Raw genomic sequence first — 54,493 nt, 5'->3', positions numbered from 1 at the left:
CTGGCCTCGGCGGGGCCGCGCCACACCGAGGCCAGCGACAGCAGCAGCGCGAACAGCGCCACCAGCAGCGTCATCATGTCGATATAGCTGAGCATCCAGCCCGCCTGCCCCTCCTCGGGCTCGAGCTCCTCGAAGAGGGCGTCGTGACGATGGCGGTCCCTAGCCGGCATGGGAAGCCTCGCGCTCGTCGCCGGTCGCGGCGGCCGCCCGCCGGCGCAGCCGCCAGCGGGACGCCGGGGCATCGCCCTCCTGCCCCCGGCCATCGCGCAGTTCGTCGTGGTGGTGGGCGATAAAGGAGTTGAGGCTCTCCTCGATCACCGAGGGCAGGCGGCGCCGCGACATCAACGAGATCCCCTCGAGGATCATGTTCATGGCGATCAGGCGCTGCTCGGTACGCCGCTCCAGCTTGACGGCGATGGGCTTCAATACCAGGTTGGCCAGCACGATGCCGTAGAAGGTGGTCAGCAGGGCCACCGCCATGCGCTCGCCGATCACCGTCAGCTCGCCGGCCTCGATCACCCCCAGCATGTTCACCAGTCCCACCAGGGTACCGATCATGCCGAAGGCCGGGGCATAGAGGGCCATGGTGCGGAAGATCTGTGCCTCGGCCCGCTCCCGGGCCTTGAGCCGGGCGATGCGCCAGCGCAGCAGATCATGGATCTCCTCGTCGGCGGTGTGGTCGATCACCAGTTGCACCCCGGTGCGCAGGAAGGGATTGGGGCAGGTCTCCAGGCGCCGCTCCACCGCCCGCACGTCGCCCTTGAACCACAGCCGCGCCAGGGCCACCAGCTCGTCGATGTCTTCGCGCTCGTGGCGATTCTCGCGATGAAACACCAGGCCGACCAGGCGCACCACCCGCACCACTTCACGCAGCGGATAGCTGATAAAGGTGGCCGCCAGGGTGCCGATGACCACGATGGCCAGGCCCGGTAGATTGAGGAAGGCGGTGGCGCTGTCGGCGCTCCACAGCACCACGCTGGCCAGCATCAGGACGCTGGCGACGATTCCGATCAGGGTGGAGGGATTCATGATTCAGGCTCTCGCTTGGCTGCCATCAGCCAGGGCTAAAGTTCCCCCGACGCCGGCCGATAGATTCGAAAAGAAAAACAAGACGTCAACCACCACTGTGAGGGATTTCACCATGAGTCACCCGATAGCGGATGTCAGTGCCCATGCCCCCGGCTCGCCGCTCAACGAGCTGAGCCCGCGCCAGCGGGTCGAGACCCTGCTGGCCCACCTGCCCACCGCCGGCGGCCAGCTCGCCGAGGCCGAGCCGCCCGCCGAGGGCGACCTGGTGGAGCCCTTGCAGCGCGTCAACGAGGTGATGCGTCAGCATGGTATCGAGTTCGAGCTCGCCGACACCGGTAACCGCACCATCACGCGCATCGTCGACCGCGACAGCGGCGAGCTGATCCGCCAGATCCCCGCCGAGGAGGTCCTGGCCATCGCCGAGCGCCTCGACGAGATGCGCGGCCGACTGATCTCCCTCGAGGCCTGAGCCTCCTAGCAGACCATCGGCCGCGGGCGACTCAGACCTGCATATTCATCACGTCGCGGTAGGCGCTGACCAGGCGGTTGCGCACCTGCAGGCCCATCTGGAAGGCCACGCTGGCCTTCTGCATATCGACCATGACGTCGTTGAGCGCCACGTCCGGGTCGCCGGACTGGAAGGCGGTGACCTGGGCATTGGCGGTCTGCTGCAGGCGATTGATACGCTGGATGGAGTGGGCCAGCTCGGCGGCGAAGCCCCCCTGGGCGGCGGCGTTGGCGTTCGGCGCGGCATTCGCGGCCTGGCTGGCCAGGCCCTGCATCTGTTGCAGGGCGGCATTGATCGCGGGTGTGGACATGGGCAAATCGGCTCCTGTGACACGCTGAGAGGAGGCTAGCAGCCCCGCCCCTCGGACCAAGCCGGCAAATGCGCCTGAAAAACCCGACTATTCCCACCTTTGGGCTGGTGAGGCACGCCGATAATGGCGGTCATCACAGTTCCGCCCGGTCACCCGGGGCGGCAAACCGCGATGAATGGATATCACCATGCCCCATGCCCCTCTGCTACTCACCATGGCCCTGACTGCCTGGTCGCCGTGCCCCCACGCTGACGCCGGGAGGCACGCATGAGCGAAGGGACCGCCGCCCGCGGCGATGCGCCCCAGGAGTCACTGCAACAGCGCCTGCTACGCCAGCTGCGCGGCAATCCCCTGCTGCCGCTGCTGTTGGCCGGCGCCGCCGTGGTGGCCATCGTCGTGGCCCTGATGCTATGGGCCCGCAGCCCCGACTATCGCGTCCTCTACAGCAACCTCAACGAGGCCGACGGCGGACGCATCATCAGCGAGCTGGATAGCCGCGGCGTGCCCTACCAGTTGAGCCAGGGCGGCCAGGCCCTGCTGGTGCCCGGCGACCAGGTCCACACCCTGCGCCTGCAGCTGGCCGAACAGGGCCTGCCCCAGGGCGGCAACGTCGGCTTCGAGCTGATGGATAGCCAGGCCTTCGGCATCAGCCAGTTCGCCGAGCAGATCAACTTCCAGCGCAGCCTGGAGGGCGAGCTGTCCCGCTCCATCGAATCCCTGGGCCCGGTCTCCCGGGCCCGGGTGCATCTGGCCCTGGCCAAGGAGTCGGTGTTCGTCCGCGAGCGCGAGCCCGCCACCGCCTCGGTGATCCTGACCCTGCACGGCGGGCGCACCCTCGGCGAAGGGCAGGTGATGGCCATCGCCCATATGGTCTCCAGCAGCGTGCCGGAGCTGGCCACCGAAGACGTCACCGTGGTGGACCATAACGGCCGCCTGCTCTCCCAGCCCGGCGGGCCGGGCCGCGACCTCGACGGCACCCAGCTCGACTATGTGCAGGAGGTGGAGCGTTCCTACCAGCGGCGTATCGAGAACATCCTGATCCCGGTGCTGGGGCGAGCCAATGTGCGTGCCCAGGTCACCGCCGAGGTGGATTTCACCCGCCGCGAGGAGACCGCCGAGCGCTACGGTCCCAACCAGGACCCGGAGCGGGCCGCCGTGCGCAGCCTGCAGCACAGCGCCGACTACCAGGGCAGCGACGACCTGGCCCGGGGCATTCCCGGCGCCCTGACCAACACCCCGCCGGGGGTGGCCCCCTCGCCGATCAATAACCCGCCCGAGGAAGGCGCGGATGAGGAGCAGGTCGACGAGGAGCAGGAACCCCAGGGCGAGGCCGCCAACGCCCGCCTGAGCCAGGACCGGGTGATCAACTACGAAGTGGATCGCAACGTCGCCCATATCCAGCACGAACGCGGCCGGGTGGAGCGCCTCTCGGTGGCGGTGGTGGTCAACTATCGCGACGGCCTCGACGAGGCGGGTGAACCGACGGCCCAGCCCCTCAGCGACGAGGAGCTCGACCAGATCCAGCGCCTGACCCGCCAGGCCATGGGCTTCTCCCCCGCCCGCGGCGATGCCCTGGAGGTGGTCAACAGCCCCTTCACCCTGGCCGAGGATTCCGCCGCGGAGCTCGCCTGGTGGCAGGACCCGGAGCTCCAGGGGCTGATCTTCGGCATCGCCCGCTATGTGCTGGTGCTGCTGGCCGCCCTGCTGCTCTACTGGCTGGTACTGCGCCCGCTGATCAAGCGCTATACCGAGGCCCCGGCGCCCATCGCCGTGCCCGCCGGCGCCTCCGGCAAGCTGCTCGCCAGCGTTGGCGACGAGGACGACGCCGGCGACGAGCCGGCCGAGGGCGAGGCCCGCGGCGAAGGCGACGAGGGTGGCCGCGAGGGACGCGAACAGAAGCGTCGCCGCAAGGCCGGCGCCTACGAGCAGAATCTCAACGATCTGCGTGAACTGGCACAGGAGGATCCGCGCCTGGTCGCCATGATCCTCAGCAGCTGGGTGAACGACGATGAGTAATGCCACGAGCACCGAGATGAGCGGCGTGCGCCGCAGCGCCATCCTGCTGCTGGCCCTGGACGAAGACAGCGCCGCCGAGGTACTGAAATATATGGGGCCCCAGGAGATCCAGGAGGTCAGCCAGGAGATGGCGCGCCTCAACCAGGTCTCGCATAACGACATGCGCCGGGTGCTGGAGCACTTCTTCCGCGACAGCGAGGAGCTCTCCGCGCTGAACATCAACTCCAGCGACTATATTCGCTCGGTGCTGACCAAGGCACTGGGCGGCGAGCGCGCCTCCAGCCTGATCGAGGATATCCTCGAGGCCCACAACACCAACTCCGGCATCGACTCCCTCAACCTGATGGAGCCCTCGATGGTGGCCGAGCTGATCCGCGAGGAGCACCCGCAGATCATCGCCACCATCCTGGTCCACCTCGAGCGCCACCAGGCCGCCGACGTGCTGGAGCTGTTCGACGACAAGCTGCGCAACGACGTGGTGCTGCGGATCGCCACCTTCAGCGGCGTGCAGCCCGCGGCCCTGCAGGAACTCACCGAGGTGCTCGGCAGCATGCTCGACGGCCAGAACCTCAAGCGCAGCAAGATGGGCGGCGTGAAGACCGCCGCCGAGATCCTCAACCTGATGAACACCAGTCAGGAAGAGGTGGCGGTGGAGACCATCCGCGCCCACAGCGAGGACCTGGCCCAGAAGATCCTCGACGAGATGTTCGTCTTCGAGAACCTGCTCGACCTGGACGACCGCTCCATCCAGTTGCTGCTCAAGGAGATCGACACCAACGTCCTGGTGGTGGCCCTCAAGGGCTCCGCCGAGGAGCTGGTGGACAAGTTCACCCGCAACATGTCCCAGCGCGCCTCCCAGTTGCTGCGCGAGGACATGGAGGCCCGCGGCCCGATCCGCCTCTCCCAGGTGGAGGCCGAACAGAAGACGATCCTGCAGGTGGTGCGCCGCCTGGCCGACAGCGGCGAGATCGTGCTGAGCGGCGGAGACGATACCTATGTCTGAGTCCCGTCGCCTCGACGCCCAGGACGACAGCTGGCGCCGCTGGCAGATGGAGGAGCTGGGCAGCGATGCCGCCGGGCCCGGCCCGGCGGAGCGCGAACGGCGCCGCCGCGAGGCCCAGCGCCAGGCCAGCCGGCGCCGCGACGAGGAACTGGCCAGGCTGCGCGAGCAGGTGCGCCAGGCGGCCCGCGAGGAAGGCTACCGAGCGGGCCTGGCCAGCGGCCAGGAAGAGGGCCATGCCCAGGGACTCGCCGAGGGACGCGCCGCCGCCGAGGCGGAGCTGCAACGCCGCCTGGAGGAGGCCCTGACCCCGTTGCAGTCGCTGGCGGCGAGCTTTCGCGAGGCCCTGGACGGTCTCGACGACCAGGTGGCCGAGGAGCTGGTGGCCCTGGCCCTGGCCACCGGCCGTCAGTTGGCCGGGGAGGCCCTGGAGGCACGCCCCGAGCAGGTCGTCGCCCTGGTGCGCGAGCTGCTGCACGTGGAGCCGCCGCTGAACGGCGGCACCCGGCTATGGCTGCATCCCGACGACCTGGCCCTGGTGACGCCGGTGCTGGGCGAGGAGCTCACCGCCCTGGGCTGGAAGCTGCAACCCGACGACGCCCTCTCCCGGGGCGGCTGCCGGGTCACCAGCGCCAGCGGCGAACTGGATGCCACCTGGGAGCGGCGCTGGGAGGCGATCACCGAACGCCTGCGTCACCGCGCCGCCGCGCCCACCGGAGACTGACGTCATGGTCGAGGCCGTTACCAACCCCCATCGGCAGCATTGGTGCCAGGCCCTGGGGCGGGTCCGGCGCCGGGTCGAGGCGCTGCCCGCCTACCGGGTCAGCGGGCGCATCACCCGCGCCACCGGCATGGTGCTGGAGGCGGTGGGCCTCAAGGTGCCCCTGGGCAGCGCCTGCCGTATCGAGCTGGCCGAGGGCTTCGCCGAGGCGGAGGTGGTGGGCTTCTCCGGCGACCAGCTGTTCCTGATGCCGCTGGAGCCGATCAGCGGCCTGACCCCCGGCGCCCGGGTGCTGCCGCTGGGCGAGGGCGCCCACAGCGCGCGGCGCTTCCCCCTGGGCGAGTCGCTGCTGGGCCGGGTGGTGGACGGCAACGGCCGGCCCCTGGACGGTGGCGAACCGCTGGCCGAGGCGCCCCATGCGCCCCTGGCCACGCCGCCCCTCAACCCGCTGTCCCGGGCGCCCATCGAGGAGCAGATCGACGTCGGCATCCGCGCCATCAACGCCCTGCTCAGCGTCGGCCGCGGCCAGCGCATGGGCCTGTTCGCCGGCTCCGGCGTCGGCAAGTCGGTGCTGCTGGGGATGATGGCCCGCTTCACCCGCGCCGATGTCATCGTGGTGGGACTGATCGGCGAGCGGGGCCGCGAGGTACAGGACTTCATCGACAATATCCTCGGCGAGGAGGGACGCCGCCGCGCTGTGGTGGTGGCGGCGCCCGCCGACACCTCGCCCCTGCAACGCCTGCAGGGGGCCGCCTACGCCACCCGCCTGGCGGAGGGCTTCCGCGATCAGGGCCGCGATGTGCTGCTGATCATGGACTCCCTGACCCGCTACGCCATGGCCCAGCGCGAGATCGCCCTGGCCATCGGCGAGCCCCCGGCCACCAAGGGCTATCCGCCCTCGGTGTTCGCCAAGCTCCCCAGCCTGGTGGAGCGGGCCGGCAATGCCGCCCGCGGCGGCGGCTCCATCACCGCCTTCTATACGGTGCTCACCGAGGGCGACGACCAGCAGGACCCCATCGCCGACTCGGCACGGGCCATCCTCGACGGCCATATCGTGCTCTCGCGCACCCTGGCGGAGGCCGGCCACTATCCGGCCATCGATATCGAGGCCTCGATCAGCCGCGCCATGACCGCCATCGTCGATCGCGATCAGCAGGCCCGGGCACAGCACTTCAAGCAGCTCTTCTCCCGTTACCGGCGCAACCAGGACCTGATCAGCGTGGGTGCCTATACTCCCGGTCACGACCCCCAACTGGATCAGGCCGTACAGCTCTACCCGCACCTGGAGCACTTCCTCCAGCAGCGCCTCGACGAGAGCGCCGCCATCGCGCCCACCCAAGAGGCCCTGACCCAGCTAATCGGAGGTACGTCATGAGTCAGCGTGGTCCCCTCGATACCCTGATCGAACTCGCCCAGGAGGGTCGCGACAGGGCCGCCCTGGGACTGGCCCAGGCGCGCCAGGGCGAGCAACAGGGCGTCGCCCAGGTGGAGACCCTGAAGCGCTACCGTCAGGAGTATGCCGAGCGCCTGCAGCGGGCCATGCAAGAGGGGATCGATCCCGCCTCCATGCACAACTACCAGCATTTCCTGCGCTCCCTGGATGATGCCATGGGTCGCGCCCAGCAGGCCCTGGAACAGCAGCGCCGCCAGGTGACGCGCAGCCAGCAGCAGTGGCAGGGCGAGCAGCGCAAGCTCTCCTCCTACGACACCCTGGCCAGCCGCCGCGCCGACCAGGCCGAGCGGGTCCGCCAGCGCCAGGAGCTGCGCCTCAATGACGAACTCAGCCAGCTCGCCCTGCGGCGCGGCCGGACACCCCACTCTCTTCAGGGAGGTCACTGATGGACATCACCGCCCTGCTGGCCATGACGGCCGGCCGCCCCGGGGCCACGCCCCGCTCCGACGCCGGCGACCCAGCCGCGGCCGTGGATTTCGCCGCCCTGCTGACGCGGACCAGCGCCCCGACGTCGAACGGCGCGCCGGCGCCGCTGGCACAGCGACCCGCTAGCGGCGAGGCCGGCCCGGACCTGGCGGCCCTAGCCCGGGCGCTCGATCTCGAGCCGGAGGCCCTGGCCAAGCTGTTGGACGATGCCATCGCCGCCCTCTCGGCGGAAGGCGAAATCCCCGAGGCGCTGGCCGGTCTCGCCACTGATACGCACAACGGCGAACTCTCCGAGGCACTGGCCGGTCTCGCCACTGATACGCAAAACGGCGAGCTTCCCGAGGCACTGGCCACGGCACTCAATAATGGCCTCGCCAACTTCGCCGAAAGCGGCGAGCTCCCCGAGGCGCTGCGCCCCCTGGCGGATGGCCTGAGCAATGGCCAGGCCCCCGAGGCACTCGCCCCGCTGCTGGCGGCCCTGGCCGAGCGCCTGGGGGCTAGCGCGCCGGCGCAGGCCACCGCCGCGCAGCCCATCGCGTCGGCGCAGGCCATGCCTCAGGATCCACGACTGGCGGAGATCGCCGCTCGCCTGGCCCTGGTGGCCACGCCCGCGACCTCCCCCGATGCGACTCGTCGGGCCGATGGGGGCCTGAGCGGCGAATGGGCGAACCTGGCGGCACGTCGTGGCGAGGGCGCCACGCATGCCGCGGCCCCGGAACGGGCCGCTTCCCTGTCGGCCCTCCAGGCCGGCGGCGAGCGCCCCTCACCGCTCGCGCCTCCCCCGGTCGCCCAAGCCCCTCTGGCCAGCGGCGAGCCGGCCCTGGACCCCGGCCTAAGCCGCACGATCGGTATCGAGGCGGGGCTCCCGGGGGCGAGCCAGGGCGGTGCCGCGTCACCCCAGGCAGGGCTTTCACAAGGGCTGTCTCAAGGCCTCCCCCAAGGCTTGACCGCCCCCGCCACCGCCAGCCTGAGTGCCCCGGTGGCGACCCAGGCCTGGGAACAGCAGCTCGGCCAGCAGCTGGTCGGCCTGGCACAGCGTGGTGGCCAGGTGGAACTGCACCTGCACCCCGCCGAACTGGGGCCGCTATCGGTGAGCCTCAAGCTCGGCGACCAGGGTGCCCAGGCGCAGTTCCTCTCCGCCCATGCCCAGGTGCGTCAGGCGGTGGAACAAGCCCTGCCGCAGCTGCGCGAGGCCCTGGCCGAGCAGGGCATCCAGTTGGCCGACACCTCGGTGGGTGAGCAGCGCGGCAAACGTCACGACGGCTTCCTCGCCCAGGGCGAGTCCGGCGCACGGGGCGACGAGTTCCAGGGAGATGAGGCCTCGGTGCTGGCCGGCGACAGCGGTCGTCAGGCGGCGAGCCTGGCCGCCAGCCTGCGCGGCGGCGTCGATCTCTTCGCCTGAGGCAAGGGCGACAAACCCCGGAGATAGGGCGCTTCCCCCGCCCTGTTCGATTCATCGGGTCCGAGCCGGCTAGGGCATACTCGGGCCCATCTGTAGACAAGGAGTACCCATGGCGAACGCGACGGCAAAGGCCGGCGGCTCCCGCAAGACGGCCTGGCTGATTGCCCTACTGGTGATCCTGGTGGCGGCGGTGGCGGCGGTAAATGTCTATCTGCTGCTAGACCAGCGTGGCTCGGCCCAGGCCAGCGAGGCCGAGGCGGCCCCGGTGGAGGCCCCCAGCCCGATCTTCGTGCGGGTCGATCCCTTCACCGTCAACCTGCAGAGCGAGCAATATAGCGATCGCCTGCTCTATGTGGGCCTGACCCTCAAGGTGGGCGACGAGACGACCCAGCGAATCCTCGAGGAGCACCTGCCGCTGGTACGCAGCCGCCTGCTGCTGCTGTTCTCCGAGCAGTTCGATGAGGACCTGATCGCCCCCGGTGGTCGCCGGGCCCTGGCCGAGGAGGTGCTGCGCCTCTTCGATGAGCCCCTGACCCAGCCCCAGCCGGAACTGGCGGTGCAAGAGGTGCTCTTCACCGAGTTTATCGTGCAATAACCCACAGGCGCTTCCGCACCATGTCTCAAGACGATCTGCTCTCGCAGGAAGAAATCGATGCCCTACTCAAGGGCGTCAGTGGCGAGGAGGACGGCCCCGGGGAAAATAGCGGGGAGTCCTCGCGCATTCGCCCCTACGACCCGGCCACCCAGCATCGGGTGATTCGCGAGCGACTGCAGGCGCTGGATATCATCAACGAGCGCTTCGCTCGCCAGTTCCGCATGGGGCTGTTCAACCTGATGCGCCGCAGCGCCGATATTACCGTGGGAGCGGTGCGCTACCAGAGCTACAGCGATTTCTCGCGCAATGTACCGGTACCCACCAATATCAACCTGATCGGCATGAAGCCGCTACGCGGCTCGGCCCTAGTGGTCTTTCCTCCGACCCTGGTCTTCATGGTGGTCGACAACCTCTTCGGCGGTGACGGGCGTTTCGTCACCAAGTCCGAGGGGCGCGAGTTTACGCATACCGAACAGCGCATCATCCGACGCCTCCTCAACCTGGCCCTGGACAGCTACCAGGAGGCCTGGAAGTCGGTCTATCCCCTGGAGATCAGCTTCCTGCGCTCGGAGATGCAGGCCAAGTTCGCCAATATCACCAACTCGCCCAACGAGATCGTGGTCAACACCAACTTCCACCTGGAAGTGGGCAACCTGGCCAGCGATTTCCAGATCTGCATGCCCTTCTCGATGATCGAGCCGCTGCGGGACCTGCTGGCCAACCCCATGAGCGACTCCCAGGAGGGCGGCGACCACAAGCTGTGGACCCAGCGCATGGCCGGCGAGCTGCGTCAGTCCGAGGTGGAACTGGTAGCCGAGTTCACCACCCTCGCCTCGCAGATCGGCGAGGTGCTCTCCCTTCAGGAGGGGGATGTCCTGCCCCTGGAGCTCCCCAATACGGTCACCGCTCATGTGGATGGCGTGCCGGTAATGGAGTGCGACTACGGCAGCCAGAACGGCCAGCGCGCGCTGCGCGTGAAACGCATGATCGACCACCTCTCCCAGCACGTGCCCACCAAGACCGACTTCGTCAAGGGCGCCGTGTCGAAAGCCAAGGAAGCCAAGCATGACTGATCCCAACAAGCCCGACGATCAGAAACCCACCGAGGACGCCTGGGCCGACGCCATGGCCGAGCAGGAGGCCGCCGAGGGCAAGAGCCCCGCCGAGGAAGCCGATCCCTGGGCCGAGGCGATGGCCGAGCAGGAGGCCGCCGAGGGCAAGAGCGACACCGCCGAGGAGGCCGACCCCTGGGCCGATGCCCTGGCCGAACAGGGCGCCAGCGAGGATCAGGCGCCCCAGGCCCAGGCCGCCGGCGAGCAGGTCTTCCGCCCCCTCGGCGACAGTGGCCCCGCCGGTGCCCCGCGGGACCTCGAGATGATCATGGACATTCCGGTCAAGCTCACCGTGGAATTGGGCCGCACCCGAATCACCATCAAGCAGCTGCTGGAGCTGGCCCAGGGTTCGGTGATCGAACTGGATGGCCTGGCCGGCGAGCCCATGGATATCCTGATCAACGGCTACCTGATCGCCCAGGGCGAGGTGGTGGTGGTGGATGACAAGTACGGCATCCGCGTCACCGAGATCATCACCCCCTCCGAGCGCGTCCAGAAACTGAACCGATGAGTGACGCCAGCGATACCGCCCTCGCCGGGGGCGAGGCCCTGGTGGGCCTGGCCACCCTCGGCAAGACCGCCGCCGCCCTGGCCCTGGTGCTGGGGCTGATCTTTCTCTCCCGCTTCCTGTTGACCCGGCTGGGGCCGGGGCGTCGCGGCCAGGCACTCGACCTCCGGGTAGTGGCCAGCGCCCCCCTGGGCGGCAAGGAGCGAGTGGTGGTGGTCGAGGTGGATGACACCTGGCTGGTGCTGGGCGTGGGCGCCGCTGGCGTGACCCCGCTGCATCGCCTGCCGGCCCGGGAGGCCAGCGCCGATGAGGCCCTGGCCCGGGGCCTGGATGAGGCCGCCCGGAATAGCTTCGGCGAGCGCTTCGCCGCGGCCCTGAAGCACAACCTGGGTGGCCGGGGAGGACGTCATGGGGATCGCTAGGTCGCGCCTGGTACGCCTGTGGCCGTTGCTGGCCCTGCTGCTGGCCTGGCCCGGCCTGGGCCTGGCCCAGGAACTGCCCGGGATCACCAGCCGCCCCCTGGAGGATGGCGGTCAGCAGTGGTCGATGTCCCTGCAGACACTGCTGCTGCTCAGCAGCATGGCCTTCCTGCCGGCGCTGCTGCTGATGATGACCTGCTTCACCCGCATCATCATCGTGCTGAGCCTGCTGCGCATCGCCATGGGCACCCAGTCCACGCCCCCCAATCAGATCCTGCTGGGTCTGGCGCTGTTCCTGACCTTCTTCGTGATGTCGCCGGTGTTCGGCCAGGTCCATGAGCTGGCCTGGGCTCCGCTAAGCGCCGGCGAGATCAACTTCGATGCTTTCCTGGCCATCGCCGCCGAGCCCTTCCGGGAATTCATGCTCGGCCAGACCCGGGAGCCAGACCTGGCGATGTTCGCCGACCTGGCCGGCGCCGGCCCCTTCCAGGGGCCCGAGGACGTGCCCTTGCAGGTGCTGGTGCCCTCCTTCGTGACCAGCGAGCTGAAGACCGCCTTCCAGATCGGCTTCACCATCTTTATCCCCTTCCTGATCATCGACCTGGTGGTGGCCAGCGTGCTGATGTCGCTGGGCATGATGATGGTGCCGCCGGCGACCATCTCGCTGCCCTTCAAGCTGATGCTCTTCGTGCTGGTGGACGGCTGGCAGCTGATCATCGGCTCGCTGGCGGAGAGTTTCTATATCTAGGCCCTCGGGCAAGGAGCGACCCATGACCCCCGAAATGGTGATGAGCCTGGCCTACCAGGGCATGCAGGTGACCCTGTGGCTGGCGGGGCCCCTGCTGCTGACCGCGCTGAGCACTGGCCTGCTGGTCAGCCTCTTCCAGGCCGCCACCCAGATCAACGAGATGACCCTCTCCTTCATTCCCAAGATCCTCGGGGTCTTCGCCGTGCTGGTGATCTCCGGCCCCTGGCTGCTCAAGCGCATCACCGACTTCACCCGCGACCTCTTCGGCAATATCCCGACGATGATCTCCTGAGATGGTCGAGATCACCTTCGCCCAGCTACAGGCCTGGCTGGTCGCCTTCCTGTGGCCCTTGATGCGCATCAGCGGCTTTATGCTGGCCGCCCCCCTGTGGGGCCACTCCAGCGTCCCCAATCCGGTGAAGATCGCCTTCGCCGTGCTGGTCACGGTGGCCGCCGCCCCGCTGCTGCCGCCCCTGCCCCAGGTGCCGCTGATCTCCTGGGCGAGCCTGGGCATCGTGGTGGAGCAGCTGATCATCGGTATCGCCATCGGCCTGGTGATGCAGGTGACCCTGGCGGTGGTGCAGGCCACCGGCGAGTTTATCGGCCTCTCCATGGGCCTGGCCTTCGCCACCTTCTTCGACCCCTCCAGCGGCACCAATACCATGGTGCTCTCCCGGGTGCTCTACATGATCACCCTGCTGATGTTCCTGGCCTTCGACGGCCACCTGGTGGTGCTGGAGATCCTGGTGCGCAGCTTTAGCCTGCTGCCCATCGGCCTCCAGGGCCTCAACCCCGGGGCCTTCGAGATGCTGGCCCGCTATGGCGGTACCATCCTAATCTCGGGCATGCTGCTGGCCCTGCCGGTGATGGGCGCCCTGCTGGTGATCAGCCTGTCGCTGGGCATCCTCAACCGCTCGGCGCCCCAGCTCACCGTCTTCAATATCGGCTTCCCCACCTCGCTGACCGTAGGGCTCTTCCTGCTGATGATCCTGATGACCGACCTGGGACGTTTCCTGTCGCGACTCTTCGCCATGGGCATCGACTTTATCTATCGGCTACTCGAGGCCTTGGCGCCACTGGCCTGACGCCCCATCAAAAAAAGGGCCGCCCCGGAAGGGCGGCCCTTTCGCCTCGTTGGCCATGGCCTACAGCTGATCGAAGAGCGAGACGCCCTGAATATCGACGAAGGCCTTCTGGGCCGCCATCAGTCCCACCTGGCGCAGGCTATAGTCGGCGGCGGCCTCCACGTAGTCGAGGTCGACCAGATCGGAGAGGGTCTGCTCGTAATTGATCATGCGGTTGCCGGCCACGCTATCCACCACGTCCAGCTCGTTGAGCCGCGCCCCCACCGAGGCCCGCACGGTGAGGATATTGTCCTGGGCGTTGTCCAGCTCACGCAGGCCGGTATTCAGAGTATTGCGCCTCGCCGCCTTCTCGGCGGGGGTGTTGGCGGGCTCCTCCAGCACGGCGATGGCGTTCTCCAGGGTGCGGAACAGGTCCGGCTCCATCTCGGTGGCGCGGCCCAGGGTCAGCTCGTCGCCGGCGACGGGCGTGCCCTCGAGATCCACCGCCATCCCGGCGACTTCGAGACGCATGCCTTCGCTATAAGCCCCCGTCTGCACGCTGGCGCCTCCGGCATCGAAGATCTCGTAGTCGAAGCCGCCGGCACCATCGTCGCTAAAGACGATGCGGTGCTGCTGACCATAGGCGGGGTCAGAGAGGTCCGTGGTCAGGGGCGAGTCGTAGGTGACATTGCCGGCGTTGCCGCCGTCCGCCTTGGCCAGCAGGCCAGCGCTGGCATGCACGCTCTGGAAAATATCGGCGCCGGTATCGGTGACCGGCATCTTGCGCGCGGCATCGATCTGCTGCTCGCGATTGCGACTGTCGCCCTCGTACTGCACGGCGCCGCCGGCGTCCTTGGCGAAGGGCGGCGCGTCGTCCCGATAGCCGCCGAACAAATAACGACCATTGCCATCGGTGCTGTTGGCCTGGCCCAGCAGGGACTCGTAGAGGCCCTTGAGTTCGCTGGCCACGGAGTTGCGATCCACGTCGCTCAGCACATCGCTGGAGGCCTGCAGCAGCAGGGTCTTGGCGCGGGTAATGCCATCACTGGCGCTGTTGAGCACGCTCTCGCTCTGGGCCAGGGCATTACGGGCGCTGACCCGAGCATCCATGTACTGCTGGGTCACCGCCTTGGCCTGATCGACCCCCACGGCGCGGGACGCCGCCTGGGGGTCGTCGGAGGGCTTGCTGACCCGCTTGCCGCTGGCGATCTGCTGGCCGATCTCCAGGAAGGCGCCCTGCTGGCGGTTGAGGCTGTTGACGTTCTGCTGGAACAGGGTCTGGGTACTGATACGCATGAAAATTCCTCGCCGCCTTAGCTACGCAGGTTGAGCAGGGTATCGATGATGGTGGTGCCGGTCTCGATCACCTTGGCGTTGGCCATGTAGTACTGCTGATAACGCATCAGGTTAGCGGCCTCCTCGTCGAGGTTGACCCCGGACTCGGACTGCTGCACCGCGCTGAGCTGATCGGTCAGCCCCTGCTGGGCCTCGGCATTGACCTTGACGATATTGGTGCGGTTGCCCACGTCGCTGACCAGGGCGCCATAAGCCTGGCTAAAGGTCGCGCCGCCGCCCACCAGCTGCTTGTCCTGCAGCCCCTGCATCGCCAGGGCATTGCGGTTGTCGCCGCTGAGATCCTCTTCCCCGGCGGCGATCTTGGAGGTATCGCCGATCAGGTTGTCCATGCCCCCGGCGGCGCCCTTGAGGGGCTGTACATTGAAGCGGTCGCCGGCGGCGGGGGGACCGTTCTGAATGGTGATCTCCAGGCCGCCGAAGGAGAGCACGCCAGCGGTCAGGTCGACGTCGGCGGGATCCAGGGTGGCCCCGGTGTCCTGGCGCGTCACCACATAGTCACTGCCGTCATAGACCACGTCATAGCCGGTCGCGGCCAGGTTGGTCAGGTCGCCGGGGCCACCCACCGGATCGTTGTAGGTACCGAAGGCCACGTCCAGCGATGCGGTACCGCCATTGTTCTCATGGCTAAAGGCCTGGGGCTGGCCGAGGCCGAACATATCGCCACCGGCATCGCCGTTGAGGTCGATGCCCTGGCGGTGCTGGACGTTGAAGGCCTCGCCCAGGGAGACGGCCATCTGACCGAGCTGATTCTGCACCCGGTCCAGGCTCTCGGAGCGGAAGGTCATGATGCCGCCCAGGGTACCGCCCTGGATGACGTCTTCCTCGAGCTTGGTCAGGTTACCCGCCGGATCGCGATAGCCGATGATGGTGCGCTCGGGGTCGCTGGCGTCATTGACCGCCTCCAGTTTGAAAGCCTGGGTCCCCGCCACCAGCGGCTGGCCATTGGGCAGGCTGACGTTATAGCTCTTGCCGTCCTGGATATTAAGGCGCAGGTCGAGGCGCTCGCTCATCTCGTGGACCAGGTGGTCGCGCTGGTTGAGCAGGCTATTGGGCGCCTCGCCGCTACGCGCCCGAGCCAAGGCGATCTCGCGGTTGAGGTAGGCGAGCTCCTCGGTGGCGTTGTTGATCTGGGCGATCTCGTCACGGATCAGGCCATTGACGCCGTCCTGCATGTCCGCCAGGTAGTCGTCGAAGGAGCGGAACTGGGCGCTCAGGGTATTGGCACTGCCGATCACCCCCTGACGGGCCGCCGGGTCGGAGGGGGCCCCGGCCAGATCCTCCAGCGACGAGAAGAAGTCCTGCATCAGTGGCGCCAGGCCGGCGTCGCGATCGGCCAGCAGGCTATCGATCTGGCTGATCTGTCCCTGGTAGGTATTGAGCGCAGAGGACTTGCTGGTGGCGGCATTGAGCTGCCCCGCCACGTACTGGTTGAACTGACGCTGGATATCCTGCACCTGGACGCCGCCGCTGCCGCCGCGCCCCTCGCTGAGGATGGTCAGCTCCCGATTGTAGCCCGGGGTGTAGACATTGGTGATGTTGTTGCCGGTGGTGGCGAGGGCGTTCTGGGCGGCATTGAGGCCGCTGACGCCGATGGAGAACAGGCTCATCCTTCGCTTCCCTTGAAGATGTTGATGTCGTTATCGGCGGCGATCGCCAGAACTTTAGGACCGGCCTGGCGAGGACCGGCCTGGCGAGGACCGGCCTGGCTTAGCGGCTGGCCAGCCGCGGTCCCTCGGGCAGCGGCCCCAGGCTGTCCATGATACTGATCAGCTTGTCGGCATATTGGGGGTCGGTGGCATAGCCGCCGGCCTGCAGGGCGTGGGCGGCCTGGCGGGCATTGCCCGCCGCCGTGACCCCTGCATAGCGGGGGTTGTCGCCGATCAACCGCGCATAGTCGGTAAAGGCCTCGGCGTAGGAGCCATAGACCCGGAAGCGGTCGCTGATGCGGGTGCGCTGCCCATCGATATACTCGTGGGTGACGATCTCGGTGGTCTCGCCCCGCCAGTGCCGGCCGGCCTTGATGCCGAAGAGGTTATGGCTCTCGCCGCCATCCCGGGTGGGAATGCCACGCCGTCCCCAGCCGGTCTCCAGCGCTGCCTGGGCCAGGATCAACTCGGCGGGCACCCCGCTGGCCTCGCTGGCACGCCGGGCCGGTTCGGCCAGGCGCTCGACGAAGGCCTGCACATGCTCGGCCCGCTCGCCACTAGCGGCCCGCTCGGCGGGTGCCTCCACCGGGGTCTCGCTGCGCAGCGGCTCATCGCCGCCCGCCGGGCGGGCCGCCAGGGCCTGCATAAAGTCGACGGGGGCCTGCTCCCCCATCGACGTCAGGGGCCGCGGCGTGCCCCGCGGAATGCCGGCGATCAGCTCGCTGGCCCGCTCGTTCGGCGCCACCGACCCCAGGTGCCCCTCCAACTGCCGCACCAGCTCCTCGGCCAGGCCCATGCCGCCGCCCCGGGCGCTCAGGTGCTGGGCGAGCTGCTGGTCATGCAGCTCGGTATAGAAGCGGGTCTGCTGACTGTTCATCAGGTCGCTTTCGGGGATGGCGGCGCGCATGCTCTTGAGCATGCGCTGCAGGAACAGCGCCTCGAACTGCTGGGCGGCTCCCTCGAGGCCGGCCCGCTCGTCCTGGCGGGCGGTGTGACGCAGGCGCTGGATGCCCTGCACATCCAGGGCGAACTGGCCGGAGAGGTCGTTGGCGCTCATCACAGGATCTCCAGTTCGGCGCGCAGGGAACCGGCGGCCTTCAGGGCCTCGAGGATCGACATCAGGTCCTGGGGCGTGGCACCCAGGGCGTTGAGGGCATTGACCACCTCGGTGAGGTCGGCGCCCTCCACCACCCGCAGGTAGGCGTCCTGTTCCTGCACGCGGATCTCGGTGTCCGGCACCACCACCGTGGTGCCCTCGCCGAAGGGCGCCGGCTGGCTGACCTGGAACTGGGTATCGATGGTGATGGAGAGGTTGCCATGGGCCACGGCGGCGCGGTGCAGGCGCACGGCGCCATTGAGCACCACCGAGCCGGTGCGCGAGTTGACCACCACCCGCGCCGGGGCCTCGGTGGGGATCACGTCCAGGCTCTCGACCCGGGCCATGAAGCCGACCCGGGCATTATCGTCGAGAGGACCATCCAGGGCGATCACCCGACCGTCCCGGGCCGAGGCCACCACCCGACCGAATTCGCGATTGATGGCCGAGACCACCCGCTGGGCGGTGCCGAAATCGGCTTCCTTGAGCTCCAGCTCCAGCAGGCCGCCGTTGGCGCCCAGGTTGAGGGGTACCTCGCGCTCCACCATGGCGCCACCGGCGATCCGCCCGCTGGCCTGATGATTGACCTGCACCGAGCTCCCCCCCGCCTCGGCACCGGCACCGCCCACCAGCAGATTGCCCTGGGCGATGGCGTAGGTATCGCCGTCGGCGCCCTTGAGGGGCGTCATCAGCAGGGTGCCGCCGCGCAGGCTGCGGGCGTTACCCACCGAGGAGACCACCACGTCGAGGCGCTGCCCGGGCCGCGAAAAGGGCGGCAGGTCGGCGGTGACCATCACCGCCGCCACGTTGCGCAGCTGCATATTGGTCCCCGCCGGCACGGTGACGCCGAGCTGGGAGAGCATATTGGTCAGGCTCTGACCGGTGAAGGGCGCCTGCATAGTCTGGTCGCCGGTACCGTCCAGGCCCACCACCAGGCCATAGCCCACCAGGACGTTGTCGCGCACCCCGGCGAAGTTGGCCAGCTCGCGGATGCGTTCGGCCTGGGCCGGTAGGGCCAGCAGCCACAACAGCCCCAGGATCAGCAGGCAGGTGGCGAGTCGCGATAGCGGTCGGGTCGGGGTCATCATAGGGGCGGCCCGTCAGAAGGGTGAAATATTCAGGAAGAAGCGCTGCAGCCAGCCCATGTGCTGGGCCTCGTTGATATAGCCGTCGCCCACGTACTCGATGCGGGCATCGGCCACCTGGGTGGAGGGCACGCTGTTCTGGGCGGTGATGGTGCGCGGGTTGACCACCCCGGAGAAGCGGATGAACTCGGTGCCCTGGTTGATGGCGATCTGCTTCTCGCCGCGCACCCGCAGGTTGCCGTTATTCATCACCTCCAGCACCGACACCGTGATGGTGCCGGTAAAGGAGTTGTTGGCCTGGGAGCCACCGCCGCCATCGAAGTCGCTGGCCCCGGAGAGGTCGAAGCCGTACTCGGCGAGGGTCTCCAGGGCATCGGGCAGGGTATCGAGCTCGAGACTCGCCGAGCCGTTGCGATCGGCATTGGTGCGCGCGTTCTTGCTGGCGCTGACCTCTTCGTCCAGCACGATGGTGAGGATATCTCCCACCATGCGCGGGCGACGATCCTCGAACAGCGGCTGGTAACCGCGGCGCTCCTGATAGATGGAGCCGTTGGCCACCGGCGCCGGGCGGTCGGGAATACTGATCTGCTCCTGCTCCCCCACCACCGAGGCATGGGGGATCTGCGCGCAGCCGGCCAGGGCCAGCAGCGTCAGGGCGAGCAGGACCGGGCCGAGGTGTCGCATCATGGCTCCCATGGCGTCAAGGATCCTTAGAGCTGGGCCAGGCGGGCCAGCATCTCGTCGCTGGTCTGCACCGCCTTGCTGTTGATCTCGTAGGCCCGCTGGGTCTGGATCATGCTGACCATCTCCTCCACCACGTTGACGTTGGAGGTCTCCACGTAGTTCTGCATCAGGGTGCCGGTGCCGTTCATGCCCGGCAGGTTCTCGTTGCGCGGGCCGGAGGCGGTGGTCTCCCGGTAGAGGTTGCCGCCGATGCTCTCCAGGCCGGTGGGATTGACGAAGGTGGAGAGGGAGATCTGCCCCACCTCCTGGTTCTGGGAATCGCCGGGCACCCGCACGCTGACGATGCCGTCCTCGCCGATGGAGATCGACAGGGCGTTCTGGGGAATGATGATCGCCGGCTCCAGGGGATAACCGTTGGCGGTGACCATCTGGCCGTTCTGATCGAGCTGGAAGCTGCCGTCCCGGGTATAGCCGGTGGTGCCGTCGGGCATCAGTACCTGGAAGAAGCCGTTACCCTCGATGGCCAGGTCCCGGGAGTTGCCGGTGGCCTCGAGCCCGCCCTGATTGTGCAGGCGCTCGGTGGCCACCGGGCGCACCCCGGTGCCCACCTGCATGCCGGAGGGCAGGCGGTTCTGGATGTCGTTGTTGGCGCCGGGCTGACGCAGGTTCTGATAGAGTAGGTCCTCGAATACCGCCCGGGAGCGCTTGAAGCCGTTGGTGCCGACGTTGGCCAGGTTGTTGGAGATCACGTCCATCTGGACCTGCTGCGACTCCAGGCCGGTCTTGGCGGTCCACAGTGAAGAAATCATCGTTGTGTCGTCCTTAGTATCCGGTTAGCCCTGCAGGGAGAGCAGGCTGTTAGCACGCTGGGCATTCTCGTCGGCGCTGGAGATCACCTTCATCTGCATCTCGTAGCGCCGCGCCACGTCGATCATCGAGACCATCGACTCGATGGCACTGACGTTGCTGCCCTCCAGGGTGCCGCTGGCCAGGCGCACGGCCTCGCCCTGGGGTAGCGCCCCAGCGGGGGCGCGAAAGAGGCCGTCGTCGCCGCGCACCAGGGCCGCCTCGCCGGGGTCGACCAGCTTGATGCGCCCCACGTCCACCAGGGCATCCGCCTGCTGGCCCTCGCCGATGGCGCTGACGGTGCCGTCGGCGCCCATCGAGAGCCGTGCGCCGAGCGGCACCACCATGGGGCCGTCGTCGCCGATCACCGGGTGGCCGGCGATGCGCAGCACGCCGTCGCCGTCGACCTGGATATCGCCGCGGCGGGTATAGGCCTCGGTGCCGTCCGGGGCCTGTACCGCCAGCCAACCGTCGCCCTCGATGGCCACGTCCAGGTCACGCCCGGTGGTGCTCATGGGCCCCGGCGAGAAGTCGGCCCCCGGGGTGGTGGCGGCCACCGACACCCGGGTCGGCAGCAGGCCATCGCCCTGCACCGGCACCGCGCGCATGGCGTGCAGCTGGGCACGGAAGCCGCTGGTGCCGGCATTGGCCAGGTTGTGGCTGACCACCGCCTGCTGATCCATGCTCTGCTTGGCGCCGCTCATGGCGGTATAGAGGATACGATCCATGGCTCAGGCTCCCATCAGCGCAGGTTGATGGCGGTCTGCAGGACCTCATCCTGGGTCTTGATGGTCTGGGAGTTGGCCTGGTAGGCGCGCTGGGTGACGATCATCTCCACCAGCTCCCGGGCCATGTCGACGTTGGAGGTCTCGATGGCCCCGGACTGGATGGCGCCCAGCACCCCACTGCCCGGCGTGCCGAGCAGCTCCTGGCCGGAGGCCTGGGTCGAGCTCCAGCCGTTATCGCCCTCGGGGCTCAGGCCCTCGGGGTTGCGGAAGTTGGCCAGCACGATCTGCCCGGCGGCCACCGACTGCTCGTTGGAGTAGTTGCGCATCACGGTGCCATCCTCCTGGATGGTGATGCCCACCAGGGTGCCGGAGGTATAACCGTCTTGATCGAGGTCATTCACCGTGGAGGTATTAGCGAACTGGGTGGAGCCGGTCTGATCGAAGGCGATATCCAGCTGAGCGAAGCCTTCCCCCGTGAGATCGAAACTCAGGGTCTCAGGGGTGTAGCCACTTAGCACGCCATTGGGATCGAAGGTCAGTCCGGTCAACGCCGCCGTTGGGGTGTATTCGGGCGCTCCGGCCGGTCCGCCGCTAAGGCGCGCATTGACTTCCCAGGTATTGGCCGCGGTCTTGGTATAGAACAGGGTCAGGTTGCGGGCATTGCCCTGGGAATCGAAGACGCTAGCCGACGTGGAGTAACTGTAGGTCGTAGAATCCGTGGCATCGAAGGGGACGGTGCCCCGATCGATGACCGCCTCACCGGAATCCAGATTGAGCTTGATATCCAGGTCCTCAGTGGCATTGGCCGGCATATCGTCGGAGGGCACGTTCAGGGCCACCGGCTCGCCCCCGGCGGCGACCGCCGAGAAGGGGTCGTTGGCGTCTTCCAGGCCATAGCCCATCAGCTTGGCGCCCTGGGCATTGATCAGGTCGCCGTCGGCATTCAGGGAGAGCTGGCCGTTGCGGGAGTAGAGCACTTCGCCACCGCCCTGCTGGAAGCGGTAGAAGCCCTGGCCGGCGATGGCCAGGTCCAGGTTGCGGTTGGTGCTCTCGATATTGCCATCCTTGAAGTTCTGCAGCACCGCGCTGACCCGGGTGCCCAGCCCCACGGAGCCGGCGTAGACGTCGGCGAACTGGGCGCCGGAGCTCTTGAAGCCCACGGTCTGGGAGTTGGCGATATTGTTGCCCACCACGTCCAGCTTGGCGGCGGCGGAGTTCAAACCACTCAATGCCTGGGAAAAGCCCATCTCAACTTCCTCTGCGTCGATGAATAATGCGGGTGTCGCGCCCTGGCCGGACGTCGTTATGCTGTTGTGGCGTTACAGGATCTGCTTGACGTCATCCAGGCCCACCTGGCCATAGACGCCGCCCAGGTCGAGTCGCACGCCGTTGTCGCTCGGCGTCACCCCGCCCACCACGGCGTAGTGCAGGGCGTCGACGCTCACGGGATCCTCACCCTGGGTGGCCTCGATACGCACCCGATAGGCGCCCGGTGCGGCGATCTCGCCGTCGCTGGTCTCTCCATCCCAACTGAAGGAGTGGACGCCGGCGTCCACCGCTCCCAGCTCGTAGCGGTTGATCACCTGGCCGCTGTCATTGACGATGGTCGCCGTGACATTATCCGCGGGAGCCGCCAGTTCCACGCCGAAGGGGGTGGTATGGGCATTGCCCTCGTCATCGGTCTGTAGCAGCACCCGATTCCCCGGCACCATGACCCCCTTGCCGATCAGGGCACTGGCCTGCAGCTGCTGCCCCGCGTCGATCTGGGAGGTGATGCCGTCGAGGGTCTCGTTGAGCTGCTCGATACCGCTGACGGTATTGATCTGCGCCAGCTGTGAGGTCATCTCCGCGTTCTCCATGGGATTGAGCGGATCCTGATTCTGCAGCTGGGTGATCAACAGCGTCATGAAACTCTCGCGGAGCTCCTGGGACTGGCGCGGCCCCAGGCCGGCGTTACCGCCACCATTGACGCTGTTGAGGACGTTATTGCCGATCGGCGAGGTCATGGCTTAGCCCTCGCCCAGGGTCAGGGTCTTGAGCATCAGCTGCTTGCTGGTGTTCATGACCTCGACATTGGCTTGGTAGGAGCGCGAGGCGGAGATCATATTGACCATCTCATGGGCCGGCTCGACGTTGGGCATGGTCACATAGCCCTGATCATCGGCCAGCGGATGCTCGGGGCGATACTCCATGCGCATGGGGCTGGGGTCCTCCACCACCTGGGTGACACGCACCCCGCCGACGCCGTGGCGGCCCTGGGCCTGGGTCTCGAACATCACCTGCTTGGCGCGATAGGCCTCGCCATCGGGCCCGGCGACGCTATCGGCGTTGGCCAGGTTGCTGGCGGTCACGTTCATGCGCTGGGCCTGGGCGCTCATCGCCGACCCGGAAATATCGAAGACGGAAAACATCGACATCTGGCTGCTCCTTTAGCCGAGGGACGATCACTCGGGCTGCATGGCGTTCTTGAGGCCCTGGATACGGCTGTTGATCATGGTCAGGGCGGCCTGATAACGCACCGCGTTATCGGCGAACTGGGTACGCTCGCGATCCATATCCACGGTGTTGCCGTCCAGGCTGGGCTGGTCCGGCACTCGGTAGAGCAGGTCATGGAAGCCGCCGCTGGCCATGCCCTGCCCCGGCAGGTGCCGCGCCGAGGTGGTGGCCAACTCGAGGCCGCCACCGCTGGCCCGCCCTTGGCTCATCACCCGGGAGAGTTCGCCGGCGAAGTCGATATCCCGCGCCTTGTAGTTGGGGGTATCGGCGTTGGCGATATTGCTGGCCAGCACCTCGTGGCGCTGACTGCGCAGGTTCAGGGCCTCCTGATGGAAGCGCAGCGACTCAGACAGCCGATCGATCATGGGCACGTCCCCGTAGCCGATAGAAAAAGACGAGGGTGAAGGATAGCCAGGCCGCTGTCAGGGCAAAGGGATAAACAGCCGCGGAATTCACGGTCAATTCATCTGCTATGGCCCCGCCAGGCGGCATAGAATCGTAGTCCTCACTTCTTCCTGGCGACGCCCTATGTCTCTGCTGCTACGCTTGCTGATCTTGCCCCTGGCGCTGCTCCTGGCCCTACCGGCGGCGGCCAAAGGCGACGATGCCCCCCTGTTCGAGGCGGTCCATGCCTTCCTGTATGAGCAGAGCCAGGCACTCGGCGACGAGGTGATGATCGAGGTACATCCGCCGGCGGGCCAGTTTCCCGCCTGCCAGGCGCCGGAGCCCTTCCTCCCCGGTCAGCGGGAGCTCGCCCCGGGGCGGGTCTCGGTGGGCGTGCGCTGCGGCGAGGAAGGCCGCCAGGTACGCTACCTGCAGGCCGAGCTCAGCGTCTTCGGCGAGTACCCGGTGGCGGCGCGGGACCTGGCCGCCGGCGAAACCCTTCAGCGCGACGACCTTCGCCTGGCGCGCGGCGACCTGGGGCGTCTGCCACGCCAGGCAGTGCGCGAGATCGAGGCGGCCCTGGGCCAGCAACTGACTCGCTCCCTGCGGGAAGGTAGCCACCTGCTGGAGGCGATGCTGCGCACCGAGCCCCTGGTGGAACGTCGCCAGCGGGTGGTGGTCGAGGCGCGGGGCCAGGGCTTTCGGGTCAGCCGCGAGGGCGAGGCCCTGGAAGCCGGGGGCCGCGGCGAGCGGGTGCGGGTGCGCCTGACCAACCGCGAGATCATCGAGGCCGAGGTGATCGGCGACGCCCGCCTGGCCGTTATCTTTTAGCGGCACCATCCCCGAGGCGGGAATTTTCTTGAGGGCGGGGTTAAAGTCAGCGGCGCGAGCGCCGATAATAGAAGCAGGCACCCCGGCGAGAGGCATTAGGCGTGAAAATCGACAACTCCCATCCCCCCCAGCGGCCCACTCAGCTGGAATCCCAGCGTCAGGAAAAGGCGGCCCCCAAGAGCGCGAGCGGCCAGCCCACGCCGGCGGCGGTGGCACACCTCAGCCAGCAGGCCCAGGACAGCCGTCAGGATATCGATAACGTGCGGGTCAACGAGATTCGCCAGGCGATCAGCGAGGGTCGCCTGGAGATTCGTGCCGAGCGCATCGCCGACGGCCTGATCGAGAGCCTCAAGGAGCTCTGATGGGCCTCGCCGCGCACCTCTCCCGCCAGCAACGGCACCTCGATGCCCTGCTCGACGCCCTGCGCCAGGAAACCGCCGCCCTCGCCCGGGCCCAGGTGGATGGCGACGAGCTGGCCGGCCTGGCCGAGACCAAGCAGCGCCTGTTCGGGGAACTCGACACCCTGGAGACGCAGCGCCGCCAGGCCCAGGCCAGGCTGGGCTACCCGGAGGGGCGCGAAGGCGCCCGCCAGGCCGCCCTCGATGCCGGCTGTCCGGACGCCTGGCAGGCGCTGATGGCCCTGGCCGAGCGGGTTCGCGAGCTCAATGCCACCAATGGCGAGCTGATTCTCGAGCGCATGCGCCAGAATCAGCAGATGCTCGACTTCCTGCGCGACGCCGCCGGCAAGCCTCTCTATGGCCCCGACGGCCAGGCCCGCAAGCGTGCCAGCCGGGTCAGCTCACAGGCCTAGTCCTCTACGCCGAATACGACGACGCCCGGGCCCCTGACTCGAGTCAGGGCCCGGGCGTCGTGTTTTTTCGGGTGACCTCAGGCCGCCTCGAGGGTGACCTCGTAGCCGGTAAACTTGCGCAGGTTGATCACCCCGCTGTCGAGGATCAGGTACTGCCCCTTGAGTCCCATCAGGGTCCCCTCCACCACCGGTCGCTTGTCGAAATTGTGGGAGACGATCTTGCGCGGGAATTCCAGCACCGGGTAATCGAGCGCGACCGGGGCGGCCTCGAGCACGCGGATCGCCTCATCACCGAAGCGCTCGCGCAGCGCCGCCAGGCCGCTATCCAGCCGCGCCAGCAGCCGATCCCGCTCGGCGACCAGGTCCAGGGGCTCGACCTCCCCCTTGAGCATGGCCCGCCAGTTGGTGCGATCGGCCACCTCCTCCTTGAACAGCATCTCCACGAAGCCGGACTGCTGGCGAGTCGCCACCTCGAGGATCGGCAAGGCCTGGATGGCGCCCTGGTCGAGCCAGCGGGTCGGCACCTGGGTACCCCGGGTAATGCCCACCTTGAGTCCAGAGGAGTTGGCCAGATAGACCACATGGGGCTGGAAGCAGTGACGCTCGGCCCAGGCCGGCTCGCGGCAGGTGCCGGCGAAGAAGTGGCAGGTCTCCGGCTTGATGATGCAGGTGTCGCACTGGGCGAGCTTCTTGAAGCAGGGATAGCAGTAGCCCTGGGCGAAGCTCTTCTTGGTGGCCCGACCACAGTGGGTGCAGGCGATGGCGCCGCTCCAAGTCAGCCGTACCGGCCGACCGAGGCAGGCATTGAGGTCGACTCGCTGGTCGCCGGCGCGAAACGCATAGTGGGCCGGCTCGCCCCCCGCCCCCGGCTCGATGGCCATCTTGCTCAGGCAGCCGCTGGCCAGCGTGGTCAGTTCACCCACTTGATCTCATCCTCGCCGTCCTGTTGGGAGGCGCAACCGGCGCGCTCCAGGTAACCGACCCGTGACGCTTCCGGCACCTCGTGCTCCACCTCGTACTTGAGCACCGCTTCCAGGCAGAGCTCCAGTTGCGCCTCGCTGAGGCGGCGCCCATCGGGCCACTTGCGCAGCTCCACCGCCTGCTTGAGGCTGGCATAGATCGCCGGTGTCATCTGGCGAATCATCTTTTCGAAGGTCATCTCGCTCATGGTCACTTCCTCAGGATTGGCGGGCCCGGGCCGAATCATACCAGCCCAGGATCAGGCCCACGACCAGGCCGCCGAGATGGGCCTCGTTGGCCACGTTGCCGAAACCCACCGCCGCGGCCATGTCGGTCATGGTGAAGACCATCCAGCCGAGCATAAAGACCACCAGCATCTGGGGCACGAAGAAGCCGCTGCCGGGGGCGCGCCGCGACATCAGCCACACATAGCCGAGCAGGGCGAAGTCGACCCCGGACATGCCGCCGAAGAGCACCGTGCCGGTGGCGTACTGGGCCAGGTTGCCGCCCACCCCGCTCAACAGCACGATCAGCAGCATGCGCCCCCGACCCCGCAACGCCTCGATCTGGCGGCCGAAGTACCAGAGCCAGAGCATATTGAAGATCAGGTGCATCCAGCCGAAGTGCAGCAGCGCCGGGGTAAACAGCCGCCAGGGCTGGCCGAGGAGGACATCGCTCATGTCGCCCACCACCAGGCTGCCCCGGGCCACCGCCAGGGGCACGATGGCAAGCCAGGCGATGACCAGATCGCCGAATAGCGCCATCAACCCGAAGACCGCCACACAGGCGGCCAGCAGGCTGGCGGTGACCGGTGCCAGGCGGAAAGGCATCGACCAGGCCGGGGCTTGGGTCGCGGCGCGCGGGGCACGTCCCTGGGGCATCAGCGGCTCGCCGCGCCGCCAGCGCTCGACGAGTTGCAGCAGCTGCTGATACTGGTCGGGATCGGCCAGCCACAGGGTGTAGCCCTCCTCGTCCTCGGTGAAGCGGTGGCCGATGCGGTGGGCCCAGAGGGCTTGACGCAGCGGGCGGGTATCCACATCGCGGGGCAGGGTCAACACCTTGTACATGGGGCATGCGGTCCTCGAAGGGTTCCCGGCTAGTTTACCATCGGCGTTGCCAGCGTCGGTAAGCAGGCCGCCGCGACCACCAGGCCATCCCGGCCGGCGTCTTCCTATGCTGGGGCCCGGGGCTACCCTGGGGGCAGGCACTACGCAAAGACGCTGTGAATCCGTCCATGGACGCTCGACTTTTTCGTCCCTGAAAAAGACGCTTTGCTCCGGCCTGCCCCCAGCGCCCCTAAGCAATTCAAACGGTGATGCCATAGCCGGGCCTAAGAAACTAATGGAGTAGCCTCGGCTGGAACCGGGATCAGCGGGCCGCCGCGGCCATTTTTGACAATCGCAAATTTGACAATCGCAAAAGAAAAAGTCCGGCGGAGGGGGCCGCCGGACAAGAGCAAGGGATCATTCAAGGGAACACCTATTGAGATGGCCGGATGGTGACTTGGTTCGGCGCCGTTCCCGGGAATTTTGTAATTCTTTGTATCAATCGCAATCGATCTCCCAGGGGCGCGGCCGGGCCTGCTCATCCCGGGGCACCTCCACCCAGACGAAGCGGTCGGCATTGAGGCGTGCCTCGCCGCTCCAGCGGTAGGCCACCAGGCGACCGAACTTGACCGCGCTGTAGTCGAGGCAGGCGATGTTCGGGACCGGCAGGGCCGGAATACCCTCGCACCAATAGTGACCGATAAACAGCGGCGGCTCCTCGGGCCCGTAATAGCTGAGGCTGGCCCGCTCGCTGTGATTCAGGGGCCGCCACTCCAGATCACCGGGCAGGTTGTCGGGCTGGAAGACCACGTCTCCGTAGGTGCGCGGGTGGCGGGCCCAGAAGTGGGTGCGGAAGCTCTGGCGGGTAAAGCCGTCCCCGGAGTGGATGCGCACGTTTTCCGGCAGGCGCAGGTGACTGCCTCGGGTCAGGCGATCGAGGATGCGAAAGGCCTCGCTGCCGGGGTGCACCGACTCGCGCAGGAAGGCATCGTCCATGCGCGCCTCGGGCAGCCGCGCCCGGAGCGCCGCCACCAGGGCATGATCCCAGCAGGCATGCACCACCCGCAGCCCCTCGAGCTCCAGCACCAGCGGGATCTGCATAAACCAGGCCAGGGTATCGTCCCACTCCGCCGGGTGATCGTGGTACTGCTCCAGGGTCTCCTTGATGATGCGGTTATGGCGGGGGCTATGAGGCCGCAGCCAGCCCTGCCCCTCGGCGCCGGGGTGGCAGTAGGCCAGAGCGTTGTATTCGTGATTGCCCATCACGATCAGCGCCTCGCCCTCCTCCACCATGCGACGGGCGATGCGCACCGCCAGGCGAATACGCGGTCCCCGATCGATCAGGTCACCCAGGAAGATCACCCTGCGCCGGGGATGACGGTAGACGCCGCCGCGCTGGTGGTAGCCCAGCTTCTCGAGCAGGGCCCCCAGGGTGGCGCCACAGCCGTGCACATCACCGATCAGGTCATAGCCTTCGACGCGATTCATGTCAGCTCCCCAGACGGCTGCCCCAGCCGAGCTTGCTGCGGCACACCTCGTAGAAATTATGGCCCGGCGGATGCACCAGCTTCAGCCGCTGGGGCTTGCGGCGCACGTAGAGGACGTCGTCGGGCTTTGAGACCACTCGAGTCTGGCCGTCGCAGCTGACATGGGGGTAGGCCTCGTTGGTTTCGCCGATATGAATGCGAATCTCCGAGGCGGCATCGATGACGATGGGGCGACTAGAGAGAGTGTGCGGGAACATCGGCACCAGGGTGATGGCGTCGATGCGCGGATGGACGATGGGCCCGCCCCCGGAGAGGGCATAGGCGGTAGAGCCGGTGGGGGTGGCGATGATCAGCCCATCGCTGCGCTGGCTGTAGACGAACTGGTCGTCGATAAACAGCTCGAACTCGATCATGCGCACCGCCTTGCCGGGATGCACCACCACGTCGTTGAGGGCATCGGCGCCACCCACCGGGGTGTCGTTGCGATAGACCTCGGCGTCGAGCAGGAAGCGCTCCTCGATCGCGTAGTCACCGCCCAGCACCTGGCCGACCTTCTCCTCCAGGTCGTCAGGGGAGATATCGGTGAGAAAGCCCAGGCGCCCGCGATTGACCCCCAGCACCGGCGTACCGCTGCGGCAGAAGGCGCGGGCCGCCCCGAGCAGGCTGCCGTCACCCCCCACCACGATCACCAGGTCGCAGATCTCGCCCAGCAGGCTGCGGCTGGCCTCCTGCTGGCCATGCTCGAGTAGCACGGTGGCGGTGCGATCCTCGAGGATCACATGGTAGCCGCCCTCATGGAGAAAGCGGATCAGGCGCTTGAGGGTCTCCACGACCTTGGCGCTGCCCAGGCGGCCGATCAGGCCGATGGTCTTGAAGGCTGTCATAGGCTCGGCGTCTCCCTTCGAGGCCGCTCATTATGCGGTCCCGACAGACCCCGAGCAAACTTGGCTTGGTGATTCAGGCCCGCACCACGAGGCTCCGGCGACGCACCCACCATTCGTTGACCAGCAAGGAGGCCACGATGATGGCGCCCCCCAGGGCCAGGCGCGACAGGTCCGCCTCGCGGTTCCAGATCAGCAGGTTGACCAGCAGTCCCGCCGGGACCAGGGCGTTGTTCATGATCGCCAGGGCGCCGGCATCCACCCGTGTCGCCCCCTGGTTCCACAGGAAGTAGCCGAGCCCCGAGGCCACCAGCCCCAGCCAGGCCAGCACGCCCCAGTGCAAGGGGGTGGTAGGCAGCCGCTCGACATTGCCGAACAGCAGGAAGGCGAGCACCACCAGCGCCAGGGCGCCCAGATAGAACCAGCCGAAGGCGCCATGCCGGGGCAGGTCCTCGGGCAGCCGCGGCGCCAGATGACGGTAGGCCACCTGGCCGAAGGCGAAGCACAGGTTGGCGCCCTGCACCACCAGGAACCCCAGCCAGAAGCCGCCGTCCACGCCGTCATAGCGGATCACCGCCGCCCCCAGGACGGCGATGGCCGCGGTGACCAGGTAGAATGGCGAGAAGCGCCGGGCCAGGGCATCGTCGAGCAGGGTCACGTAGAGCGGCGTGAAGATGGTGAAGAGCAGCACCTCCGGCACCGACAATAGCAGGAAGGACTGGTAGAAGAAGATATACATCAGCCCCAGCTGGATAGCACCGATCCCCATCAGCGCCAGCTTCTGACCTCCCGGCAACCGGCGCGGCCTCAGGAAAGGCAGGAACAGCAGGGTCGCCAGGACGATACGCACCAGCACCGCGAAGTAGCTGTCCACCTGACCGGACAGGTAGACGCCGATCAACGAAAAGGAGAAGGCCCAGAGGCCGGTGACTCCGATCAGATAGCCCATGGTAAACCCCTAAGGAAAACAAAGTTGACCGCGATTATACGCCTCACCGAGCGCCTGACCAGCATCCGCCGCCTCGCTTTCGTCTCACGCCCGGGTCCCGCGTCACGCAGCGGCTGGGCGGGCCACGCCAGGGGGGACGTACGCGTCGAGGCGAGCACAGAGGCACGAGGCAAGACGATCCGCTTCTTCGAGAGCGGCACCTTCCTGCTCGAGGGGCGGGCGACGCCGGTGCCCTTCAGTAACTGCTACCGCTGGGAGCTGGGCGAGGCGCGCATCGCCCTCTTCCATGAGCGCCGCGGCGCCGACCAGGCGGTATGGCTCTTCGACCTGGTGGCCGCAGACTCGGCGTCCCTGATCAGCGCCGAGGCACACCTGTGCGGCGAGGATCGCTACCGGGCCCGGCTGAACCTGGTGGACGAGGGCTTCGACCTGAGCTGGACCATTCAGGGCCCGCGCAAGGACGAGTCCCTGAGCTATCGCTACCGGCGCTGAATACAACGAGGCCCCGGGCATGCCCGGGGCCTCGTGGCGCAGGCAACCGAGGCTCAGTAGCGGCTGCCGGCGGCCATCCACTCCTCCATCATCTGATCATAGGGCATTGTCTGCCCAGGCGGCCGCTCGTCTTCCAGGCGCGGTTTGGGGGCGCCGGGCTCGTCGAGCCAGAACTCGGGGGCCCGCTCGTCGTTGAGCAGTGGCGCATAGGTCTCGAAGACGTTGGCCCGGGCCAGGCGTCCCATCAGGTTATCGAGGTCCGCGGCCAGGTTATCCAGGGCCTGCTGGGGGGTGACTTCGCCGCTGACCGCCGGGGCCAGGTTCTGCCACCACAGAGGCGCCATGCGCGGATAGTCGGGCACGTTGGTGCCGGTGGGGGTCCAGTTGGACTCGTTGGCGCTGCGATAGAACTCCACCAGGCCACCCAGGCGCGGCGCCATCTCGGTCAGGGTCTCGGAGAAGATATCGGAGCGGCGAATCGGCGTCAGACCATCGAGCAGCTTTTCCAGGGATACCGTCTTGGACACGGTGAACTGGGCGAAGAGCCAGGCGGCGGTGCGCCGATCCTCCGGGGTCGAGTCGAAGAAGGTCCAGGATCCCACGTCCTGGTACCCCACCTTCATGCCTTCTTCCCAGTAGGGCCCCACCGGTGACGGCGCCATGCGCCAGAGCGGATTGCCCTCGTCATCGGTCACCGGCAGGCTCGGGTCGGTCATGTCCGCGGTAAAGGCGGTGTACCAGAACATCTGCTGGGCGATGTTGCCCTGGGCCGGCACCGGCCCGGCCTCGCCGAAGGTCATGCCCTGGGCCTCGGGGGGCGCATAGTCGCGCAACCAGTCGACCATCTTGGTCACCGCGAAGACGGACGCCGGCGAGTTGGTGGCGCCACCACGGCTGACGCTGGCCCCGACCGGTCGACTCTGCTCATCGACACGGATGCCCCAGTCGTCCACCGGGTTGCCGAAGGGCACCCCGGGGCTGCCCATGCCCGCCATGGAGAGCCAGGAGTCATGGAAGCGCCAGCCCAGGGAGGGATCGCGCCGCCCATAGTCCATATGGCCATAGACCCGCACGCCATCGATCTCCTCCACGTGTTCAGAGAAGAACTCGGCGATATCCTCGTAGGCAGTCCAGTTGGTGGGCACGCCCAGTTCATAGCCGTAGCGCTCGCGGAACTGGGCCCGGAGGTCCTCGCGCTGGAACCAGTCGTAGCGGAACCAGTAGAGGTTGGCGAACTGCTGGGTCGGTAGCTGATAGAGACTGCCATCGGGGCCCGTGGTGTACTGGATGCCGATAAAGTCATCCAGGTCCAGGCTGGGCAGGGTGAAGTCGGCCCACTCGTTGGCCATGGCCTCGGAAAGGTTGATGGTGGTGCCATAGCGAATATGGGTACCGATGGCATCGGAGTCGTTCACGTAGGCATCGTAGATATTGCGCCCCGACTGCATCTGGGTCTGCATGTTATCCACCACATCGCCCTCGCCGATGATGTTGTGGGTCACCTCGATGCCGGTGATCTCGCTGAAGGCCTGGGCGAGGACATCCCGCTCGTAGGCGTGGGTCGTCAGCCCCTCCGCCACGGTATTGATGCTCATGCCGCGAAACGGCTCGGCGGCCCGGGCGAACCACTCCAGCTCGGCGATCTGCTGCTCGCGGGTCAGGGTGGAGTCCTGGAAGACCTCGTCCACCCAGCGCTCGATCACCGCGCGGCGCTGTTCATCGATGGCGTGCGCCCCGCCCGAGGCGATCAGCAGCCCAGAGGCGACGATCGCCAGGCCCAATCTCTTGTTCTTCATATCGACCTCATTTCGCTTAAGGAAACCATCCTGGTTGGGGGGTAGCGGCGTCCCTGCCGCGGGCATTACTGCGCTTACGTACTGCTCTTCTCCTCGACTAGCCCCAGCGCATCAGGATCAGCAGCCAGACCACGGAGACGGCCAGGGCGAGCCAGATGCTCAGGGAGGTGAAACCGATCACCGCCAGATGGATATAGGCGGCGGACAGCAGGCCAATGAAGAGGCGGTCGCCGCGGGTGGTGACAATGGGCAGGAAGCCCTTGCGCTCCACCGAGGGCGAGATCACTTCCCAGGCCGTCATGCCGGCCAGCATGGCGGCGATGGTGGAAAAGAACACCGCCGTGGGTAGGGTCCAGACCATCCAGGACATGACATGACTCCTCAGGTACGGCCCAGGGCGAAGCCCTTGGCGATATGGTTGCGCACGAAGTAGACCACCACGATGCCGGGGATGATGGTCAACACCCCGGCTGCGGCCAGGGTGCCCCAGTCGATGCCCGAGGCGGTGGAGGTGCGGGTCATGATGGAGGCGATCGGCTGGGCATTGGTGGCGGTCAGGGTCCGCGCCAGCAGCAGCTCCACCCAGGAGAACATGAACAGGAAGAACAGCGTGACGCCGATCCCCGAGCGAATCATCGGAACAAAGATCTTCACGAAGAAGGCGGGGAAGCTGTAGCCGTCGATGTAGGCAGTCTCGTCCACCTCCTTGGGCACGCTGCTCATGAAGCCCTCGAGGATCCACACCGCCAGGGGGATATTGAACAGGCAGTGGGCCAGGGCCACGGCGACATGGGTATCGAAGAGCCCCACCGAATAGTAGAGCTGGAAATAGGGCAGCAGGAAGACCGCCGGCGGCGCCATCAGGTTGGTCAGCAACCAGAAGAAGAGGTGCTTGTCGCCGATGAAGCGATAGCGGCTGAAGGCATAGGCGGCGGGCAACGCCACCAGGATACTGATCAGCATGTTCATCAGCACATAGCCGATGGAATTCACGTAGCCCATGTACCAGGTGGGGTCGGTGAAGATATTGGCATAGTTCTCGAAGGTCAGCTCCTGCGGCCAGAACGACAGGGTGCCGAGAATCTCGGTATTGGTCTGGAACGACATGTTCAGCAGCCAATAGATCGGCAGCAGGATAAACAACAGATAGAGCCCCAGCAGCAGCCGGGAACGTCCCCTGGAGCCCCCCCGGGTGCGGCGTTCGACGCGGGTGGGTACCACCGCTTCGGCCGCCTCGGGATCGGTGCGACGCTCCGCCTGGCGGTCGGAGCTGGTCAGCGTATCGGTGCTCGAATTCATGGTGGCCCCCGGTCAGCTCTTGTCTTTTTGCAGGTTCATGATGGCGGTATAGAACACCCAGCAGACCAGCAGGATGATCAGGAAGTAGATCAGCGAGAAAGCGGCCGACGGCCCGACATCGAATTGGGCGATGGCCATGATCGCCAGGGACTGGCTGAGGAAGGTGGTGGAACTACCCGGCCCGCCGCCGGTCAGCACGAAGGGCTCGGCATAGATCATGAATGAGTGCATGAAACGCAGCAGCACGCCGATCACCAGCACATTGGTCAGCTTGGGCAACTGGATATAGCGAAACACCGCCCAGCGCGAGGCACGGTCGATACGCGCCGCCTGATAGTAGGCCTCGGGAATCGAGCGCAACCCGCTGTAGCAGAGCAGCGCGATCAGCGGCGTCCAGTGCCAGACATCCATCAGGATAATGGTGGCCCAGGCATCCAACGGATTGCGGGTGATGTTGTAGCCGTAGCCCAGTTCGCGCAGCCCCCAGCCCATCAGGCCGATATCGCCGCGGGTGAAGATCTGCCAGATGCTGCCCACCACGTTCCAGGGAATCAGCAGCGGCAGGGTCACCAGGATCAGTACCAGGGAGGCCCGCCAGCCCTGCTTGGGCATCAGCAGGGCGATACCGATGCCCAGGGGAATCTGGATCGCCAGGATGGTGAAGGAGAAGGCGAATTGCCGCAGCAGGGCGCCCTGCAGCGCCGGGTCATTGAGCATCGCCACGAACCACTCGGTCCCGGTAAAGAAACGGGTATTGGGATCGAAGACGTCCTGTACCGAGTAGTTGACCACGGTCATCAGGGGGATGATGGCGGAGAAGGCCACCAGCAGCAGCATGGGCAAGACCAGGAACCAAGCCTTGTTGCTCTGTACCTTGTTCATTGGGTCACCTCCACCCGGTATTCATCGATATAGAGATGCGTGGCTTCCGCCGGCAGTCGCACATGGGCCCGCGGGCCCTGCGGCGAGACACCCTCGTCGAGGCGTGCCTTGAAGGCGGCGCTGCCGATCCGAAAGGAGAGGATGGCGTAGGTTCCCAGGTCCTGAACGTCCTCCACCTCGACCGCCAGGGTCTCGTCGCCGGGAGCCTCACTCACCTCGATGAATTCGGGACGAATGCCCAGCTTGATATTGCTCGAACCACTGTGGCGCGCCGCCTCCAGCAGGGCCGGCGCCACCGGGATGGGCAGGGTCCCGAAGGCGAGCCCCTGGGGCGTCAACGTGACCTCCAGAAAGTTCATGCCGGGACTGCCGATGAAATAGCCTACGAAGGTATGCGCCGGGGTCTCGAAGAGCTCCCGGGGCGTGCCGAACTGCACCACCTGCCCCTCGTACATCACCGCGATCTTGTCGGCGAAGGTGGACGCCTCCAGCTGATCGTGGGTGACGTAGATCATGGTGATATTGAAGCGCTGATGGATCTCCTTGAGCTTGCGGCGCAGCTTCCACTTGAGCTGGGGATCGATCACCGTCAGTGGCTCGTCGAAGAGAATGGCGGAGACGTCATCGCGCACCAGTCCGCGCCCCATGGAGACCTTCTGCTTCTCGTCGGCGGTCAGGTTCTTGGCCTTGCGCGACAGCAGCGGGGTCAGGTCGAGGATATCGGCCACCTCCTCCACCTTGCCCTTGATCTGTGCCTCCGGCGTCTTGATATTGCGCAACGGGAAGGCCAGGTTGTCGAATACCGTCATGGTGTCGTAGATCACCGGAAACTGGAAAACCTGAGCGATATTGCGCTCCTCCGGGGGCAGCGCATTGACGATGCGATCATCGAAGATCACCTCGCCGTCCGACGGCTCCAGCAGGCCCGAGATGATATTGAGCAGGGTCGACTTGCCGCAGCCGGAGGGCCCTAGCAGGGCATAAGCGCCGCCCTGCTGCCATACATGGCTCATCTGGCGAATGGCGTAGTCCTTGGGCCCAGCGGGATCGGGACTGTAGGTATGGGCCAGGGCGTTGAGGGTAATCTGCGCCATCTCACTTTCCTCCCAGGTGCGACGGGATATGCACCACGGCGCCATCCCGGTCGAAGGCATAGACCCGGTGGGTCGGCAGGTAGACCTTGAGGGGCTGATCGACCCGGAACTCGTGCACCCCTGCCAGGTGGAGGACCAGAGAGAAGAGCTCGTTGCCCACGTGCAGGAAGGTCTCGGAGCCGCTGATCTCGGCCAGCTCGACCCGCACCTCGAGCTCCAGGTCATCGTCGGCCTGGGGCGTCAGGCCGATATGCGAGGGTCGCACCCCGAAGTGGTACTGCCCGGGAGCGAGGGAGCCCAGGTCCTCGTTGAGGGGAAAATGCATGCTGCGGTCGAAGGTGACCTCGCGGCCGGAGACCAGCCCCGGCACCACATTGATGGGGGGCTCGGAGAACATCTCGGCAGTGAGCAGGTCCCGTGGCCGGTGGTAGACGTCCTCGGTGCGCCCATATTGCAGCAGGCGCCCCTCGTGGAGCACCGCCGTCTTGCCGCCCAAGGCCAGGGCCTCGTTGGGCTCGGTGGTGGCATAGACGGCGATGCAGTTGCGCGCCTTGAACAGCTCCCGCAGCTCCTGACGAAACTCCTCGCGAAGCTTGTAATCCAGGTTGACCAGGGGCTCGTCGAAGAGGATCAGATCCGCCTCCTTGACCAGGGCCCGCCCCATGGCAGTGCGCTGCTGCTGGCCCCCGGAGAGCTCCTGAGGGTAGCGGCTCAGCAGGTGGTCGATATGCAGCATTTCTGCCACCTCATGGACCCGGCGGGTGATCTCGGCCTTGGCCACCCGCGCCAGGCGCAGCGGCGAGGCAATATTGTCGAAGACCGTCAGGGTGGGGTAATTGATGAACTGCTGATAGACCATGGAGACGTTGCGCCGGCGTACCGATACGCCGGTGACGTCCTCGCCGTTCATCAGGATGCGTCCGCGGGTGGGGCGGTCGAGGCCGGCCATCAAGCGCATCAGGGTCGTCTTGCCGGCCAGGGTTCGTCCCAGCAGGACATTGAAGGAGCCAGGGGCCAGCTCCAGGTCAATGCCCTCGATATGGGCATTGCCATTGACCACATGGTCAATACTGTCGAGTTTCAGAGACATGATGTGCTCGCTCGAGAGTTGTTGTCGTTGTCGTCGATCTGCGTCGCGAAATCAGGGTCGGGTCGATGGTCTCTTCGGCGTGGTGGAGCCCGACCCCGACCAGGGCGGACTCGTGTCGGGCGAGGGAGTAACGCCTGCCTGCCCCCTCGGATCATACAAACGAAAAATAAATGTTCGTTTGCGACAATCAGGCTAGTCCAGTAGTGGATCAGCGGCAATAGAATGCGCGAATAAATACACTAGACCTTAGTCGAAGGAATCGATCGGCCACTATACGGCCATCTAGAATCGCCGGGATCAGCCGTCAATCAGCCAAATAAATCAAATAATTTCAATCAACTAAGTAATTGTCGCGCCGAAAAAGAGCCACGGAGGTGACCCTACGCACCGACAAGTGCCGCACCATGCCGAATGTTCGATTTCCAACACAAGATTTCGAATAGTATCGAGCAGGACGCTCGCCCTGGCACGACAAACTCCTTATCGACGGGGAAGAAGGGAAAAAAGCCCCGAACGCGTCGGGGCAAGGGTCTACGAGAGAGACTGTCGTGTCGCGACCACTCAGTCGGCGGCGGCCTCTTCGGCATCCTCGCGCGCCCAGTCCATGGTGCGCTTCACCGCCTTCTTCCAGCCGCGATACTTGCGATCGCGCAGCTCGGGGGCCATCTGCGGGGGGAAGCTATGATCCAGCCCCCCCTTGGCGGCCACTTCCTGCTGGGTCCAGACCCCCACGGCGATGCCCGCCAGGTAGGCGGCTCCCAGGGCGGTGGTCTCGGTGATGCGCGGGCGCTCCACGTCCACGCCCAGCATATCGGCCTGGAACTGCATCATGATGTTGTTGGCCACGGCGCCCCCGTCCACCCGCAGCGACTTGAGGGTGATCCCGGAATCGGCCTGCATGGCATCGATCACGTCCTTGGTCTGGTAGGCCAAGGCATCCAGGGTAGCGCGGGTAATATGCTCCTTGCGGGTACCCCGGGTCAGGCCGAACATGGCGCCCCGGGCGTACATGTCCCAGTAGGGGGCCCCCAGGCCGGCGAAGGCCGGCACCACATAGACGCCCCCGGCATCGTCCACCTTGCCGGCGTAGTACTCGGAGTCCTCGGCGGAGTCGATCAGCTTGAGCTCGTCGCGCAGCCACTGCACCGCGGCCCCGGCGATAAAGATCGACCCCTCCAGGGCGTACTCGACCCGGCCGCCGATGCCCCAGGCGATGGTGGTCAGCAGCCCGGACTTCGACGGCACCGGGGTCTCGCCGGTATTCATCAGCAGGAAGCAGCCGGTGCCATAGGTGTTCTTGACCATGCCCTGCTCGAAACAGGCCTGGCCGAACAGGGCCGCCTGCTGATCACCGGCGATACCGGCGATGGGAATCCGCGCACCGCCGAACATCTCGGCACCGGTGGTGCCATAGACCTCGCTGGAGGAGCGCACCTCGGGCAGCATGCTGGAGGGAATGCCCAGCACATCCAGCATGCGCCCATCCCATTCCAGCTCGCGGATGTTGTAGAGCAGGGTGCGCGAGGCATTGCTGACGTCGGTCACGTGGCGCTCGCCGCGGGTCAGGTTCCACACCAGCCAACTGTCCATGGTGCCGAACAGCAGGTCGCCCCGCTCCGCCCGCTCCCGGGCCCCCGCCACGTTGTCGAGGATCCAGCGCACCTTGGTGCCAGAGAAGTAGGCATCGACTACCAGGCCGGTGGTGTCGCGGATATAGGCCTCCAGTCCCTGGGCCTTGAGCTCGTCGCAGAATTCCGCGGTGCGGCGATCCTGCCAGACGATGGCGTTGTAGATCGGCCGGCCGGTGTGACGATCCCAGACCACGGTGGTCTCGCGCTGGTTGGTGATACCGATGGCGGCCACCTCGGAGGGCTTGATGCCGTTGGTCTCGAGCACCTCCCGGGCGACCCCCATCTGGCTGCCCCAGATCTCCATGGCGTCGTGCTCGACCCAACCCGGCGTGGGATAGTGCTGAGTGAACTCCTTCTGGGCGATGCCGACGATGCGGGCATCGCGGTCGAAGAGAATCGCGCGACAGCTGGTGGTGCCCTGATCGAAGGCGAGAATATAGGGTTTGTGCATGACGTTCAGACTCCTGACTCAAAGGTTGTTGTCATTGTGAGACATACGGGCGGGCCTGTCCGAGCGAGGCTCAGGCATCCGATACGGAAGTGCGCTTCAGGGCCCCCAGGACCCCGGTGGCCAGGCTGATGGCGACGATCCCCAGGGCCATTGCCACCGCCAGGCCGCTATGCTCGATAAACACGTGCCGATAGAACAGGGCACCGGCGATACCACCCAACAGCGGCCCCACCACGGGGACCCAGGCATATTTCCAGTGGCTGCCGCCCTTGCCGGCGATGGGTAACAGGCAATGGGCCAGGCGCGGTCCCAGGTCGCGGGCCGGATTGATGGCGTAGCCGGTGGTCCCGCCCAGGGAGAGACCGATGGCCACGATCAGCAGGCCGATGATCAGCGGATTGAGGCCCTCGCTGAAGGTATTGGCACCAATGGCCAGCACCCCCAGTACCAGCACGAAGCTGCCGATGATCTCGCTGATCAGGTTGGCCGGGGTATGAGCAATGGCCGGCGCGGTACAGAACACCGCCAGCTTGGCATCGGCATCCTCGGTGGCTTCCCAGTGGGGGAAGTAGTGCAGCCAGACCACCAGGGCGCCCACGAAGGCGCCAATCAGTTGGGCGATGACATAGAGGGGCACCAGGCGCCAGGGAAATTCACCGATGGCGGCCAGGCTGACGGTCACTACCGGGTTGATATGGGCCCCGCTGAACTGGCCTACCGTATAGATGGCCATGGCGACCCCTAGCCCCCAGCCGAAGGTAATCACGATCCAACCACTGGCCTCCGCCTTGGAGCCCTTGAGGACCACCCCGGCGACCACCCCGCCGCCGAAGATGATCAGGATCATCGTTCCGATTAGCTCACCCAGAAAGGGAGTCATCACGCTCTCCATTATCGTTTTGGTTGTTATGTCGTGCCGCGGCCGACCCACTTCTCCCCAGCCATCCCGGGGCGCCCAAGTGGAGAGAGGCACCTCAACAGAGGTCTATCAAGCATCGACAGCGAACTAAATCGAACATTATCTTGCCAATAATGTTTTTTTACGACCACAAATCTAGCCACCCAGGCGTCGGGACACAACAAAAACGCACCCTCAAGAGATACGACATTCGTCTAACCCGCCCGCCTGGCGATCTGCCCCTCGCTGACAGATCTTGAAATTTATCATTAAAAATCAAAGAAATAATCACAACCCCTTGCCCCTCTGCCCGCGACCGGCGCAGAAACGACCTTCGGCTAACGCTTGATGTTCGCCCCGCCTTCTTCTATTTTCGTTTTCAAACATCAACGCTTTTTGCGGATTCATAACGACAACGGAAGCACACCATGGCCTCGCAGACTCCCCTTCTCGATCTCTTCGTTATCGGTGGCGGCATCAACGGCACCGGCATCGCCAATGACGCCGCCGGTCGCGGCCTCCGGGTCGCCCTGTGCGAACAGCGTGACCTGGCCAGCGCCACCTCCTCGGCCAGCAGCAAACTGATTCACGGCGGCCTGCGTTATCTGGAGCATCGCGAGTTTCGCCTGGTACGCGAGGCCCTCAAGGAACGCGAAGTGCTGCTCAGGAAGGCGCCGCATATCATCTGGCCGCTGCGCTTCATCCTGCCCCATCGCCCTCATCTGCGTCCGGCCTGGATGATTCGCACCGGCCTCTTCCTCTACGACCACCTGGGCAAGCGCGACAGCCTGCCCGGTTCCCGACGCCTGAGCTTCACCGGCCAGGGCCCCCTCAAGCCCGAGATCACCCAGGGCTTCGAGTACTCCGACTGCTGGGTCGACGATGCCCGCCTGGTGGTCCTCAATGCCCTTCAGGCCAGGCAGCAAGGCGCGGAGATCCTGGTCGGTACTCGCTGCGTCGCGGCCCGCCAGGTGGATGGCATCTGGGAGATTGAGCTGGAAGAGGTCGACAGCGGGCGCCGTCAGATCCGTCGCGCCAGGGCGCTGGTCAATGCGGCGGGTCCCTGGGTGGAGGAATTCATTCGCGAAAGAACCCAGCGGCGCTCCCGCTACGGTATCCGCATGATCCAGGGCAGCCACCTGATCGTGCCGCGGATCCACGACGACGAGCGGGCCTATATCCTGCAGAACCAGGACGGCCGCATCGTCTTCGTCCTGCCCTATCAGCAGGACTTCAGCCTGATCGGCACCACCGACCGCCGCTACCGGGGCGATCCGGCCGAGGTGGCGATCAGCGACGAGGAGACCGGCTATATCCTCGCCGTGGTCAACGAGCACTTCCGTACTCAACTGAGCCGCGACGACGTGGTCTCCTCCTATTCGGGGGTACGCCCGCTGTGCGACGACGAGTCCACCGACCCTTCCGCCATGACCCGCGACTACACCCTCGACCTGAATCTCCAGGGGGCGCCCCTGCTGTCGGTGTTCGGCGGCAAGATCACCACCTACCGCAAGCTGGCCGAGAGCGCCCTGGCCCAACTGGCGCCCCACCTACCCGCGATGGGGCAGACTTGGACCGCCGAGGCCCCTCTGCCCGGCGGGGATATCGGTAGCCAGGCGGCCTTCGTGGCGCGCCTGCTGGCGGACTACCCCTTCCTGGGTGAGACCCGGGCGCGACGGTTCGCCGCCAGTTACGGCAGCCTGTGCCTGGAGTTCCTGCACGACTGCCAAGCCGAGAGCGACCTCGGCGAGGACTTCGGCGCGGGGCTTAGCCGCCGCGAGGTGGATTATCTGGTGGAGCGGGAATGGGCGCGCGGCGCCGACGACATCCTCTGGCGCCGTACCAAGCTGGGGCTGCGCCTGAGCGAGGCCGAGCGCCAGCGGCTGGAACGTTATCTGGCCGAGCGCCTGACCCCAGGCACCAGGCTCGGAGAAGCCGCCTCCTGACGGGGCCCGGCCCCGCCAATGGATGCCGCCGGAGACGCGACGCGGGGCAACCTACTTCTTGGGCCGCCGGGGCGCCATCCGCGGCGCCTCGGCATGGCCCTCGGCCTCGTAATGCAGGTGCGCCTCGGGGTCGATCTTCTGGCCGAGCCGCTTGGCCTCGCCGGCCAGCTCATCGTGATAACGCGCCCAATCCTCCCAGTCGTGGGGCGTTCCGGCCCGGGGCGGGCGTTGCCCCGACTGGCGAGCCCGGGACCAGGCCAGCTCCTCCAGGGTATTGGGTTTGTCCTCGTCCTTGCCGATCGCCACGCCCTTCCTGGCCAGGTATTCGCGTGCATCCATGGTGACTCGCCTCCCCCTTCTAATTGCTCATGACCATCGAAACGTTCAAACCAGTCAACTTTATCTAGCATCATGCGCCGCGGATACTGCCATGACTCAGCCATGGCACCCACGCCGAAGGCTCTCTAGATTGGAAGGGTCTCGCGCGATGAGGTTCCAGTGCCGTCCTCGCTCTCGGAAGAAGACACGCAGATGCAAGAACGCCGGGGCGACACCACCCTCCGGAACTACGCACCGCGCACCGTTAGCCATACTGTTTAGCGAGCCCAGATGGCCCACGCCGGCCTCGGCTATGCTGAACTCGAGCGACGCCGCGGCGACTGCCCGACCGTAGCCTCCATCGAGAGGCAGGAACGCCCCCGGCCATGGGAGCCAATCGCGGCCAGCTGCGGGACTATGCCGAGCACGGCTGCGCCCTCTTCCTCGTCGAGCGCTGTATGGAGTGCGCCCCGGAGACTGACCATTGGTATCGCTCGCTCAGGTCGGCCCGCGGTCGGGGCCGGCGCGATCGCAGCAAAGGAGACTCGCCATGCCCAACAAGGCGCCTACCACCGTTCGTGAGATCATGTCCCGCGACTGCTACCGGGTCCGCGGTAACGCCTCGGTGTCCAACCTTGTCGAGGGACTGGCACTCCACCGCCTGCCTGGGGCGCCGGTCGTCGACGACCGCGATCACCTGATTGGCTTCATTTCCGAACAGGACGTGCTGGGCAAGCTACTGGAGAGCACCTACCTCAATCATGAACCGCCCCTGGTCAAGGAACTGATGCGCCACGAGGTGCTCTCGGTGACGCCCAACAAGAGCATCACCGATCTGGCCCAGGAGATGCTGGGCACCAAGCCCAAGGTCTACCCGGTGGTGGAGCAGGAGCGCCTGGTGGGTATCGTCACCCGACGCGACGTGATTCACGCCATCCTGCGAATGCGCAAACGCTGAAGACTCCTCTCCCTGCCCTCTCCTCACCCCGGCTCCCGCCGGGGTGAGTGCATTTGTCGCCCAGCGGCCTGCGGACCAGCGCCGCTCGAGCAAAGAAAAGCCGCCCGGGCCAAGGCACGGGCGGCAAGCGGGATCGAAACGCAAGCCTCAATGGAAACTCAGTGCGACTGCCATCGACTGAATTCATTGTGCTCACCTGCAGTGTGACCACGGGGCGGCGAAAATTCTCCGCCCTCAGGGAAATTTTCTGTCCGGGCTTTCAACACTCGCCACGACGCTCCGGCAACCCCTTGTTCCACGGCGACTTTCACCGGGATATGACAGCCCCTGTCGGCAATGGCTGACATCGCGGCCCCTCTCGATCTGCCACCCTTGATGACAAGGGTACATGGAGTACCGCGTCTAGCAGGAGGCTCGTCATGTCAGCGATTCACGTCTATCGGAGCGATACTCACCACTGGGTCATCGACTGCGCCTGTGGCGCCCAGGAAACGGCACCCAGCCTGTCGCGCATCGGTGGCGACTTCAGCACCCGGCGCCTGCGCCTCGACACCTATGTGCAGTGCCGCTGCTGCGGTCGCGGCGTCCAGGTCAGCGTCGCCCGCCAGGGCCAGGTCAGCCTCTCCCAGCGCTTCCCCTTGCTCGGCCCCCAGGCGCACCGAGCCGCCCACCTGCCGGCCTGACGCGAGTTCCCGGCCAACGCCGCCGAAGGTGGCGGCGTTGGCGGTTCCGACCACCAGCGACTCGATAGATCAGCCACTTAGCAACAGAATCACGAGAAATGCCCATCGCCGCTTGCAAAGCCTAAGCATTTGGTTTTACTATCATTCCGCTTTGCGGGTGTAGCTCAATGGTAGAGCAGAAGCTTCCCAAGCTTAAGACGAGGGTTCGATTCCCTTCACCCGCTCCAACTCTCTCCTCGTGTCAATTTTTCTTGCCCGCTTCTTCCGGCCCCGCGCTCCCAGCGACACGAGTTCCTGGAGCGGCTTCATGGCCCTATTCCTGCTGATCTTTACCGTCTGCCTGCTGATCCTCGGTGGCATGGTGGCGATTCTCATGCTCTCCCGGACCCCGCGCTATCGCACCGAGGCCGAGGACCTGTTGGCGCTCTTCGATCGCGCTCTGGAGGGCACGGTGCAGGAGACCGAGTGGCAGACCGTCGTCAATTACCCGATCCGCCACGATGATATCCTCGAAGGCATTCGCCGCCGGGCCCAGCGCCTGATGGACGAGCATGGCCGCCCCTGGCAGGCGGCCCGGGGTGGCAAGCTGTTCAGCCAAGAGGGCTGTGACGAGCTGGCCGAGCTGCGCGACCAGTTGGCCCGCCACCGGGCACGGCGACGCTCCCACTAAGGTCCCGGTGGCAAGATCCCGGTAACGTCCCGAGCGCCCAAAGACTGTTACACTAGTCGCCTGCGCCGTTCGCCAAGGCTCGAGGTCGCACCATGCCCAGTGCCATTCGCTTGATTCCCCTCGACAACACCACCCGCCACCATGATCACGACTTCCATCAGATCGTGATCGGGCTGACCGGGCATGCGGAGTTCGAGATCGAAGGCCTGGGTGGTTCCATCGCGCCTCTCTCCGGCTGCATCGTTCCGGCGAGCCATGTGCACTACTACGAAGGCATCGGCGACAACCGCCAACTGATTCTCGACCTGCCCCGGAATGCCGCGCCCCTGACCGGCCACTACCATGAGCTGGCTCGACTCTTCGACGCCCCGCGCTTCTTCGCCCTGGACGAGCCTCTGCGCCGCTACCTGGCCTTCGTGACCCTGGAGCTGGAGCAGGCCCGGGCCCCGGTGCCACGGCTCCAGGACGACCTGCTCACCGCCACGCTATTGGGTTGTCTGCATGCCCGCCTGCTCCCCGAGGAGCGCCCCCAGCCCGGTCGCCCCCTGGACCTGGCCGCCCTGGAGCGCTTTATCGACCGCCACCTGGCCAGTCGCCTGACGGTGGCCGACCTGGCCCAAGAGGCCTGCCTGAGCGAGGCCCACTTCAGCGAGCGCTTCCGCCGCCAGACCGGCCTGACGCCCTACCAGTACCTGCTGCGCCGCCGCCTGGAGGCGGCGCATCGACTACTGACCTCGAGCCGTCTGCCACTCTCCGAGGTCGCCGCCCTGACCGGCTTCGCCAACCAGAGCGCCCTCTCCCACGCCTTCCGTCGCCGCTATGGCCACCCCCCGGGACAACTGCGCCGTACGGCGTCGCAACAACTCGTCAATACTCGACCAAAGTCGTAATTTTCGCCGCCATTAGCAACAGAGCCCGGCTTTTTGACAAATCCTGCCGAGAAATTGGCAAGACGCTCACGACTCTCCCACCCTACATTCAGGCTATCCAAAAAAGGCTTCCGGGAGAGTGACATGCTCACAGCCAAGACCCTGCTCGACGCATCCACCTGGCAACAGGACCTCGATACCCTCTTCCAGCGCATCAGCGATCACTACATCGTCGATGAGGACAGTTTCGTGGGCGAGCTGGTGACCTTCCTCTCCGCCGATGAGGCCGACTTCCAGCGCATCGCCGCCAAGACCGCCGAACTGGTGCGGGAAGTACGCGAGATGGATACCGCCGTGGACACCATCGACGAGCTGCTGCAGCAGTACAGCCTGGATACCCACGAGGGGCTGATGCTGATGTGCCTGGCCGAGGCCATGCTGCGCATCCCCGACAAGGAGACCGCCGACGCCCTGATCGAAGACAAGCTGGGTCCGGCGGACTGGCAGTCCTATGTGGGCCAGAGCGACTCCTGGCTGGTCAATGCCTCCACCTGGGGCCTGCTGATGACCGGCCGGGTCGTCACCATGGATAAGCCCAAGGACGGCAAGCCCAGCGGTTTCATCAACAAGCTGGTCAATCGCATGGGCGAGCCGGTGATCCGCCGCGCCATGCGCGAGGCGATGAAGGTGATGGGCAAGCAGTTCGTCCTCGGCCGCGATATCGACGAGGCACTGAAGCGCTCCAAGCCGCTGTTCGACAAAGGCTACACCTACTCCTACGACATGCTCGGCGAGGCCGCCCGCACCCGCCAGGATGCCAAGCGTTACTTCGACGACTATGCCCAAGCCATCGAGCGGGTGGGCAAGACCAGCAAGGCGCTGCCCGCCAAGACACCGGCCCCCTCGGTCTCCATCAAGCTCTCGGCGCTGCACCCGCGTTACGAATTCGGCCGCCGCGGCCAGGTCCTCGAGGAGCTGACCGCCACGGTCCGCGAGCTGGTCGCCCTGGCCCGGGCACGCGAGGTGGCGATTACCATCGATGCCGAGGAGGTGGATCGCCTGGAGCTGTCCCTCGAGGTGTTCCGCGCCATCTACGAGAGCGATGCCGCCAAGGGCTGGGGGCACTTCGGCCTGGTGGTCCAGGCCTACTCCAAACGCGCCCTGCCCACCCTGCAGTACCTGACCCGGCTGGCCGATCGACAGGGCGACGAGATTCCGGTGCGCCTGGTCAAGGGCGCCTACTGGGACAGCGAGATCAAGGAGTCCCAGCAGCTCGGCGTCGATGGCTACCCGGTCTTCACCCGCAAGGCCAGCACCGACGTGGCCTACCTGGTATGCGCCAACTACCTGCTGTCGGACAACACCCGCGGGCGCATCTTCCCGCAGTTCGCCACCCATAACGCCCATACCATCAGCGCCATCCTCGAACTGGCCAACGCCGCCGGGCGCCAGCTGGAGTTCCAGCGCCTGCACGGCATGGGCGAGGCCCTCTATGACGCCGCCCTGAGGCGCGCGCCCCAGGGCACCTACTGCCGCATCTATGCCCCGGTGGGCGCCCACAAGGACCTGCTCCCCTACCTGGTGCGCCGCCTGCTCGAGAACGGCGCCAACTCATCATTCGTGCATCAGCTGGTGGATCCCAAGGTGCCGGTGGAGTCGCTCTGCGTCCACCCGGTGGAGACCCTGAACCAGCACGAGCGCTACGCCAATCATCGCATCCCGTTGCCGCGGGATATCTATGGACCACAACGCAAGAACTCGCGGGGAGTGAACTTGAATATTCGCAGCCACTACCAGCCGCTCATGGACAAGATGGCGGGCTTCATGGACAAGGCCTATCGGGCCAAGCCGCTGCTGGCCGTGGCGGTGGCCGACGACGCCGCCCAGACCCATGAGGTGACCAGCCCCTACGACCGTAACCAGCGGGTCGGCAGCGTGCAATGGACCACCAAGGAGCAGGCCGCCCAGGCCGTGGATGCCGCCTGGGCCGCCTTCCCCCGCTGGGAGGCCACCCCGGTGGCCGAGCGCGCCGCCATCATTCGCCGCCTGGGCGACCTGATGGAGGAGCACATGGCGGAGCTGATGACGCTGTGCTCCCGGGAGGGGGGCAAGCTGCTCACCGACGGCGTCGACGAGATCAAGGAGGCGGTGGACTTCTGCCGCTACTACGCCATGCGTGCCGAGGAGCTGTTCGCCGCGCCCACGGCCCTGCCCGGGCCCACCGGCGAGTCCAACGAGCTGATGCTAGGTGGCAAGGGCGTCTTCGCCGCCATCAGCCCCTGGAACTTCCCGGTAGCGATCTTCTGCGGCCAGGTGGTGGCCGCCGCCGTGGCCGGCAACACCGTGCTGGCCAAGCCCGCCGAGCAGACCTCCATCGTCGCCCACCGGGTCATCGAGCTGCTGCATGAGGCCGGCATGCCCCGCGACGTGGTACAGCTCTTGCCCGGCGACGGCCCCACCGTGGGTAGCGTGCTCAGCGGTGACCCGCGCATCACCGGGGTGGTCTTCACCGGCGGCACCGACACCGCCCAGATCATCAACCGCTCCCTGGCGGCCCGGGAAGGCGCCCCGCTGCCGACCCTGGTCGCCGAGACCGGCGGCATGAACGCCATGATCGTCGACTCCACGGCGCTGCCCGAGCAGGTGGTGGCCGACGTCATTCAGTCCGCCTTCCAGAGCGCCGGCCAGCGCTGCTCGGCGCTGCGCGTGCTCTACCTCCAGGACGACGTGGCCGATCGGGTCATCGAGATCCTCGAAGGCGCCATGGCCGAGCTGCGCGTGGGCGATCCCCGCGACCTGGGCACCGACGTGGGCCCGGTGATCGACGAGGAGGCCCGTCGGGGACTGCTGGCGCATATCGACAGGCTCAAGGGCGAGGGCCGGCTGCTGGCCGAGACCCACCTCGATCCCGCCCACACCGCCCACGGCACCTTCGTGGCCCCGGCGGCCTTCCAGATCGACGGCATCGAGGCCCTGGAACGCGAGCAGTTCGGCCCTATCCTGCATATCGTGCGCTACCAGGCCAGCGAGCTGGACCGGGTGATCGAGTCGATCAATGGCCGCGGCTATGGGCTGACCTTCGGCGTGCATAGCCGTAACGAATCCTTTGCCGAGGCAATTGCGCAGAAAATCCGTGTAGGCAACGTCTATGTAAACCGTAATATCATCGGCGCCGTGGTCGGGGTTCAACCCTTCGGCGGCCAGGGACTCTCCGGCACCGGCCCCAAGGCCGGCGGCCCGCACTACCTGCTGCGCTTCGCCACCGAGAAGACGGTGACCATCAATACCGCCGCCCTCGGCGGCAATGCCTCCCTGCTGGCGCTGGGGGACGAGTGATCACGACCAACAATAACCCATAGAAGGATCTCGACATGGTTCAGAGCAATCTCACCATCGGCTTTACCTTCGCCGTCTACCTGCTGGCGATGCTGGGGATCGGCATCGTCGCCTACCGGCGTACCAGCAACCTCTCCGACTACATCCTCGGGGGCCGCTCCCTGGGCCCCTGGACCTCGGCGATCTCCGCCGGGGCCTCGGACATGTCGGGCTGGTTGCTACTGGGGCTGCCGGGGGCGGCCTATGTCAGCGGCATCTCGGCCAGCTGGATCGCCATCGGCCTGCTGATCGGCACCTGGCTCAACTGGCTGATCGTGGCCAAGCCGCTGCGCATCTACTCCTTCCGGGCCAGCGACTCCCTGACCCTGCCGGATTTCTTCGCCAACCGCTTCCGTGACAGGAGCCAGCTGCTGCGGGTGATCTCGGCGATCTTTATCCTGGTGTTCTTCCTCTTCTACACCAGCTCCGGCCTGGTGGCCGGCGGGCGCCTGTTCGAGACCGTGTTCGGCCTCGACTACCGCATCGCCGTCACCGTGGGCACCCTGACGATCATCGCCTACACCTTTATCGGCGGCTTCCTGGCGGTCTCCTGGACCGACCTGATCCAGGGCCTGATGATGGCGGCGGCGCTGGCCATCGTGCCGATCATCGCCTTCGCCGACCTGGGCGGCACCAGCGGCGCCGGCGCGGCCCTGGCCGAGCAGAGCGAGTACATGCTGGCCTGGTTCCGCGACGCCTCCACCGGTGAGACCCTGTCGGTGATCGGTATCGTCAGCTCGCTGGCCTGGGGCCTGGGCTACTTCGGCCAGCCGCATATCCTCGCGCGCTTCGCCGCTATCCGCAGCGAGGACGACATCCCCGCCGCTCGCACCATCGCCGTGAGCTGGACCGCGATCGCCCTGATCAGCTCCATGGCCGTGGGCCTGCTGGGGGTGGGCTTCGTCTCCCGGGAGCTGGGCGATGGCGAGACCGTCTTCATGGTCATGGTCAACCTGATCTTCCATCCGGTGATGGCCGGTATCCTGCTGGCGGCCATCCTGGCGGCGATCATGTCCACCGCCGACTCCCAGCTGCTGGTCTCCTCTTCGGCGCTGACCGATGACTTCTACAAGGCGCTGTTCCGCAAGGACGCCTCCCAGAGCGAGCTGGTCTGGGTGGGGCGCTTCGCCGTGGTCGCCATCGCCGTGCTCGCCTACCTGCTGGCCCTGAACCCCGACTCCACCGTCCTCGATCTGGTCGCTTACGCCTGGGCCGGCTTCGGCGCCGCCTTCGGCCCGGCCCTGATCATGTCGCTGTTCTGGCGGCGCATGAACCAGTGGGGCGCCCTGGCGGGTATCGTCGTCGGCGGCGTGACCGTGGTCCTCTGGGCCGAGCTCTCCGGTGGTATCTTCGATCTCTACGAGATCGTCCCGGGCGTCATCTTCGCCTATATCGCCATCGTGGTAGCGAGCCTGGCCACCGCCGAGCCCTCCAAGGAGATCACCGACGAGTTCGATGCCATCAAGCGGGGGTGATCCATCGACGCAACAGGCCGCCCTCGGGCGGCCTGTTGCCGTTGTAATCCCACCTTTCCCGGCCACAAAAACCTATACAAATACTGTTCGACGGCTAGCCTTTTGGCCAACCTACATTAGCCAATAACTGCGATATAGCCCGACAATCCGGCCAATCACGCCGATAGGCATTTTCTACGAGCGAAGAAAAACAGCGTTCTCTATACTAGTCTTGTAAAACCAACGATGAGCCCCTCATCGATATCGAAACGCCAAGACACCCGCCATTGGAGACTGCCATGACCCTGCTTCCCCGACTCGCCTCCTCGGCCCTGCTGGGCTCCAGCCTGCTGCTCGGTCAGGCGGCCCTGGCCTTCGAGGCCGGCGACTTCTACGTTCGCGGCGGCGTCGCCCAGAGCGAACCCCGATCCAATAACGGTGACGTGGCCGATCAGCGACTGGATATCGCCGATGAACGCGGTTTCACCTACGCCCTCGGCTACATGTTTTATGGCAACCTGGGCGTCGAGCTGAGCGGCAGCGAGAAGTTCGAACACGACCTGGCCCTGGGCGGGAGTGACATCGGTAGCATCGAGCGCATGCCGGTCAACCTGATGGTCAACTACTACCCCATGGGCAGCCTCGACTCCCGGGTCCAGCCCTACGTGGGGGCCGGCCTCAACTACACGCGCTTCTCCGGCGAGCCGGCAGGACTCGACGCCCGCCGCTCCTATGGTGCCGTGGGACAAGTGGGCATCGACCTAGCCATCACCGATAACCTGATGCTCAACGGCGCCGTCAATTACGCCGACGTGGATACCCGAATCAGCACCAGCGATGGCCAGAACCTGGGCGAAGCCAAGGTCGACCCGCTGACCATCGGCGGCGGCGTCACGTTGCGCTTCTGATCGATCCCCCCGTCGACCGACGACCCCCCTACCAACAACCTACGCCGCCGGATGCGGCGTAGGTTTTTTCTTACTCCCAGCATCGACTTCCTCGTCTCGAAGCGTCGGCGATCCCCCTTTACCCTTGGGACACCCCAATGCTCGAGGCCAGACTGGCCGACCTTCCAAGGAGGAACCCATGCGCAACGCCAAGTGGCTCGCCAGCGCGCTCACCGCCGCCACCCTGACCCTCGCCGCCCAGACCGCCCTCGCCTATGAGGCCGGCGACTTCTTCGTCCGCGGCGGTTTCGCCAAGACCGACTCCCACTCCGATATCGACCTGGTCGACCCGGGCAATTTCCGGACCGAGCTGGACATCCGTGATGGACGAGGCTTCACCTATGGCCTGGGCTACCTCTTCCACGACAAGTTCGGCGTCGAACTCGCCGGCAGCGAGCGCATCAAGCATGACGCCCATATCGGCGCCCCCGTGGATGTGGCGGGCAGCTTCCAGCGCCTGCCGGTCAACCTGATGGTCAACTACTACCCTCTGGGGGGCCTCGATTCCCGGGTCCAGCCCTATGTGGGGGCCGGGCTCAACTACACCAGCTTCTCCGGCGAGCCGGCCGGCGTCGACCTGGACGACTCCTATGGCGCCGTCGGCCAGATCGGCGTCGACCTGGCCATCACCGACAACCTGCTGCTCAATGGTTCGCTGAACTATGCCGACGTGGGGAGCGATGTTTCCTACCTGGGGGAGGAGCTGGGCGAAGCCAAGCTCGACCCGCTGACCATCGGCGGCGGGGTAACGCTGCGCTTCTAGGGCGGCGCGAGCCCCCCTCTGGCATTGACGCCGGCCCCGGGCCGGCGTCTTGGTTTATGCCGAATAACATCCTGCATTTTTTTGCTAGCAATTACCTATTGCGAGATAATATCGACCGCCAAGTCACCCGAACATCGAATGTTCCCCACGCAGTAGGTACCTCTCCCGTGAAAACACGCCTCACCGGCCTCGAGCTGCTGGCGCTAGGTTTTATGACCTTTGCGCTCTTCCTCGGGGCCGGCAATATCGTCTTTCCGCCTCAGGTAGGCGTCGGCGCCGGCGCCGCCTTCTGGCCCGCGGCCCTGGGCTTTCTGGCCACCGCCGTGGGCCTGCCGCTGCTCGGCATCCTCGCCGTGGCCAGGGTCGGCGGCGGCCTCGAGACCCTGACCGCCCCGCTCCCCCGCCTGGCCGCCCTCGCCTTCGGCCTGGGCATCTACCTGGCCATCGGCCCCCTCTTCGCCCTGCCGCGCACCGGCACCGTGGCCTTCGAGATGGGCATGCGCCCCTTCGTCTCGCTCTCTGATGGCACCGGCCTGGCCCTGCACTCGCTGCTGTTCTTCGGCCTGGCCACGCTACTGGCGCTGATGCCGGGGCGGCTGATGGACATCATCGGCAAATGGATCACGCCACTGCTGATCCTGCTGCTGGGGTTGATCGCCCTGGCGACCCTGGTCGCCCCCCAGGGGCCCCTGGGCGAGACGCAGGCCGGCTGGCGGGCCGCGCCCTTTGCCGAAGGCTTTCGCAACGGCTACCTGACCATGGATACCCTCGCCTCCCTGGTCTTCGGCATCCTGATTGTTACCGCCATCCGCGATCGCGGCATCCACGAGCCGCGCCTGGTCGCCCGCTACACCCTGTGGGCGGGCATCATCGCCGCGACCTGTCTGGCCGCCGTCTACCTGCCGCTGACCTACATGGGGGCCACCAGCCACGAACTCGCCGCCCAGGCCGGCAGCGGCGAGCTGATTCCCACCTATGTGGCGGCGCTGTTCGGCCCCTGGGGCCCGGTGCTGCTGGCGGCGGTCATCACCCTGGCCTGCCTGACCACCGCCGTGGGTCTGCTGACCGCCTGCGGCGAGTATTTTCATGGGCTATGGCCGCGGCTTCCCTATCGGCTGTTGGTCATCGCCATGGGCGGCTTCGCCATCCTGGTGGCCAACCAGGGCCTGGAGACGCTGATCCGTGTCTCCATCCCGGTGCTGGTGACGCTTTACCCGCCGGCCATCGTGCTGATCCTGCTGTCGCTGATTCGCCCCTGGCTAGGCGACGCACCGCGAGTCTTTCGCTGGGCCCTGAGCCTGACCCTCGTTGCCAGCCTGCTGGATGGCCTGGTGGCCACCGAGCTGGCCGGTGTGGCGGATACCGCCGGCGCCCTGCAGCAACACCTGCCGCTCGGCGAGACCAGCTTCGGCTGGCTACTGCCGGCGCTGGCCGGCACCTTGCTGGGGCTCGCCGCCAGCCGCCGTCAACGCCTCCTGGAAACCTGAACTTTCAGGAACTTGCGCTGGATCAATAACCGCGGGTGACGGCCTTGTCTTGGGTCAAGATTCGCCGTCGCCCGGGCGGGTAGCCTAGCGTCATAGGCTTTTCCCGATACAGGAGTTCAGTAATGCGCAAGTCCTCAGTGGTTTCCCTGCTCGCCGGCGGCCTGGCCGCCGCCACCCTGATGACCAGCACCCAGGCCCTGGCCTATGGTGCCGGGGATCTCTACACCCGCCTGGGCATCGCCAAGGTGGCACCCGAGAGCGATAACGGCAGCCTGGCAGGCGGCACCGTCGCCGCCGACGTGCAGGACGAGAACGGCTTCGCCTTTACCCTGGGGTACCGTTTCCACGACAAGCTGGGGGTAGAGCTGCTGGCGGCGTTGCCCTTCGAGCATGACATCAACCTCAACGGCACCAACCTGGCCTCCACCAAGCACCTGCCACCCACCCTGACCCTGCAGTACTACCCGCTGGGTGGCACCGAGGCACGGATCCAGCCCTATGTGGGCGCCGGCATCAACTACACCCACTTCTCCGATGAATCCAGCGCCCTGGGCGACCTGGACCTGGATGACTCCTGGGGCGCCGCCGGCCAGTTGGGGGTGGACCTGCTGATCGACGAGCACTGGGCGCTCAACGCCGCGGCCTGGTACCTGGATATCGATGCCGATGCCACCCTGAATGGCGCCGATATCGGCACCGTCAATATCGATCCCTGGGTGGTGATGGGCGGCATCAGCTTCCGCTACTAAGCTTCCCGCCGAAACGACTCGGGCCCGCCAAGATGGCGGGCCCG

At 66.4% G+C, this 54,493-nt stretch carries 58 protein-coding genes and 1 tRNA gene; 30 read left to right on the top strand and 29 right to left on the bottom strand.

The window, feature by feature from the left end; translation table 11 throughout:
* Together HPA02_RS18610 and HPA02_RS11575 are read right to left on the bottom strand one after the other, a co-directional pair.
* A partial coding sequence (locus HPA02_RS18610; RefSeq protein WP_371832428.1) for a flagellar motor protein MotB occupies positions 1-170 on the bottom strand: 170 nt, incomplete at its 3' end.
* Positions 160-1,029, bottom strand: a complete 870-nt coding sequence (locus HPA02_RS11575) for a motility protein A (protein ID WP_146803358.1) — start codon at positions 1,027-1,029, stop codon at positions 160-162. The genes HPA02_RS11575 and HPA02_RS18610, both read right to left, overlap by 11 nt.
* 112 nt (positions 1,030-1,141) lie before the next feature.
* Between HPA02_RS11575 and HPA02_RS11570 the strand changes: the two genes are divergently transcribed.
* Positions 1,142-1,498 carry a flagellar protein FlaG gene (locus HPA02_RS11570; protein WP_146803357.1) on the top strand — a complete coding sequence of 119 codons (357 nt, stop codon included), beginning with the start codon at positions 1,142-1,144 and terminating at the stop codon, positions 1,496-1,498.
* 31 nt (positions 1,499-1,529) lie between these two features.
* Here the strand turns inward: HPA02_RS11570 and fliE are convergent, their stop codons facing one another.
* The gene (gene fliE, locus HPA02_RS11565) at positions 1,530-1,847 is read right to left on the bottom strand and encodes a flagellar hook-basal body complex protein FliE (RefSeq protein ID WP_146803356.1); all 318 of its coding nucleotides are present in this window, start codon (positions 1,845-1,847) and stop codon (positions 1,530-1,532) included.
* A 267-nt stretch (positions 1,848-2,114) separates the two neighbouring features.
* Between fliE and fliF the strand changes: the two genes are divergently transcribed.
* The 13 genes from fliF (at position 2,115) to fliR (ending at position 13,332) form a co-directional block, all read left to right on the top strand.
* A complete protein-coding gene (gene fliF, locus HPA02_RS11560) occupies positions 2,115-3,863 on the top strand; it encodes a flagellar basal-body MS-ring/collar protein FliF (protein WP_146803355.1) in 1,749 nt (582 codons plus the stop codon).
* A complete protein-coding gene (gene fliG, locus HPA02_RS11555) occupies positions 3,856-4,866 on the top strand; it encodes a flagellar motor switch protein FliG (protein ID WP_146803354.1) in 1,011 nt (336 codons plus the stop codon). Before fliF ends, fliG begins: the two co-directional genes overlap by 8 nt.
* Positions 4,859-5,587, top strand: coding sequence for a flagellar assembly protein FliH (gene fliH, locus HPA02_RS11550; protein ID WP_146803353.1), 729 nt, complete (start codon positions 4,859-4,861; stop codon positions 5,585-5,587). Before fliG ends, fliH begins: the two co-directional genes overlap by 8 nt.
* 4 nt (positions 5,588-5,591) lie before the next feature.
* Complete coding sequence (gene fliI / locus HPA02_RS11545; protein ID WP_146803352.1) at positions 5,592-6,959, top strand: flagellar protein export ATPase FliI; 1,368 nt, start codon at positions 5,592-5,594, stop codon at positions 6,957-6,959.
* A complete protein-coding gene (fliJ, locus tag HPA02_RS11540) occupies positions 6,956-7,423 on the top strand; it encodes a flagellar export protein FliJ (protein WP_146803351.1) in 468 nt (155 codons plus the stop codon). The genes fliI and fliJ overlap by 4 nt, the downstream gene beginning before the upstream one ends.
* Entirely contained in the window at positions 7,423-8,865 is a 1,443-nt protein-coding gene (locus HPA02_RS11535; protein WP_146803350.1) for a flagellar hook-length control protein FliK, read from the top strand. Before fliJ ends, HPA02_RS11535 begins: the two co-directional genes overlap by 1 nt.
* Positions 8,866-8,974: 109 nt before the next feature.
* Positions 8,975-9,460 (top strand): flagellar basal body-associated protein FliL, encoded by a 486-nt coding sequence (gene fliL, locus HPA02_RS11530; protein ID WP_146803349.1) that lies wholly within the window; start codon positions 8,975-8,977, stop codon positions 9,458-9,460.
* Between the two features lie 20 nt (positions 9,461-9,480).
* Positions 9,481-10,533 carry a flagellar motor switch protein FliM gene (gene fliM, locus HPA02_RS11525; protein WP_146803348.1) on the top strand — a complete coding sequence of 351 codons (1,053 nt, stop codon included), beginning with the start codon at positions 9,481-9,483 and terminating at the stop codon, positions 10,531-10,533.
* Positions 10,526-11,083: a flagellar motor switch protein FliN gene (fliN, locus tag HPA02_RS11520; RefSeq protein ID WP_146803347.1), complete on the top strand. Its 558-nt coding sequence runs from the start codon at positions 10,526-10,528 to the stop codon at positions 11,081-11,083. The genes fliM and fliN overlap by 8 nt, the downstream gene beginning before the upstream one ends.
* The gene (fliO, locus tag HPA02_RS11515; protein ID WP_146803346.1) at positions 11,080-11,502 is read left to right on the top strand and encodes a flagellar biosynthetic protein FliO; all 423 of its coding nucleotides are present in this window, start codon (positions 11,080-11,082) and stop codon (positions 11,500-11,502) included. Before fliN ends, fliO begins: the two co-directional genes overlap by 4 nt.
* The gene (fliP, locus tag HPA02_RS11510) at positions 11,489-12,247 is read left to right on the top strand and encodes a flagellar type III secretion system pore protein FliP (protein ID WP_146803345.1); all 759 of its coding nucleotides are present in this window, start codon (positions 11,489-11,491) and stop codon (positions 12,245-12,247) included. Before fliO ends, fliP begins: the two co-directional genes overlap by 14 nt.
* Before the next feature lie 22 nt (positions 12,248-12,269).
* Positions 12,270-12,539, top strand: coding sequence for a flagellar biosynthesis protein FliQ (fliQ, locus tag HPA02_RS11505; protein ID WP_146803344.1), 270 nt, complete (start codon positions 12,270-12,272; stop codon positions 12,537-12,539).
* A 1-nt stretch (position 12,540) separates the two neighbouring features.
* Positions 12,541-13,332 carry a flagellar biosynthetic protein FliR gene (gene fliR, locus HPA02_RS11500; RefSeq protein WP_146803343.1) on the top strand — a complete coding sequence of 264 codons (792 nt, stop codon included), beginning with the start codon at positions 12,541-12,543 and terminating at the stop codon, positions 13,330-13,332.
* A gap of 60 nt (positions 13,333-13,392) precedes the next feature.
* On the opposite strand, the gene flgL is transcribed toward fliR, so the two are convergent.
* The 11 genes from flgL to flgB all read right to left on the bottom strand — a co-directional run bounded on the left by flgL (position 13,393) and on the right by flgB (position 23,613).
* The gene (flgL, locus tag HPA02_RS11495; RefSeq protein ID WP_146803342.1) at positions 13,393-14,607 is read right to left on the bottom strand and encodes a flagellar hook-associated protein FlgL; all 1,215 of its coding nucleotides are present in this window, start codon (positions 14,605-14,607) and stop codon (positions 13,393-13,395) included.
* Between the two features lie 17 nt (positions 14,608-14,624).
* Positions 14,625-16,274, bottom strand: coding sequence for a flagellar hook-associated protein FlgK (gene flgK, locus HPA02_RS11490; RefSeq protein WP_146803341.1), 1,650 nt, complete (start codon positions 16,272-16,274; stop codon positions 14,625-14,627).
* 100 nt (positions 16,275-16,374) lie between these two features.
* A complete protein-coding gene (gene flgJ, locus HPA02_RS11485; protein WP_146803340.1) occupies positions 16,375-17,370 on the bottom strand; it encodes a flagellar assembly peptidoglycan hydrolase FlgJ in 996 nt (331 codons plus the stop codon).
* On the bottom strand, positions 17,370-18,497 hold the full coding sequence (locus tag HPA02_RS11480) for a flagellar basal body P-ring protein FlgI (protein WP_146803339.1): 1,128 nt from the start codon (positions 18,495-18,497) through the stop codon (positions 17,370-17,372). Before HPA02_RS11480 ends, flgJ begins: the two co-directional genes overlap by 1 nt.
* A gap of 12 nt (positions 18,498-18,509) precedes the next feature.
* Positions 18,510-19,178 (bottom strand): flagellar basal body L-ring protein FlgH, encoded by a 669-nt coding sequence (locus HPA02_RS11475; protein WP_244945914.1) that lies wholly within the window; start codon positions 19,176-19,178, stop codon positions 18,510-18,512.
* A 26-nt stretch (positions 19,179-19,204) separates the two neighbouring features.
* Positions 19,205-19,987, bottom strand: a complete 783-nt coding sequence (gene flgG, locus HPA02_RS11470; RefSeq protein WP_146803337.1) for a flagellar basal-body rod protein FlgG — start codon at positions 19,985-19,987, stop codon at positions 19,205-19,207.
* 24 nt (positions 19,988-20,011) lie between these two features.
* Positions 20,012-20,752 (bottom strand): flagellar basal body rod protein FlgF, encoded by a 741-nt coding sequence (locus tag HPA02_RS11465; protein ID WP_146803336.1) that lies wholly within the window; start codon positions 20,750-20,752, stop codon positions 20,012-20,014.
* Between the two features lie 14 nt (positions 20,753-20,766).
* Positions 20,767-21,999 (bottom strand): flagellar hook protein FlgE, encoded by a 1,233-nt coding sequence (gene flgE / locus HPA02_RS11460; protein ID WP_146803335.1) that lies wholly within the window; start codon positions 21,997-21,999, stop codon positions 20,767-20,769.
* A gap of 72 nt (positions 22,000-22,071) precedes the next feature.
* Positions 22,072-22,758, bottom strand: a complete 687-nt coding sequence (flgD, locus tag HPA02_RS11455; RefSeq protein WP_146803334.1) for a flagellar hook assembly protein FlgD — start codon at positions 22,756-22,758, stop codon at positions 22,072-22,074.
* A gap of 3 nt (positions 22,759-22,761) precedes the next feature.
* The gene (gene flgC, locus HPA02_RS11450) at positions 22,762-23,169 is read right to left on the bottom strand and encodes a flagellar basal body rod protein FlgC (RefSeq protein WP_146803333.1); all 408 of its coding nucleotides are present in this window, start codon (positions 23,167-23,169) and stop codon (positions 22,762-22,764) included.
* Positions 23,170-23,196: 27 nt separating this feature from the next.
* Positions 23,197-23,613 (bottom strand): flagellar basal body rod protein FlgB, encoded by a 417-nt coding sequence (flgB, locus tag HPA02_RS11445; RefSeq protein WP_146803332.1) that lies wholly within the window; start codon positions 23,611-23,613, stop codon positions 23,197-23,199.
* Positions 23,614-23,776: 163 nt separating this feature from the next.
* Between flgB and flgA the strand changes: the two genes are divergently transcribed.
* The 3 genes from flgA (at position 23,777) to HPA02_RS11430 (ending at position 25,274) form a co-directional block, all read left to right on the top strand.
* A complete protein-coding gene (gene flgA, locus HPA02_RS11440) occupies positions 23,777-24,463 on the top strand; it encodes a flagellar basal body P-ring formation chaperone FlgA (protein WP_146803331.1) in 687 nt (228 codons plus the stop codon).
* A 101-nt stretch (positions 24,464-24,564) separates the two neighbouring features.
* The gene (gene flgM, locus HPA02_RS11435; RefSeq protein WP_146803330.1) at positions 24,565-24,825 is read left to right on the top strand and encodes a flagellar biosynthesis anti-sigma factor FlgM; all 261 of its coding nucleotides are present in this window, start codon (positions 24,565-24,567) and stop codon (positions 24,823-24,825) included.
* A complete protein-coding gene (locus HPA02_RS11430) occupies positions 24,825-25,274 on the top strand; it encodes a flagella synthesis protein FlgN (protein WP_146803329.1) in 450 nt (149 codons plus the stop codon). The genes flgM and HPA02_RS11430 overlap by 1 nt, the downstream gene beginning before the upstream one ends.
* 77 nt (positions 25,275-25,351) lie before the next feature.
* Here HPA02_RS11430 and HPA02_RS11425 read toward each other — a convergent pair whose 3' ends face one another.
* The 6 genes from HPA02_RS11425 to HPA02_RS11400 form a co-directional block, all read right to left on the bottom strand.
* Positions 25,352-26,155, bottom strand: coding sequence for a DUF2797 domain-containing protein (locus HPA02_RS11425; protein ID WP_146803359.1), 804 nt, complete (start codon positions 26,153-26,155; stop codon positions 25,352-25,354).
* Positions 26,156-26,184: 29 nt separating this feature from the next.
* Positions 26,185-26,442, bottom strand: a complete 258-nt coding sequence (locus HPA02_RS11420; protein WP_146803328.1) for a YeaC family protein — start codon at positions 26,440-26,442, stop codon at positions 26,185-26,187.
* A 10-nt stretch (positions 26,443-26,452) separates the two neighbouring features.
* A complete protein-coding gene (locus HPA02_RS11415; protein ID WP_146803327.1) occupies positions 26,453-27,301 on the bottom strand; it encodes a rhomboid family intramembrane serine protease in 849 nt (282 codons plus the stop codon).
* Positions 27,302-27,778: 477 nt separating this feature from the next.
* Positions 27,779-28,768, bottom strand: coding sequence for a metallophosphoesterase (locus HPA02_RS11410; RefSeq protein WP_146803326.1), 990 nt, complete (start codon positions 28,766-28,768; stop codon positions 27,779-27,781).
* Position 28,769: 1 nt separating this feature from the next.
* Positions 28,770-29,651 (bottom strand): NAD(+) kinase, encoded by an 882-nt coding sequence (locus HPA02_RS11405; RefSeq protein WP_146803325.1) that lies wholly within the window; start codon positions 29,649-29,651, stop codon positions 28,770-28,772.
* A 73-nt stretch (positions 29,652-29,724) separates the two neighbouring features.
* Entirely contained in the window at positions 29,725-30,597 is an 873-nt protein-coding gene (locus HPA02_RS11400) for a carboxylate/amino acid/amine transporter (RefSeq protein ID WP_146803324.1), read from the bottom strand.
* A 24-nt stretch (positions 30,598-30,621) separates the two neighbouring features.
* Here HPA02_RS11400 and HPA02_RS11395 point away from each other — a divergent pair, with 24 nt between their 5' ends.
* On the top strand, positions 30,622-31,089 hold the full coding sequence (locus tag HPA02_RS11395) for a DUF6314 family protein (protein ID WP_146803323.1): 468 nt from the start codon (positions 30,622-30,624) through the stop codon (positions 31,087-31,089).
* 53 nt (positions 31,090-31,142) lie between these two features.
* On the opposite strand, the gene HPA02_RS11390 is transcribed toward HPA02_RS11395, so the two are convergent.
* The 8 genes from HPA02_RS11390 to HPA02_RS11355 form a co-directional block, all read right to left on the bottom strand.
* Positions 31,143-32,885, bottom strand: coding sequence for an ABC transporter substrate-binding protein (locus HPA02_RS11390; protein WP_146803322.1), 1,743 nt, complete (start codon positions 32,883-32,885; stop codon positions 31,143-31,145).
* Positions 32,886-32,982: 97 nt separating this feature from the next.
* Positions 32,983-33,255, bottom strand: coding sequence for a DUF2160 domain-containing protein (locus HPA02_RS11385; protein WP_146803321.1), 273 nt, complete (start codon positions 33,253-33,255; stop codon positions 32,983-32,985).
* A gap of 11 nt (positions 33,256-33,266) precedes the next feature.
* Positions 33,267-34,184, bottom strand: a complete 918-nt coding sequence (locus tag HPA02_RS11380; protein WP_146803320.1) for a carbohydrate ABC transporter permease — start codon at positions 34,182-34,184, stop codon at positions 33,267-33,269.
* Positions 34,185-34,196: 12 nt separating this feature from the next.
* On the bottom strand, positions 34,197-35,066 hold the full coding sequence (locus tag HPA02_RS11375; RefSeq protein WP_146803319.1) for a carbohydrate ABC transporter permease: 870 nt from the start codon (positions 35,064-35,066) through the stop codon (positions 34,197-34,199).
* The gene (locus tag HPA02_RS11370) at positions 35,063-36,160 is read right to left on the bottom strand and encodes an ABC transporter ATP-binding protein (RefSeq protein ID WP_146803318.1); all 1,098 of its coding nucleotides are present in this window, start codon (positions 36,158-36,160) and stop codon (positions 35,063-35,065) included. Before HPA02_RS11370 ends, HPA02_RS11375 begins: the two co-directional genes overlap by 4 nt.
* Position 36,161: 1 nt before the next feature.
* Positions 36,162-37,250: an ABC transporter ATP-binding protein gene (locus HPA02_RS11365; RefSeq protein WP_146803317.1), complete on the bottom strand. Its 1,089-nt coding sequence runs from the start codon at positions 37,248-37,250 to the stop codon at positions 36,162-36,164.
* Between the two features lie 561 nt (positions 37,251-37,811).
* On the bottom strand, positions 37,812-39,332 hold the full coding sequence (glpK, locus tag HPA02_RS11360; RefSeq protein ID WP_146803316.1) for a glycerol kinase GlpK: 1,521 nt from the start codon (positions 39,330-39,332) through the stop codon (positions 37,812-37,814).
* A gap of 70 nt (positions 39,333-39,402) precedes the next feature.
* Positions 39,403-40,212 (bottom strand): MIP/aquaporin family protein, encoded by an 810-nt coding sequence (locus HPA02_RS11355; protein WP_146803315.1) that lies wholly within the window; start codon positions 40,210-40,212, stop codon positions 39,403-39,405.
* Between the two features lie 446 nt (positions 40,213-40,658).
* Between HPA02_RS11355 and glpD the strand changes: the two genes are divergently transcribed.
* Positions 40,659-42,176, top strand: a complete 1,518-nt coding sequence (gene glpD, locus HPA02_RS11350) for a glycerol-3-phosphate dehydrogenase (RefSeq protein ID WP_146803314.1) — start codon at positions 40,659-40,661, stop codon at positions 42,174-42,176.
* Positions 42,177-42,227: 51 nt separating this feature from the next.
* Here the strand turns inward: glpD and HPA02_RS11345 are convergent, their stop codons facing one another.
* The gene (locus HPA02_RS11345; RefSeq protein WP_146803313.1) at positions 42,228-42,515 is read right to left on the bottom strand and encodes a hypothetical protein; all 288 of its coding nucleotides are present in this window, start codon (positions 42,513-42,515) and stop codon (positions 42,228-42,230) included.
* 529 nt (positions 42,516-43,044) lie between these two features.
* Between HPA02_RS11345 and HPA02_RS11340 the strand changes: the two genes are divergently transcribed.
* From HPA02_RS11340 to HPA02_RS11290, 11 genes are all read left to right on the top strand, one after another.
* Positions 43,045-43,452 carry a CBS domain-containing protein gene (locus HPA02_RS11340; protein WP_146803312.1) on the top strand — a complete coding sequence of 136 codons (408 nt, stop codon included), beginning with the start codon at positions 43,045-43,047 and terminating at the stop codon, positions 43,450-43,452.
* A 419-nt stretch (positions 43,453-43,871) separates the two neighbouring features.
* A complete protein-coding gene (locus tag HPA02_RS11335; RefSeq protein ID WP_146803311.1) occupies positions 43,872-44,135 on the top strand; it encodes a hypothetical protein in 264 nt (87 codons plus the stop codon).
* Between the two features lie 153 nt (positions 44,136-44,288).
* Positions 44,289-44,362, top strand: a tRNA-Gly gene (locus HPA02_RS11330).
* Between the two features lie 80 nt (positions 44,363-44,442).
* Positions 44,443-44,805 carry a hypothetical protein gene (locus tag HPA02_RS11325; protein WP_146803310.1) on the top strand — a complete coding sequence of 121 codons (363 nt, stop codon included), beginning with the start codon at positions 44,443-44,445 and terminating at the stop codon, positions 44,803-44,805.
* Between the two features lie 92 nt (positions 44,806-44,897).
* Entirely contained in the window at positions 44,898-45,695 is a 798-nt protein-coding gene (locus tag HPA02_RS11320) for an AraC family transcriptional regulator (protein ID WP_146803309.1), read from the top strand.
* A gap of 123 nt (positions 45,696-45,818) precedes the next feature.
* Entirely contained in the window at positions 45,819-49,010 is a 3,192-nt protein-coding gene (gene putA, locus HPA02_RS11315) for a bifunctional proline dehydrogenase/L-glutamate gamma-semialdehyde dehydrogenase PutA (RefSeq protein WP_146803308.1), read from the top strand.
* Positions 49,011-49,045: 35 nt separating this feature from the next.
* Positions 49,046-50,524 carry a sodium/proline symporter PutP gene (gene putP, locus HPA02_RS11310; RefSeq protein ID WP_146803307.1) on the top strand — a complete coding sequence of 493 codons (1,479 nt, stop codon included), beginning with the start codon at positions 49,046-49,048 and terminating at the stop codon, positions 50,522-50,524.
* A gap of 278 nt (positions 50,525-50,802) precedes the next feature.
* A complete protein-coding gene (locus tag HPA02_RS11305) occupies positions 50,803-51,411 on the top strand; it encodes an OmpW/AlkL family protein (protein WP_146803306.1) in 609 nt (202 codons plus the stop codon).
* A gap of 178 nt (positions 51,412-51,589) precedes the next feature.
* Positions 51,590-52,213, top strand: coding sequence for an OmpW/AlkL family protein (locus HPA02_RS11300; RefSeq protein WP_146803305.1), 624 nt, complete (start codon positions 51,590-51,592; stop codon positions 52,211-52,213).
* A gap of 167 nt (positions 52,214-52,380) precedes the next feature.
* Complete coding sequence (gene brnQ, locus HPA02_RS11295; RefSeq protein ID WP_222593995.1) at positions 52,381-53,700, top strand: branched-chain amino acid transport system II carrier protein; 1,320 nt, start codon at positions 52,381-52,383, stop codon at positions 53,698-53,700.
* 122 nt (positions 53,701-53,822) lie between these two features.
* The gene (locus HPA02_RS11290; protein WP_146803303.1) at positions 53,823-54,449 is read left to right on the top strand and encodes an OmpW/AlkL family protein; all 627 of its coding nucleotides are present in this window, start codon (positions 53,823-53,825) and stop codon (positions 54,447-54,449) included.
* Positions 54,450-54,493 lie beyond the last annotated feature (44 nt).

Source organism: Bisbaumannia pacifica (assembly GCF_007989625.1).
Lineage (GTDB): Bacteria > Pseudomonadota > Gammaproteobacteria > Pseudomonadales > Halomonadaceae > Bisbaumannia > Bisbaumannia pacifica.
Note: the sequence above shows the minus strand (reverse complement) of the source record. Positions and strands in the feature narration are given on the sequence as shown.

Excerpts from the sequence above, each read along its gene's own strand:
- fliQ (WP_146803344.1), top strand. The coding sequence starts at position 12,270 with ATGACCCCCGAAATGGTGATGAGCCTGGCCTACCAGGGCATGCAGGTG.
- flgE (WP_146803335.1), bottom strand. The coding sequence starts at position 21,999 with ATGGGCTTTTCCCAGGCATTGAGTGGTTTGAACTCCGCCGCCGCCAAG.
- HPA02_RS11355 (WP_146803315.1), bottom strand. The coding sequence starts at position 40,212 with ATGACTCCCTTTCTGGGTGAGCTAATCGGAACGATGATCCTGATCATC.
- fliH (WP_146803353.1), top strand. The coding sequence starts at position 4,859 with ATGTCTGAGTCCCGTCGCCTCGACGCCCAGGACGACAGCTGGCGCCGC.
- flgA (WP_146803331.1), top strand. The coding sequence starts at position 23,777 with ATGTCTCTGCTGCTACGCTTGCTGATCTTGCCCCTGGCGCTGCTCCTG.
- flgJ (WP_146803340.1), bottom strand. The coding sequence starts at position 17,370 with ATGAGCGCCAACGACCTCTCCGGCCAGTTCGCCCTGGATGTGCAGGGC.
- fliR (WP_146803343.1), top strand. The coding sequence starts at position 12,541 with ATGGTCGAGATCACCTTCGCCCAGCTACAGGCCTGGCTGGTCGCCTTC.
- flgL (WP_146803342.1), bottom strand. The coding sequence starts at position 14,607 with ATGCGTATCAGTACCCAGACCCTGTTCCAGCAGAACGTCAACAGCCTC.
- HPA02_RS11465 (WP_146803336.1), bottom strand. The coding sequence starts at position 20,752 with ATGGATCGTATCCTCTATACCGCCATGAGCGGCGCCAAGCAGAGCATG.
- fliO (WP_146803346.1), top strand. The coding sequence starts at position 11,080 with ATGAGTGACGCCAGCGATACCGCCCTCGCCGGGGGCGAGGCCCTGGTG.
- HPA02_RS11365 (WP_146803317.1), bottom strand. The coding sequence starts at position 37,250 with ATGTCTCTGAAACTCGACAGTATTGACCATGTGGTCAATGGCAATGCC.
- HPA02_RS11575 (WP_146803358.1), bottom strand. The coding sequence starts at position 1,029 with ATGAATCCCTCCACCCTGATCGGAATCGTCGCCAGCGTCCTGATGCTG.
- HPA02_RS11290 (WP_146803303.1), top strand. The coding sequence starts at position 53,823 with ATGCGCAAGTCCTCAGTGGTTTCCCTGCTCGCCGGCGGCCTGGCCGCC.
- HPA02_RS11425 (WP_146803359.1), bottom strand. The coding sequence starts at position 26,155 with ATGGCCATCGAGCCGGGGGCGGGGGGCGAGCCGGCCCACTATGCGTTT.
- HPA02_RS11400 (WP_146803324.1), bottom strand. The coding sequence starts at position 30,597 with ATGGGCTATCTGATCGGAGTCACCGGCCTCTGGGCCTTCTCCTTTTCG.
- flgC (WP_146803333.1), bottom strand. The coding sequence starts at position 23,169 with ATGTCGATGTTTTCCGTCTTCGATATTTCCGGGTCGGCGATGAGCGCC.
- fliE (WP_146803356.1), bottom strand. The coding sequence starts at position 1,847 with ATGTCCACACCCGCGATCAATGCCGCCCTGCAACAGATGCAGGGCCTG.
- HPA02_RS11385 (WP_146803321.1), bottom strand. The coding sequence starts at position 33,255 with ATGTCCTGGATGGTCTGGACCCTACCCACGGCGGTGTTCTTTTCCACC.
- HPA02_RS11340 (WP_146803312.1), top strand. The coding sequence starts at position 43,045 with ATGCCCAACAAGGCGCCTACCACCGTTCGTGAGATCATGTCCCGCGAC.
- HPA02_RS11410 (WP_146803326.1), bottom strand. The coding sequence starts at position 28,768 with ATGAATCGCGTCGAAGGCTATGACCTGATCGGTGATGTGCACGGCTGT.
- HPA02_RS11415 (WP_146803327.1), bottom strand. The coding sequence starts at position 27,301 with ATGTACAAGGTGTTGACCCTGCCCCGCGATGTGGATACCCGCCCGCTG.
- HPA02_RS11475 (WP_244945914.1), bottom strand. The coding sequence starts at position 19,178 with ATGCGACACCTCGGCCCGGTCCTGCTCGCCCTGACGCTGCTGGCCCTG.
- HPA02_RS11345 (WP_146803313.1), bottom strand. The coding sequence starts at position 42,515 with ATGGATGCACGCGAATACCTGGCCAGGAAGGGCGTGGCGATCGGCAAG.
- HPA02_RS11390 (WP_146803322.1), bottom strand. The coding sequence starts at position 32,885 with ATGAAGAACAAGAGATTGGGCCTGGCGATCGTCGCCTCTGGGCTGCTG.
- fliP (WP_146803345.1), top strand. The coding sequence starts at position 11,489 with ATGGGGATCGCTAGGTCGCGCCTGGTACGCCTGTGGCCGTTGCTGGCC.
- HPA02_RS11305 (WP_146803306.1), top strand. The coding sequence starts at position 50,803 with ATGACCCTGCTTCCCCGACTCGCCTCCTCGGCCCTGCTGGGCTCCAGC.
- glpK (WP_146803316.1), bottom strand. The coding sequence starts at position 39,332 with ATGCACAAACCCTATATTCTCGCCTTCGATCAGGGCACCACCAGCTGT.
- fliJ (WP_146803351.1), top strand. The coding sequence starts at position 6,956 with ATGAGTCAGCGTGGTCCCCTCGATACCCTGATCGAACTCGCCCAGGAG.
- fliI (WP_146803352.1), top strand. The coding sequence starts at position 5,592 with ATGGTCGAGGCCGTTACCAACCCCCATCGGCAGCATTGGTGCCAGGCC.
- flgK (WP_146803341.1), bottom strand. The coding sequence starts at position 16,274 with ATGAGCCTGTTCTCCATCGGCGTCAGCGGCCTCAATGCCGCCCAGAAC.
- HPA02_RS11570 (WP_146803357.1), top strand. The coding sequence starts at position 1,142 with ATGAGTCACCCGATAGCGGATGTCAGTGCCCATGCCCCCGGCTCGCCG.
- fliM (WP_146803348.1), top strand. The coding sequence starts at position 9,481 with ATGTCTCAAGACGATCTGCTCTCGCAGGAAGAAATCGATGCCCTACTC.
- HPA02_RS11375 (WP_146803319.1), bottom strand. The coding sequence starts at position 35,066 with ATGAACAAGGTACAGAGCAACAAGGCTTGGTTCCTGGTCTTGCCCATG.
- fliF (WP_146803355.1), top strand. The coding sequence starts at position 2,115 with ATGAGCGAAGGGACCGCCGCCCGCGGCGATGCGCCCCAGGAGTCACTG.
- HPA02_RS11370 (WP_146803318.1), bottom strand. The coding sequence starts at position 36,160 with ATGGCGCAGATTACCCTCAACGCCCTGGCCCATACCTACAGTCCCGAT.
- fliG (WP_146803354.1), top strand. The coding sequence starts at position 3,856 with ATGAGTAATGCCACGAGCACCGAGATGAGCGGCGTGCGCCGCAGCGCC.
- HPA02_RS11430 (WP_146803329.1), top strand. The coding sequence starts at position 24,825 with ATGGGCCTCGCCGCGCACCTCTCCCGCCAGCAACGGCACCTCGATGCC.
- HPA02_RS11420 (WP_146803328.1), bottom strand. The coding sequence starts at position 26,442 with ATGAGCGAGATGACCTTCGAAAAGATGATTCGCCAGATGACACCGGCG.
- HPA02_RS11335 (WP_146803311.1), top strand. The coding sequence starts at position 43,872 with ATGTCAGCGATTCACGTCTATCGGAGCGATACTCACCACTGGGTCATC.
- HPA02_RS11300 (WP_146803305.1), top strand. The coding sequence starts at position 51,590 with ATGCGCAACGCCAAGTGGCTCGCCAGCGCGCTCACCGCCGCCACCCTG.
- flgB (WP_146803332.1), bottom strand. The coding sequence starts at position 23,613 with ATGATCGATCGGCTGTCTGAGTCGCTGCGCTTCCATCAGGAGGCCCTG.
- putP (WP_146803307.1), top strand. The coding sequence starts at position 49,046 with ATGGTTCAGAGCAATCTCACCATCGGCTTTACCTTCGCCGTCTACCTG.
- flgG (WP_146803337.1), bottom strand. The coding sequence starts at position 19,987 with ATGATTTCTTCACTGTGGACCGCCAAGACCGGCCTGGAGTCGCAGCAG.
- fliN (WP_146803347.1), top strand. The coding sequence starts at position 10,526 with ATGACTGATCCCAACAAGCCCGACGATCAGAAACCCACCGAGGACGCC.
- flgD (WP_146803334.1), bottom strand. The coding sequence starts at position 22,758 with ATGACCTCGCCGATCGGCAATAACGTCCTCAACAGCGTCAATGGTGGC.
- HPA02_RS11325 (WP_146803310.1), top strand. The coding sequence starts at position 44,443 with ATGGCCCTATTCCTGCTGATCTTTACCGTCTGCCTGCTGATCCTCGGT.
- fliL (WP_146803349.1), top strand. The coding sequence starts at position 8,975 with ATGGCGAACGCGACGGCAAAGGCCGGCGGCTCCCGCAAGACGGCCTGG.
- glpD (WP_146803314.1), top strand. The coding sequence starts at position 40,659 with ATGGCCTCGCAGACTCCCCTTCTCGATCTCTTCGTTATCGGTGGCGGC.
- HPA02_RS11320 (WP_146803309.1), top strand. The coding sequence starts at position 44,898 with ATGCCCAGTGCCATTCGCTTGATTCCCCTCGACAACACCACCCGCCAC.
- putA (WP_146803308.1), top strand. The coding sequence starts at position 45,819 with ATGCTCACAGCCAAGACCCTGCTCGACGCATCCACCTGGCAACAGGAC.
- HPA02_RS11380 (WP_146803320.1), bottom strand. The coding sequence starts at position 34,184 with ATGAATTCGAGCACCGATACGCTGACCAGCTCCGACCGCCAGGCGGAG.
- HPA02_RS11405 (WP_146803325.1), bottom strand. The coding sequence starts at position 29,651 with ATGACAGCCTTCAAGACCATCGGCCTGATCGGCCGCCTGGGCAGCGCC.
- HPA02_RS11480 (WP_146803339.1), bottom strand. The coding sequence starts at position 18,497 with ATGATGACCCCGACCCGACCGCTATCGCGACTCGCCACCTGCCTGCTG.
- HPA02_RS11535 (WP_146803350.1), top strand. The coding sequence starts at position 7,423 with ATGGACATCACCGCCCTGCTGGCCATGACGGCCGGCCGCCCCGGGGCC.